The sequence below is a fragment of the Allobosea sp. RAF48 genome (genome assembly GCF_052114025.1).
Taxonomy (GTDB): domain Bacteria; phylum Pseudomonadota; class Alphaproteobacteria; order Rhizobiales; family Beijerinckiaceae; genus Allobosea.
In genome coordinates this window covers 56,856-100,170 of record NZ_JBFRDZ010000018.1, presented here as the reverse complement: position 1 = coordinate 100,170, position 43,315 = coordinate 56,856, and the positions used below count along the sequence as shown (strand labels likewise).

The following is a 43,315-nucleotide window of genomic DNA, read 5'->3' as shown; positions in this document are numbered from 1 at the left end:
TACGTCGCCTGGCTGATCCCGGCCCGCCGGCAGATCTCCGCCACCGGAATCCCGTCCGCGCCCTGCTTCAGGATGAACGCCTTCTGGGCGTCCGAGAACTTCGAATCCTTCATCGTCTTCCGCTCCTCCCAGCTCATGGGAAACGACGCGGAAAACTCTAGCTCAAAGCGATCCAGTTTTAAGGGCTCAGATCAGGCTGCGCGTCCAAACGCAATTACAGCTGCCCCGACCCAAAGCGTCTATTGGCCTTAGGGTCAGTATTCCGGAGCTCGCCCCTCGACGTTGGGATCAGGAAGTCCATGCATCGCGAATCGCAAAAACTCTGAATCCCGAATCTGTGCAAGCGCCGGAGTTTGGCCCGGGGCGCTCCGCCGTCAACAAACTGATTTAAAAGCGATTTTTCCGTTTTCAGAGGGGCGCGGCCGGCACCGATTTGAATGATCTATACGCTGCTGCCGTATAGTCATGCTTCGGTGCCGGAACACAGAGGTTGCCGCATTCACAAAGCTGGGGAGCGGTTCAAATTGCGCTGGCTCCGGATTGGTGATCGGATCACAATCCTCGTGAGTACGTGAAACCGCAATGACGCGCTGACAACTGATGCAAACGACTGCGTTGGAGGACGCATCCAGTGTGCCTGGCCTTTCCGACGGAACGGATATGAATTCTCAACCATCGCAAGATCGTGAGCTCGATCATGAACATATCTTTCGAAGAAGGACTGGCGGTTCTTGAGGCCCTCGCCAGAAGTAATTGCCCCAGTACGATTAGCCAGATAAGTCTGCAGACGCGTTTCGACGAAGACACGATTCAGAATACATTGAGAATCCTTGAGATGACGCGATACGTCTCCGTATCACGCCATTCTTCGCGGGTTGCTCTATCACCAAAACTCTGGAGCTTAGGTTTTTGCTTGAAAGACCCGACAGACCTCAAGCGTGTGGCAGAACGGCACCTTTCAAAGCTCGCGATGGAAACCCGTGAGTCAGCGTGCTTGGCTGTGATTGCAGATAAAGAAATTGTAATTGCCGCCGGTATCAATGCTCCTGAACCGACTGTGACTGAATTCGATGTCGGAACTAAAGTGCCAGCCCGGCATTGTGCAGCAGGAAAATCGATCCTCGCATTTCAATCGCTGCAGATAATGCGTGAATTTGAGACAAGTGTCTTTGAAGTCGCGAGAGAAAAATCTGACGTCGAGGCATTTCGACGCGAACTCGAGCTGATCCGAGCCCGAGGATATGCTATTGAATTCGGTGAAGCAGGTGGAATGAGGTGCGAGGTCGCGGCGCCCATTAGATGTGCCGATGGAGTGATCGAGGCAGCCGTCGGTATATCAGGACCATCAAACCGCTTAACCTCAGAAGTGATTCCAGTGATTGCAGAGAATATCTTGGAAGCGGCCGAAGAAATTTCGCGTGAGTTGAATTATTTGAGCGGCGGCACAGCGTTCAAATCTTGAAGTGCCGCGGCTTTTTGGAGAGCGACTTGAACCACGAATCGACCAACTCGCGCACCCGAACTATGGCAAGGAATGCTCTCTGTCGCGGCACATCCCGCGATCTCGACGCTGCGGTGCGATGACCCAGGCTCAACGGATTGGCTCCCTTTCTGATCGGACAAAGCGACAAGACTATGGGGCTGAGCGGTACGACGGCAATGACCGAAACTCGGGTCCTTAGGCGTCGAGTGTATCATATCGGCGGCTACGACCCGGCGCCGCCATCGGCGGTGTTCGAACGATTCGCCAAGGAGTTGCGACGTTTCGAGCGTGCTTGGGGCGCACACACGACAATCTCTCAACTTGTGGTCAGTGGGGATCTCGCCGCTTGGCAAGTGTCTGCGTCGGGCTCCAACTGGCGTACCGAAATTGAGATGCGACTCGTCCGATGGGATGATGTGATAACCAGCGCAGGCACGCGGCCAACATGGAGCCGCCTGGTGCCTGCGATAGTAGCTTTTTACGATTTCCTGATTGCGGGGGCTTTGGTAGCCTACCTGCGGTCGAGCTGGCGATATGCCATGTTCTTCATCTATCCGTTCCTGATTCTTGCGTTGATCGCGGCACTCTCCGTTGGAGCTGCAATATTCACTCAGAATCTTCTAGGGAATTATTTTGCATCAATATTGAGTTTTCTTATCAGCGCATATCTGTTGTTGCACGCAGCAGACCGCTGGTTATATCTCAGTCTATTACTCGAAGATTGGATTTTCTCTAGCCATTACGTCCGCAGGGGGGATAATAATTTAGGCGATCGCTTACAGCGCATCGCGGCTGATATCGCAGACAATACCCGAATGGAGGCGGTGGACGAGATTCTCATTGTCGGGCACAGTTTAGGCGCGGTGCTTGCCGTCGATCTCATCGATCGCGTGATGAAAATCGAATGCGATCGACCTGGAGCCAACCGGAAGCTGGCCTTTCTGTCCGTCGGAGCTTCCATTCTCAAGATTGGGCTCCATCGCGCCGCATCCGGATTTCGCGCCGCGATCGGACGAGTAAGCTCCAATCGCAACGTGTTTTGGGCAGATTACAGGGCTCGTTCCGATGTTATGAATTTTTTCGGGGCGGAGTTGCTGCTACACTTGAATCTCCCCCCTACCGACTCCCCCGTCGTCCGGAATGTGAGCATCCGACGGATGATCGCTCCGGAGCGTTATCCACGAATCCGAAAGAACTGGTACAAAATGCACTGTCAATTTGTGAGAGGTAACGACCGACGAGCAGCCTATGATTACTTTATGGCGACCTGCGGGCCAATTTCCGCGGAACGGATCGCGCGATCGGAGCGAGGCGCGACAGATTTGTTCGATGTAGACGGCAGATTGATCGAATCGGCCAACTTCGCAGACGATATCAAGACCGTGGGGACGGCAAGACCATGACCCTTTCTGTTGCGAAGGCGATCTACCTAATTCTCGCAGTTGGTTGGTACGTGATCCGCATTCCTCACGAGCGGCGTTCTCGTCGGACTCCTATTTCCCGTTCGGCGCGCGGGATCAAGGAACGAATATTGCTTTCTATTTCTTTTACTGGCTTAGGTATCTTGCCTTTTTCCTACATTGCCTTCGGCTTTCCACGTTTTGCAAAATACACATTCCAACCCTCTCTTGCTTGGGCAGGAGCAGTTACTTCTATGGCAGCGTTGCTGCTGTTTTATCTTACCCATCGCGCCCTGGGGCGGAACTGGTCCGTTTCTCTAGACCTTCGTGAGAGCCACAAATTAGTGACAGACGGAATTTATACGTATTTGCGTCACCCGATGTATTCAGCCTTCTGGCTATGGGCCATTGCGCAAGCGCTTCTTTTGCCCAACTGGATTGCGGGCCCGGCTGGCTTGGTGGGATTTGGTACGCTCTATTTTTTTCGGGTCGGCGAGGAAGAGAAACTCATGAGAGAGGCGTTCGGAAACGAGTACCGGGACTACATCAATCGAACCGGCCGTATCGTCCCACGCGTGAGCAGCGTTCACCCGCGCCGCTAACGAAAGGACAGGGACGCCAGTAAACTTGGTTCCGTTTTGCCGTGCGCATGTTGTTTGGCAACCATAACTCATCGTAGGCGCCTCCCCGGATATTTTGCCAGTTGAAATTTCTCATGGCATCTGAGACTGTTTGAGGGTGCCACACGACGATTTGAATACGAAATTGTTCGGCACCATGTTGCGCAATTACACTGGAATATAAATTGCGCTGAGCTGAGAATGGGCTTGTTAACTGAGGGCGAACCGATGAAAAAGATCGTAGTGTTGGCCGTATCTGTTGCACTCATTAGCGTTGGCGGGTGTGCTTCCATCGGTAAGGGGAAGGGCAAAGCTCCGCCTCCGGCTGCTGCGCCCATCGTAACCAAGGGCTAGCGTCGTCAGTCAAGAAAGCGGTCGAGTAATCGACCGCTTTCTCCTTGAGTATTGCAATACAGTATTCGGCGTGCGGAAATCCTGCATCCGTGCGCGTGCTTGATCGGGAGGCCTGCGATGCGGTTTGGGACAAACCCCTCAGTTCGCTCTTGGATCTTGGCTTGTGGCCTGGCGGGCGGGCTGCTGGTCTCTGGATACGATATAGCGGGCGCGCGCGATCGCAGCAGCTTCCAAGGTGGGGGGCACGTATCTCCCTCGACGAATGTGGTCTCCACATCCCGGCTGTCATACCCGTCACGCGAGAAGGCGCAGTATTTTGTCGAGTTCCGCTCCCGTTACGCCCTCAGCTATGGCCACACGTTCTTGGTTCACGGGCGCCTTAACGCGAGAGGTGAAATAGGCCCGGTAACGGCGGATCAGGTCGCGGGGCTTCACCCCGCTGGCGAGGGACCGCAGCTATGGTCGGTTGGCCACGTCGTTCCTGTTCCAGCAGAAACGGGCCCGAGCGATGGCGATTTGGAAGATCAGTACATCTCCAATCGCTTCCGCGTACTGCTGGACGAAGCTCAGTACCGCCGCGTTTTAGCCTATATCAAACGTAAGCAAAGAACTGCTACGATGTGGCATGCCGTTCTCTATAATTGCAATCGTTGGGTTGGCGAGGTAGCGCAATTCATGGGAATGGATGCTCCGGATAATACGTTATTGTACCCAGCGGACTACATATCCAGCCTTCGGAGTCTCAATAATCGTAAGATGCTAGAGCCGCAATTTTCGGCTCATCGGAGTCGGTAGATCCAGTCGGACGTCGCAGCATTCCGAATGCGATAGGGCGAAGCCAGCGCGAAATTCAAGTACTGCAATGTTTGCGTCGCTGCGGGCGGCCGCCCTCCTTTCGGCGGCATCAATCTGAATGCATCGTCCCGAGAATGATCCGGGGGGTGGTCAACAGCGAGCCTCGAGCGTCTTGATATTTGCTTCGATGACGCTCACCATGCCCACCTAGCGAAGTACGATGACCGGTGTCCCGATCGAAACTCGGCCGAACAGATCGATTATATCGTCGTTAAGCATGCGGAAGCACCCATAGGACGCAAACGTTCCGATAGAATCGGGCCTGTTTGTTCCGTGGATCGCGTATTGCCCTCCGCCAGAAAGCGTCAGAGCGCGGGCACCCATAGGATTTCGCGGCGACCCTCCCGAAATTACATCCGGAAGCCTTGGATTATCTCGCTTTATCTCAGCGGGCGGCGACCAGGCTGGATCAATATACTTTCCTTCGATTTTTACGGAGCCTACCCACTGCTTCGTTGATCTACCGACCGCCACTCGATATCGAATAGCCGTGCCGTCCTCCAAAATTAAATATAACTGTCTGTCTTTTGTCTTGATGACGATGGAGCCAGGTTCTTCCTTGCCGCCGTAGGAAACGGAATCTCGGGCGCTGACAGGGGAAACCAGCAGGAGTGCCGCCAAGATCGTCGGCAAGAGCGTCCGGCAATTCTGCATTCCACTCTCCTGTCCGGTCGGTTCGGCGCACGAATTGAGGCTGCCGACCCTGCTCCGGTCATCCTCAGCGTCACGTAACGTGCCCCAGCCAGAGGCATTCGACCGAAATCATATTCTTTTGTTCTTCCGGAATTCAAGTTCGTGATCTCATGCGAATTCTGCGGCGCCGATTGCCGAAGATAATGTCTGAAGCATGATCCGGTTCCGATTGATCAAATGCCCTCTCCTGCAGCCGATCCTCAAGTCTCTTCATGACTTGCTGTCGCGTCAGAGCGCTCGTCCGGCATTTTTTCTGGCGTGCGGCAGGTCATCGCCTTGGCATGGCACAAGAGGCCCTCCTCGATTGTCATATGGTGTTTCGATGCCGAAGCCTGAACATGCCTCCGCAGCCGATTAATCATTCCAATTCAATCGCTATGTGTACTTGCAGAGGAGCGCGCGATCGGAGCCGGTCGTGTCCATCTGAAGCGGTAGAATGACATTGCAATCAGTTGGTTGACGGCAGAGCGCACGGGTGGTCCTGAGCCCTGGAAACCGGACGGCTTTGGGTTAGGGTTACAACCATCACCGACGAGCCAATAGGCGCATTGCGGATGCCCGCAGATCCGGCCATCGGGCCGTCCATGCTGTGCCCGGCAAAAAGCGGGCAGATACCAGCCAAAAAACTGACCACCCTACTGAATTGTCAGCTCAATCGAGTGCCCAGATTTGGATTTCTCCAAAGTGACGAAAATATCACTTCAAGGCGGATTTCGGCGCGCGTCGTTTGCGAATGATCGTCATTCACTTCCCGCTAATGCTTTCGTGTGCAACCAATAGGGTCTCCACTGTGCATGGGAGGAGGATCACATGCGTCTACGCCTTGTATCCACTGCTTTAGCAACATGCCTTGCGACCTCGACCTTCGCCGCCGACCTTCCGAGCCGCGCGCCACCGGTCGCTCCCATCGTCTACGCACCGGTGTTCACATGGGCCGGACTTTATGTGGGCCTCAACGCCGGCGTGGGATGGGGCGACTCGGGCGGCGTCATCGTCACAGGGCCGACGGGTGCCTCTTCCGCTTCTCTGGGCGGCGGCAGCAGCGACGGCCGGTTCGTCGGTGGCGCCCAGATTGGTTATAATTGGCAATCCGGCGCCGTGGTTTACGGCCTTGAGACCGACATCCAGTATGTCGACACGGGCGGCGGCAACGTGGCCTGGGGACCCTACACCTGGTGGGCAGGCCGAGGCGGTGGCGATGGCGCCTATCTCGGCACCGTTCGCGCCCGCCTGGGCTACGCTTTCGACCGGACCTTGATCTACATCACGGGTGGCCTCGCCTATGGTGGCCTCAACACCAACCCGCTCACCGGCAACTCCACGAGCAACGCAGGCTGGACCGTCGGTGGTGGCGTCGAATATGCCTTCACCAACAACTGGATCTTCAGGGTCGAAGGTCTTTACGTCGATACCGGCGAAGGCAGAACGACGCGGGCCTTTTTCAACCCGGCAGGCGGCGCTCTTCCGGCTGGAACCTATACTGCGACAACCAGCGGCGGCGGCGGTGCCGGGCTGGTTCGAGTCGGCGTGAACTACAAGTTCTGAGACGAATACGTGGGACCTGGGAGCAGCTCGGCGCTTTGCGCCGGGCTGTTTAGCGAGGCTTGGATTGCAAATGCAGTTGCTCGGGCTGCGGCCGCAGGCCTCGCCAATACCCTTGCTACACATGCGCTGGTCATTGGCCGGCAGAGCGTGCCCGGCGCGCAATCTGATCAAATTCGCCCGGCGAGCGCGTCCGTTCCTCGCATATCCGGATCGGCTCAGGACAGCCGGGCCGGGAAGACCGCGTCCACAATTCGAACATCAGCTCGACGAAACCTGCATCGGCGAAGGGTGCGAGCATTGGCTCGCACAGCCATTGAAATTCTCAATGAATAGCCCCGACCGAAAGCATATTTCCCAAAAGGCGCTGCTTGGGAAGAGACTAGGCGCCCTTGCGCCGAGGACGACGACTTCCGCGACCGAATTACCGGCGCCAGAAATCGGACGATCCTGACGTCCGCTAACGGGATGGACCGGATGCTCCCGCCGCCGCGTGAGCTGCGGCGTCGGCTTCGACGCGAACGGCAAGATCGCCTTCCGACGCAAGATCCCGCGCTTGGCGCTGGAGGAGACCTTCAAGACCCTCCCGGGCTGTATCGTCGGGATGGAGGCGTGCCTGAGCGCTCATTTCGTCGCCCGCACGTTGCGCAGTCTCAGGCACGAGCCCCGCATCATTCAGGCGAAGTACGCCAAGCTTTCCGCGGCTAGGACGCTGATGTTGTCCGCCTGCCGCGCGCGGCCTGCTTTACCGGCACGGCAGCGGCCTTCCGGCCCAGCCCCATCGACTTCGCGAGGTTGGAGCGGGCTTCCGCATATGCCGGCGCGACCATCGGGTAGTCGGCCGGTAGGCCCCATTTTCCGCGGTACTGTTCCGGCGTCATACCGTACTTCGAATTCAGGTGACGCTTGAGCGATTTGAACTTCTTGCCGTCCTCCAAGCAGATGATCCAGTCCGGCGTGATGGATTTCTTGATCGGTACCGCCGGGGCAAGCGTTTCCACGGGTGCCGGGGGCGGTTCTTTGCCCAACCCGGCTAGAGCGCCATGCGTGCGCTCGATGAGGCCGACGAACTCGGCTTGAGGCACGCTGTTGTGCTGAACATATGCGGCGACAACCATCGCAGAGAGTTCAAGCACAGCCTTGTCGTCGCCAGCCATCATAAGCCTCCATCGTTATGAAGGGGGCTTAGCAGATCAGGCTGGCTGGGCAATCCTGATCTAAGTTCTTCGGTCATAGCATCCCGACTCGATTGCAAGGCCAAAGCTATCTTCTCCCCCGTCAGGATATTGTCCTCAGCGCAATGAAATTGCCCAGCGAGTTGGATCGCCGGGCATTTTTGACGACTGGGGAACGAGTTGCCCGCTCGTCCTACGAGGCTTTAGTATGGCCGATGCCGTCCACGAGCATGTTGCAGCCGCGCGAGGCGAGGCCCCACCGTCGGGTCACGACGCCTGCCGCCGTGGTCAGAACGCCGCCCGTGGTCAGGGCAATGCCCAGGATCTTCTCGCCGACGCCGGCGCCGTTAACGGTGTCCAGCTTGGCATCGGTCAGGGCGACGGAGACTTCGGAGCCGGTGTTTCGAGCGTCGGTCATGTCGATCTCTTCATGTGGGCCGGTAGTTTCTTCGTCCGGCCTGATGAGAGGCATTTGACCGTGGCGCGCTTAGACACGCCTTACAGCCAGTCCCGTTGAGAAGCCCTTTAACGGAAGTTGAGATGCCCGAGTTGGGTCGGGAGCCGACGTATTCAGGAGGTTACGGAGATGTTTGGCGGCCGGTCCCGCTTCGGCGGGCCGGGCTTTCTTCGATTCAAAGCAGGATGATCGCGCTCATCTGGAGGCCTCGCGTTGGGTTCGAACCGAGGATGTGAGGACTTGCGATCCCCCGCGTAGCCATTCCGCCACGAAGCCGTTTGAAGGGTTTACCGCTGCTGCGCTTGCTAGCCTGTTAATTTTGTGAGGAATTGCCTTTCACTGCTTCGGCTGGTGTTTCGCCTGCTCCAGGCTGGCGCGGGCTAGCATCGCTTCGAACTGGGCGAGCGCGGTCATGGGAAGGACGAGCAGCAGATCGGAGTCGCCCGCCGTCTCAAATTTCACTGCGGCATCGCCGCGCGCGTCGCTGCTCACCTGGATCATTGTCGGCTGAATGACCGGGATCTCAATGGTTGGCTTTTCGGACATCACTTGGCTCTCTCAGCGTATTGTCCAATCAGCCTCGATCCCGCTTCGGCGGGGCAAGGCCTTTCATTTTGGAACTAACCTCGCTGGTTCGCGTTTCCAAGCCGGATTTCAGAGTAGTGCTCGATCTCAGGTCGAGCAATGGGGCTGGAGGCCCACGTGAACCCCGCCACCCCATGGCGGGGTTTGCCGTTTCACAGCATCGCCCCTTAAGATCTGCGCACCTCAAAGGTCGTTGGGACAACGTTCATCTTTCGCCATCAATGTCTCAAAGCGCCTTCGATGCGGCGTGGCGCTGAGTTGCCGCGTCTCCCCCAAGCCGTGGGTGGCTCGGCGCCTTTTTCCCGCTATCCCGCGAGGGCGTCCCCGATGTCCCGCTCAAGCTCGATCACGATGCGCCGATAGTCTGCCGCGATAGCAACCGCCGCCGGCTCCGCTTTCTGAGACCACCGGATGTAAGCGAGTGATGCTAGTTCATAGCTTTCATAGAGGTCGAGAATCGAACCGTGGGCGGGTCGCTCAAGCTCGCCCCGCCGCTCGGGTCAGCGGAGCATCAGCCGAGCCAGCCCTGATTTCTGTTCTGGCGTCATTGCGACCGCTGCGATCAAAGGCGCAAGCCAATCCCTCTTTGGACCCGCAAATATTGCCCTTTGGGTCCAAGCTTTCGCGCCTGTCTGGATTGCGCCCCTTGAGGCGGACATGGTGACGGCCAGCAATTGACGGGGAAGCCGGGCTTTCGAAGGATGAAAGCCCATGGTTCGACATCGTTCCCACAGCATCGAGTTCAAGCGCCAGGTAGCCCAGGATTATCTGGCGGGGGAGACGCTCCATAGCCTCGCTCGAAGGCACGATCTGTCGCGCAACCTGATCCGCATTTGGATTCAGAAGTTCGAAGCCGGCGCCTTCGACGACGAGGCGGCCGCCGCCGTTACGATCGAAGCCTACGAGGCGCACACCCACTGCATAACGATCTCGCGTCGATCATGTTCGAAGTCGACATCGATATCGGGCGGCTCACGGCGCTCCTCCGAGACGAAGCGCTCGAACAGGAGATCGTTGACGCTGGGATCAATCGAGGTAATGCCGAGAACGAAGCAGACGGCCGAGTTCGCGGCCGAGCCCCTCCCCTGGCAAAGGATATCGCGCGAGCTGGCGAAGCGAACGATCGCGTTCACCGTCAGGAAGTACGGCGCGTACACGCGGGCGCACGGGGCTCGTCAGGTCACTTTAATCCAGGCCGAGCATCTCGGTACTATCGCCAGCCATCTCTCGGCCGCTCACAGGTTTTGCCGGGCGACCTGCGCCGTAACGTCGTTACTCAAGGCATCAATCTGCTCGCGCTGAAAGACAAGCGCTTCAGGATTGGCTCCGCAATCTTGCAAACCACCGGAGAATACCATCCGTGTTCGCGGATGGAGGAGATACTCGGCGTTGGCGGGTACAACGCCGTTCGCGGGCTCGGCGACATCACTGCCCGCATCATCGAGAGCGGTATGGTCAAGGCCGGGGACGGCATTGTCGTCGATTTCGGAGACCGACTTGCAGGCGGATCTGCCTAGGTCCACCGTCCAGAGACGTTGTTGGCCTCAAACCTGCTCTGTTCCTTGCGTCAGTCGCACGCACGCGACAATTTGCCGCGACGCCGCTTACCTCCCAGGCTTGGGGAAAGCGCGCCTCACGAACCGCGAACCCGCAAAGCCATATCGCCAGGGCTGCTCGGCGGCTTTCGAAATTCCAATGCGAGTGCTGCGAGAAATCTCCGGCGCATGTGATCGGTCGACAATCGAGAACGGGCGGCGTTCCAAACTCAGCCCATTATAGGCGCCCGTTATCCCAAGCGCCTGGGCCAACCGTCCCGGCCCATTGCATAGGGTTACCGTGCTGCGGCGACGCGCCCGCATTTCGGCCAGCCCATCTGTCGGCTCGATGGCCCTAAGCAAGACCGCGCCAGCGCCTTCAGCGACGATATTCAAACACCAGTGAAGCCCATAGGACCGATAAACGTAAGCGTGCCAGGAAGGCCCGAACATAGCCGCATTTCGCGGCGTCAGACCTCGGAAGCTGTGCGAAGCTGGATCGTCAGCGAGAGCCACCCTGTTTTCACCAACGAATGCTCAGCCCTCCGCGGCCGGTGATGCTGTGGCTGTCGGCGAAATGGGCCAGGCTGGTCTGGGCCTCGACCTCGCCATAGAGCGCATAACGGCCCCATTCGTATTTGGCGCCGAGGCCGAGCCCGCCCCAGAGCCGCTCCTGACAGCTGGTTAAGCGCGTGCCGGCGAGCGTTGCCGTCGTTCCGTCAAGGAATTCGTAATGCAGGTTGGCGATGCCGTAGAGCGAGGCATTGACCTGTCGTCCTGCGTTGTCGCGCCAGCTCTGCCGGTAGTCCGCGGAGATGCCGAGCCGCCCGCGCAGGCTGGCGCCATCGCCGAGCGCGACGCGGGCGCCGAACGGGTCGATGAAGCTGTCCGCATCGATATGTGAATAAGTCAGCTGCGCCTGTGGCGTCAGAGACCAGGCGCCTGATAGCGCGATGCGCTGTCCTAGTTCGAGCCCCAGCGCATAGCCGAAGCCGGCCTTGCCTTTGGCGAGCTGGCGCCCGGCCGTCGTGGACGACAGGTCGCTGTCGAACCAGCTGAGCTTGGTCTGCGCGTCGGCATAGAAGCCCGTCGCGCCATACCATGTCAGCGCCCCGCCAAAGCCGCGGCCCGAGGCTCTGATCTTGCCGCGCCCGAAGACCGAGGCGATGTCGGCCAGCGCTTCGCCATGATGCAGCGAGACGCCACCGACCAGCGTGCCGGCATCGCCTGCGAAAACCTGCCCGTCGGCGCCGGCCTGCAGGCGCCAGCTATCGATCATGTAGCTCGTGCCGGTCGTCGAGAAACCCGGCGTGATGCGACTGTGGGCTGCATCTATGCGGGCCCAGATCGCCCTGCCTGCCGCGTTCGCCGTGTCATCCGTCCGGCCGTCGAAGCGCTCGCCGACGCGCTGACGCAGCGTCTGGAGCTCGTTCAGGCTCTGCAGGACCTGGCCATAGGCTTCATAGATGGGCGCTCCCGGTTGGTAGATCGGACCGACGTCGGTCGGGCCGCTCGACGGTGAGGTGGAAGACGGCGGCGCCATATAGGCAGAGCGCAGATACCAGTCGCCGTCGTTCGGCGTGCTGATGCCGTTCTTCTGCAGGGTGTAGGCATAGGCGCCGGCGACGACGGCCTGCTGCCCCTTGAAGACATAGTTGCCCTGGAGCGTGAAGACGCCGTTCGAGGCCCCGCCGACATCGACGATCTTGATGCCCTCGATGGTCTGTGCGCCGGCGCCGCCCTGGTTCAACACCGTGACGAGGGTCGTTCCCGCGGTGCTGCCGGTGATGACGAGGCGGTCGGACGGCGAGGAATCGCCGCCGAGCACGGTTTCGATCTCGAGCCTGCCACCATTACCGAGATAATTGCCGTTGATCGTCAGCGTGCCGATCGAATTGCCCGGCGCGATCATGCCCCCCGGCTGATTGATCGTGGCGCCGACAGTACCGATGCCCTGGAGGCGGCCGCCGATGACCTCCATCGTCCCGCCAAGGATACCATTCACGGCGAGCGTGCCCGCCACCACGCTGCCGGCGCCGGTGAAGGTCGCGCCGCTGTCGCCGGTCAGCTCCAGCTTGCCCGCTCCGTCCTTGATCAACGCGCCTGCGCCGGTGAAGCTGGGAGACATGCCGATGTCATGGCCATCCGTGTCGATGACGACGCCATTCCCGGAGAGGTTGATGGTGCGGGTGTCGAAGCCTGCGAAGAAATTGGGATTGTCGTCTGTAGCACGCAGGAGGCCGCCATCGAAGGTGACGCTCACAGCGCCATTACCACCGAAGATCCGTCTGGTTTCCAGGACGCCTCGATTGTTCGTGGGGCCCTGCAGAAGCAGCGTCCCGCTGGCGACTGAGCTCTCACCGATCCGGACTCCGCCCTCTGCGCGAACCAACCCGCCATTCTCGACCGTCAGCGAACCGGTTCCGAGATTGCCGATGGTGAGGTTATAGGGCGACATCAACCACTTCGACCCCGCTCCCGTCACGGTGACGGTGCCGGTGTTGTTGGCGCCGATATAGCCCTGATTGCTGGTGACGGTTGCGCCCGCTTCGATGCGCAAGGTGCCCACGTCGAAGCTGCCAACGGTAAACTGTCCGGTACTGGTCCAGGTCGTGCCCGCGCCGGTCAGTACGACGTTGCCCTGACCGCTGCTGCCGACGAGACCCTCCGTGCTCGAAACCGTTGCGCCGCCCTCGACGCGCAAGGTTCCGGCGCCGGCCCCACCGACGGTCAGCCGGCCGCTGTTCTGCCAGGACGAGCCAAGTCCGCTGACCAACGCATTGCCCCCGCCGCCGATACCGCCGTCGGTATTCGACACCCGGCCGCCAGCCAGAATGTTCAGTACTCCGACGCCGCTATATCCGACATAGAGCTCACCGGCATTGGTCCATGTCGAGGCCATGCCGTTGCTTTTAACGCCCGAGACCGTGACCGTGCCCTGGCTGCCCAGATCGCCGGCGATATAGGCGCTCAGGCTGCTGACTTTGCCGCCATCGAGGATGGTCAGCGAGCCGGTGCCGGACTGCCCGACGACGAGGTCGCTGGTATTGGTCCATGTCGATGCATTGCCGCTGCCATCGATGCCTGAAACGGTGACCGTGCCATTCCCGGCCACATCATTGCCGATCGTGCCGAGATCGTTGGTGACGGTTCCACCGGCCGTGATGTTGAGCTGGCCAATACCGGTATCGCCAACCAGGAGATCGCTCCCAACGGACCAGTTCGGTGACTGGGCAGGGCCAGGGTTCAGATCGCCGCTGCCTGTAACCGATTGCGCGTAGGCTGGCCGCATCCCGGCGGCACAGAGCAGGGCGGCGATAGCCGTCGAGAGAAGCTGCGGCTGGCGGGAGAAGCCGGAGCCGACATGGCTCCTGATGGTCCGTCTCAGCACGTCTCAGCCCCCGGCGCGATGTCGCTTCGTGTTCGTTCCGTTCCCCGCATAGGCGCATATCCACGCGGAGAATCTTGCTGCAAGCGAATCGACGCTGCCGATTGCATAGGCTGACGTTCAATAGTTAATCGCAATGGCAAGGTGCGGCCTCTCCGGAACGACTTTCGGTTCCAGAGAGCAGCCGGACGATCTCACTTGGTGGTATAGCCACCGTTGACGAGAATGGTCTGTCCGGTCATCCACCAGCCATCCGAGACCAGAAAGCGGATGAAGGGCACGATGTCCTCGATGTCGGTCAGGCCCGTCTTTGTAAACTTAGACAAAGCTGCCGCATTCTTGTGATAAGCTTGAGCGTCGGCGTTTTCGGCAGGGTAGAAGAAGGATGTGTCCATCGGGCCCGGGCCGATCGCGGTCACCGAGATGCCCCGCTCGCCGAACTCTTTCGAAGCTGCGCGAGTGAAGTGCTCGACCGGCGCCTTCGTGCCGGCATAGGCGGCGTAGAAGGGTGTGTAGGCGCCAAGCAGCGAGGTCACGAGCGTGCAGATCTTACCGTTGTCATTGACGTGCTTTCCCGCCTCCTTGAGGAAAAAGAAGGCGGATTTCGAGTTTACCGCAGTCATTTCGTCGTACTCGGCCTCGTTGATCTCGACGAAGGGTTTCTTCAGAACCTTGCCGACCGTATTGATGGCGATGTCCGGTTTACCGATGGCGGCGACGGTGTCCGCGAAGAGCTTCTCGACCGCGCCGGCCGTGGTCAGGTCCGACTGAAGGGCGATGGCCTTTGCACCGGTGGCCTTGATGGCTGCGACCGTCTCATCCGCCGCGGGTTTGGTCGCGCTCGTGTTGTAGTGGATGGCCACGGCCTTCGCGCCGTGCTCGGCCAGATCACGGGCAAGCAGCCCGCCGAGGTTCTTCGCCCCGCCAGCAATGAGAACCGTCTTACCCTTGATGCCGTGATCGAACATGTTTCGCCTCCACTGGTCGCGGAAGCCAAAACGCGACCCTCGGCGAAACTGATAGCGTTTTGGACGCCTGACCAGAGCAGCGACAGTATGTGCTCCTGACTCCCCTTGACGAGGCGGGCATTTTGGAGTTTGGCGCCAGTTGCGGAAGATTCGTGGCTTTCCGGCTCTTTCAAGGATCGATGCGAGTATCGGTCACCGCGAACCCGGCCTTGTCCAGGCCCTCCACGATATGGGCGATGTAATCTTCCTGGAACTTGCGCCCGCGCCAATCGGCATAGAATTCAGCGGTGTAGTTAGGCCTTAAACGGCGCAGGATTTGCAGATGCATCTCTGCTTTGGCTGTGGCGCCGAGCTGCCCGCAGACGGCCGCCAGCATGACATGCATGAAATAATACTTCTCATCGATGCTCAGGTTCGAGGCCAGCTGCAAGGCGCCCTCGTAGTCGCGCTGGCGATATAGCTCCAGGATCGGGACACCGTATGACATCGCCGGATGGTAATGCTCGCGCGCGTTCGCACGCCGCACGAGTTCGACCCCTTCCTCATAGCGACCCATGACATAGAGCCGATTGCCCAGCGTCAATTGATGCTCGCCGGATCCCGGGTTCTGGGTTATGGCCCGCCGCCCGGCCCTTTCGAATTCCTCGAACTTCCCCATGGCGAACAGCACCGTCGAGCGCATGCTGTGAGCCAGAGCCGAGTGCGGCGCGACGCGAATGGCCTCGTCGGCCATGTCGAGAGCTTCCTGCAGGATCCTGCCACCCTCAGCCGGCCGGGCGTAGAGACCTCGAATCTCGTTCATTTGGATATAGGACAGCATGGCCCAAGCGTCCGAATAAAACGGCTCCTCTCTGACCGCGGCCTCAAGGCATTTCCGGATATCCTTCTGCTCTGTGTCGTCGAGGTTCGCCAGGTAAGTGACGGCGTGCACGACACAGCTATAGGCATCCTGGTGCTTGTCCGGGTGGAGTTTGCGCTCATTCACGTTGATGATGCCCCAGCGCTGCCCGATCTGCCTTGCGACGGTTTCGCCGATGGCCTTCTCCGCCGCCATCATCGAGGACGCTCCGGCTGACTCGATTTCCTCGCGCGAAGCCAGAATGAGCCCCGACCGGTGCTCGCTCAGCATCCATTGGCATCGCAGCGTTCGTTCCTCAACGTCGGCGGCGACGTCGAGGACATAGAGGCTGCCGGCCCCGCTGGGACGCAGCGACGCGACGAGCTCCTCAAATGATTTGTGAGGCTCGAGACCGGCGATGCGCAGGCCGTGATAGGCAACGAGAGCAGCGACAACTGAGCGGATCGTGCGAGACGATGCCTCGCTGGAGCCCCCGCCGGCCGCTGCCCTGACCACAATGATCGGGATCTTGTGCTCGGGCGCCCGCTGGCCTTCTTCCGGCGGCGCTTGCGCCGACATAGGCCGAAGCCCCGCCCGAACCAGTGTCTCGTTGCTGCCCGAAATCCCGGCCGCTTTCGCCTGACGATGCTCGAAGCGCGGGACGTATCCGCCGACGGGCAGATGAATCACCACGTTCTCCGCGGCGCCATCAACAGCGTAATAAAGGGCCAGTGCCGAACGCAGGCGGGTTGCCTCGTTGCGAACGACGGCATCCTTGGCGGGGTCGAAGTCGACGCCTTTGCCAAAGACGTCCACAGCGATCGTGTAGGCCTTCAGCTGGGCGCTTTTTCCCTCGATGGCCTTTTCGACGACATATCGGAGGAAGCGCGCGCCTCGTGCTGAAATCCGCGTGCTCGGCGCATTCAACAGGTTGTCGAGCGCCGATGCGATTTCCCTCTCTTCAACGCCACCGATAGGCATAACGCTGCTGGATCCACCCTGCCATGCATCCCACGTGCGGGGAGCCGATTGCCACGGGGCGCAGTAATCTTTGCCTGACTGCGCTTTGCTTCACTGCAGCATAGCGCTCCGCGTTCAACAATTGTCCGCCCCCAAAATTTCCGGATATTTTGCTCACGGTCCCGATGCGCTCCAAATGGCGCGAGACAATTTCCGCCTTAAGGCATCCAGCCAACGCCAGCTGACACCGGCTGAGTAGGCACCCAACGCCTGCTTCCGGGCAATGGCCCAATGTCCGCAACTGGCGCGCTACCGACGGAAAATCATATGAGTATCCAGCCTAAGCGTATTCGGGCCGGCGCGGCGTGAACACATCAAGATTGATCACCGGCTCATCGCCGACGACCTCGCCCCAATGCTCGACATTCGACGGGATCACGACTAGCCCCCCGGGACCGATCAGATGCTCCTCGCCGCCGATGAAGAAGCGGATGGTGCCGCTGACGATATACGCGATCTGCTCATGGGGATGGCTGTGCGGTTTGGGCTCGTGTCCAGGCATCAGCCGGTGCAGCGCCACCGTCGCTGCATTACCGGAGAAGGCCTTGCGGTCTACACCCGGGCGCACCGGTGTCCACGGAATCTGGCTCCAGTCGATCTTGTGAATGTCCATGGCAGCGGCTCCGATCGTCGCTCAGTCAGATAGTCACTTGGGTGGTCATTTGGCGGCGCCGAGGATCCCCGACGGGCGGATGAACAGGAACAGCAGCAACACCGACAGCGCTGCGACATTCTTCAATCCGGCGCCGAAGCCAACGATGGCGAGCGCCTGCAGCAGGCCGAGCAGCAAGCCGCCGAGAAAGGCGCCGAAAGGCCGCCCGAAGCCGCCGGCGATCGCGGCGATGAAACCGCTGATCGCGAAGGGCACGCCGACATTGAAGGCGGTGTATTGCGTCGGCGTGATCAGGATGCCGGCGATTGCGCCCAGCGCGGCGCTCAGCGCGAAGGCCAGCGCCAGCATGCGCGAGATCGGGATGCCCTGCAGCGCCGCGGCCTCGCGATTGATCGAGCAGGCGCGCATCGCCTTGCCGGTCCGGGTCAGCCCGAAGAATGCGGCGAGCGCTGCGACGATCGCGAGCGAGCCGCCGACGATCCAGATCAATTGGTAGCCGATCGCGACCGGGCCGATCATTAGCGGCGGCCGGTCGGTGAAGACGGGCAGCGTCTTGGGCTGGTCGCCGACCGCGATCAGGGTCAGCCGCTCGACCACGATCTGTGCGGCGAGCGTAGCAAGGATCATGACGAACATCGTCGCCTTGCGGTTCCAGAGCGGCCTGACGACGACGCGCTCGATCGCGACGCCGAGGATCGCCACCGCCGCGATCGCGATCAGCGCCGCCAGCGGCAGCGGCACGCCGTTCCGCGCGAACAGCACATGGGTGATCATGCCGCCCAGCATCACGAACGCCCCTTGGGCAAAGTTCACAATGCCGCTGGCGTTGTAGATCACGCAGAAGCCGATGCCGATCAACCCGTAGACGCAGCCGATGCCCAGCCCGCTGACCAGGACCTGGGGGATATAGGACCAGTCAGCCATGGGGCGTCTCCTGCATGGTCGGCTCGCCTGCGGACGATTTTCCGGTGCCCAGATAGGCCGCGATCACGGCCGGGTCGGCGCGGACTTCGGCCGGGGTGCCTTGCGCGATCTTGCGGCCGAAATCGACCACGATGACGCGATCGGCGGTGTTCATCACCAGCGTCATGTCGTGCTCGATCAGGAGCACGCTGGTGCCGTCCTCGGCGATGCGACGGATGATCCGCGACAGCGCCGCGGATTCCTCGGTGTTGAGGCCGGCGGCCGGCTCGTCGAGCAGGATGAGCCGCGGACCTGCGGCCAGGGCGCGTGCGAGCTCCAGCATGCGCTGGCGGCCATAGGGCAGCGCCGAGGCGGGCTCGTCGGCCATCGCCGCCAGCCCGGCGAAGGCCAGGAGTTCGCGCGCGCGCGCCTCGACCGCCGCTTCCTCGCGGCGCGCCGAATCCGGCCGCAGCAGTGCGGCGAACAGGCCGGCCTTGCCCTGCAGATGGCAGCCGACCTTGACGTTGTCGAGCACGCTGAGATCCTCGAACAGCTTGACGAGCTGGAAGGTCCGGACCAGTCCCGCCCTGGCGATGTCGGCCGGCGGGCGGGCGGTGATGTCGTTGCCTTCGAAGATGATGCGGCCGACGCTCGGCGGCAGGAAGCCGGAGATCAGGTTGAACAACGTGGTCTTGCCGGCGCCGTTGGGGCCGATCACCGCGGTGACGCCGTCGGCGGGCACCTCGAACGAGACGTCGTCGACCGCGACCAGCCCGCCGAAGCGCCGGGTCACGCCTTCCAGGCGGAGCCGGGTCATGACCGGCCTCGCGGCGCGAACAGGCTGGAAAGGCCGCGCGGCGCATAGATCAGCAGAAGGATCAGCGCCGCGCCATAGGCGAGGTCCTGATACTCCTTGAAGGCGCGGAAGGTCTCGGGCAGCAGGCTGACGATCAGTGCCCCGACAAGGGGGCCGGCGACCGTGCCGATGCCGCCGACATAGAGCATGGTGAAGGTGACGATGACCATGTGCAGGCCGAAGACCTCCGGGCTGACGAAGCCGACGACATGGACGAAGAGCGATCCGGCCAGTGCCGCGAAGCCGGCCGATAGCAGGAAGGCCGCGAGCTTGTAGCGGGAGACGTCGATGCCGAGCGCGGTCGCCGCCTCCTCGCTGCCGGCGACCGCCGAGAGCGCGCGGCCGAAACGGGAGCGGCGGATGCGCGCGGCGGCAAAGGCGCAGGCTGACACGACGAGCGAGAGCAGGATGAGCTGGCCCCTGTCGGAGGTGACCTCCCAGGGGCCGATGCCGAAAGGCGGGATGCCAGAAATGCCCATGTAGCCCTGCGTCACCGACTGCCATTCTACCGTGATCTCATAGGTGATCAGGCCGATCGCCAGCGTGCCCATGGCGAGGTAATGGCCCTTCAGCCTGAGCGTGGGATAGCCGATGATGGCGGCGGCGAGCACGGCCGCGACCATGCCGAGCACGGTGGCGGGCAAGGGCCCCCAGCCATGGCTCGTCGTCAGCACGGCGGAGAGATAGCCGCCGATCGCGGCGAAGGCGTTCTGGCCGAAGGAGACCTGCGCAGCGAAGCCCATGAACAGGTTCAGCCCGGTGACGAAGACCGCATAGATCAGGGCGAAGGAGACGACGGTTGCCGCGTAGCCGCCGACGACCATGGCATAACCGACCACCACCGCGGCGAAGAGCCAGGGCAGCAGGCCGACCAGCCTGATCGGGCGCCGTTCAGGCGAAGTAATGCTGTGCGAGATCGTCATGGGAGGTGATGTCACGCGGATCGAGTTCGGCGACGATGCGCCCGAGCGAAAGCAGGTAGACGCGGTTGGCGAGTTCGAGCGCCAGCGGCGCCTTCTGCTCGACCAGCACGATCGCCAGACCTTCGCGGTTCAGGAGGCCGAGCGTCTCCAGGATTTCTCCGGTGACGCGCGGCGCGAGGCCGAGCGAGGGCTCGTCCAGCAGCAAGAGCTTCGGCCCCGCCATTAGCGCCCGGCCGAGCGCGAGCATCTGCTGCTCGCCGCCCGACATCGAGCCCGCGGCCTGGCCGAGCCGTTCCTTCAGGCGCGGGAACAGGGCCAGCACGCGTTCGCGCCGGCGGTTGAACTCGGCCTTGTCGCGCAGGCGATAGGCGCCGAGTTCGAGATTATCGGAAACGCTCATGGGCGAAAACAGCCCGCGTCCTTCCGGAACCAGCACGATGCCGCGCGAAGCGACCGCGACCGCATCGTGCCGGGGTAGCGCCTCGCCCCGGAAGCGGACCTCGCCGCTATTGGCCGACAGTCCCATGATGGCGCGCAGCAGGGTCGACTTGCCGGCGCCATTCGGGCCGAGCACGGCGACGAGCTCGCCTTCGCCGATGCGCAGATCGACCCCGTGCAGCGCGTGGATATGGCCGTAGCGTGCGGCGAGGCCGGTCGCGGCCAGGATCGGCGGAGCCGAGTTCGGCAGAGCTGCGCTCCCCTGTGTGCCGGCCGCGACCGCCGGGATCATTGCACCACCTTGACCTTGCCGCCTTCGATGGTGGCGAGCACGAAGGGGTTCTCGGTGATGCCCTGGTGGAGGTCCGGCCGGAAATTGTAGATGCCGGTCGTACCCTGGAAGCCGGTCAGCTCCTCATAGGCAGCGCGGACCTTCTCGCCCTCGAAGGACTTCGCCTTCTCGATCGCGGCGATTGTCAGCATGACGCCGTCCCAGCCGCGCGAGGCCCAGTTCGGATCACGATCCCTGAACTTCTCGCGCCAGGGATCGAGGAAGGCCTTGATCCCGGTCTTGAGCGGGCCTTCGGGCAGCGCTTCATAGACCTGCGAGGGCGAGGCGACGAAGAGGAACTTGTCCCCGAGCACCTCGGCAACGGGGCCGAACACGGCGAGATCCTCGAGGCTCGTCAGCAGCAGCATGTCGGCGCCGAGCTGCTTGATGTTCTTGGCGGCGGTGAGCGTCGTGCCGCCGAGCCCGATCTTCAGGATCGCGCCCGCGCCGGCCGCGCGGGCCTTGCTGATCTGCACGCTAAGATCGGCATCGTCCTGCTTGTACTGATCGACCGAGACGACCTCGAGGCCATATTTCGCGGCGTTGCGCTCGGCCACGCTCTTCTGGAGATTGGCGTAAGGAGTCGGGTCGTGCAGCACCGCGATCTTGCGGATCTGCGTTTTCTCCTTGAGGTATTCCAGGCGCTTGTCGACCTCGAAGCCAGCGGGCGGCAAGGTGGTGAAGGCCCAGGGCAGATGCTCGGCCTGCGTCGGCAGGATCGAGCACAGCATCATCGGAATCTTGGCGCGCAGCAGCAGGCCAGCGGCCGCGAAATTGCCGGCCGAGACGCAGCCGCTGACGAAGACGTCGACCTTGTCCGAGCTCAGCATCTTCCGGTAGACGGTCACCGCCTCCTGAGGCTCGGAGCGGTTGTCCTCGACGACGACCTGGATCTTGCGGCCCATCACGCCGCCCTTGGCGTTGACCGCGGCGGCCGCGAGTTCGACACCGTCGCGCCAGGCGCGGTCGACAGTCGCGGCATAGCCGGTCAAACCGGCTGAAACGCCGATCTTGTAGGGTTCCTGCGCATAGGCCGGCATCGCGCCGGCCAGCGCGAGGCTTGCGGCAAGGCAGGCCGCCAAAAGGGTCTGCTTCATCATTTCTCCTCCCGTTTTCCCTCGGTTCGGGCTGGTGGCCCCGTTCCGAGGCCCCGCCTTTTTCTTGGCTTTTCAGGCTGGTGGTGGTTGCCGTCAGGTTGTCGGCTTGCCGTAGCCGCCGCCGCCGGGCGTCTCCAGCAACACGACGTCGCCGGCTTGCATGGTCAGCTTCTTGGCTTCGCTGACGGATTTGCCGTTGACGAGGAAGCGGCCAGGCGCACCGGACAGGCCTCCATCGATGCCGTCGGGACCGCGTTCGAGCCGGCTCGGCACGGCATTCAGCAACCAGGGGTGGTCGGTGCGCATATGAAACTGGATGATCTGGCCGTCGCCCCCCTGCATCCGGCCCCTGCCGCCGGAGCCCGGCCGCAATTCCTTGCGATCGAAGACAATCGGCATCGCCGCTTCGAGGATCTCGATCGGCACCGCCGCGACGCCGGTCGGGTAGCAGGTCGCGCTCGGTCCGGGCTTGCCGGCGCGGGCGCCCATGCCGCCGGAATAGTTGAACATCGACGAGGTGAAGGCCTCGCCGCTGGGCTTGCGGCCCTGGATCTGGATCGTCCAGACCGCGCCCGAGCCTTCCGCCAGCACGCGCTCCGGCATGACCTGATGCAGTGCTTTCAGGATCGGCATCGGCACATACATGCCGACGACATGGCGCGCATTCACCGGTGCCGGATAGGCGCAGTTGACGATCGAGCCAACCGGCGCACGCACCTCGATCGGCGCCAGCGAACCCGTGTTGTTCGGCAGGTCCGGATTGAGGCAGGAGCGGATCGCGAAGGTCGAATAGGCGTGGGTGTAGTTCAGGACGACGTTGATGCCGGTCGTCGTCTGCGGCGAGGACCCCTCGAAATCGACGATGATCGAGCCGCTCTCGGCATCGACCGTGACGGCCGTCCTGAGCGTGATGATCTCGCCGCCGGGAACGTCGAAGATCGCCTCGCCGTGATAGGTGCCGGCCTTCAGCTTGCGGATGGCGTTGCGCGTCGCCTCCTCGGAGCGGTCGATGATCTCGTCGGACAGCGCCTCGATGTCCTCGATCCCGTAGCGCTCGCACAAAGTGATCAGGTGGTCGGCCGCCGCCTCGCCGGACGAAACCTGCGCCGAGAGATCGCCGAAGACGGCATCGGGCGTGCGGACATTGCGGCGGATAATATCGTGCAGCATTTCGCTGGGCTTGCCGCGCTCATAGAGCTTGAGCGGCGGGATCCAGAGGCCTTCCTCATGCACGTCGCGGGCGCCGGCACCGATGCCGTAGCCGCCGATATCGGTGTGGTGGATGGTCGAGCCGATATAGGCGAGCAGCTTCTCCCCGTCGAAGATCGGCGTCAAAATGGTGATGTCGAAGAAATGCCCGGCCGAGAGCCAGGGATCATTGGTGATCAGCACGTCGCCGGGCTCGCAGCGGCCCTTGAACAGGCGCACCAGATGCGCCCCCGCGAAGGCGAGCGAGTTGATATGGCCGGGTGTGCCGGTATTGGCCTGCGCCACCATGCGGCCGCGCTGATCGAACAGCGCGCAGGCGAGGTCGCCGGCCTCGCGCACGATCGGGCTGAAGGCGATGCGCTGCAGCGCCTTGGCCCGCTCGGTGACGATGCCGATCAGGTTCGACCAGAGGATTTCGAGCTCGACTCCGTCCATTGGATGTGACCTTGCCATCGGACTTACCCTTTCGTGGCGACGATGCAGCCGAGCGCGTCGATCGTCGCGCTCCAGCCGGGCGGCAGCGCGGTCGTGGTCTCGCGCTCCTCGATGATGGCGGGGCCGGCGACGGTCTGGCCGATGGCGAGCGCCGAGCGCTCGTAGACGGGGACGGACTGGCCGTCCTCCCAGGCATGAACCGGCCTGTGGCGCTTAGGCGCCCCGGCGGCGATCTGCGACCGGGCCTGGCCGTCGAAATGCGGCAGGGGCCCACGCGCGACGACACGCCAGGTCACGAGTTCGATCGGGACATGCGAGGGGTTGACGCCGTAGAGCGTGCGATAGGCCGCCTCGAATTGCGCGGTGAGCGCCTTGCTGTCGCGGCTCTGGCGCGGATCGGCCTCGAAGATGATCGTGACCTCGTGCTGCTGGCCGACATAGCGCATATCGGCGCCGACCAGGATCGTGACATCGGCGGCTGCGCAGCCGGATTCACCCAGCGCCGTCAGCCCTTCCTTCTCGAGGTCGCCGATGACGCGATCGACGCGCTCCCAGTCGAGATGGTCGATCCGCGTCAGGTCGCTGCGCACGAGATCGAGCCGGACGGGAGTGACGAGCGTGCCGAAGGCCGAGAGCACGCTCGACTGCGGCGGTACGATCACGCTGGTGCTCTGCAGCAACTCGGCGACGCCGCAGGCATGCAAGGGGCCGGCGCCGCCGAAGGCGAAGAGCGGTAGGCCGCGATAATCGACGCCGCGATCTGTCGCATGGGTTCGCGCCGCCGAGGCCATGGCTTCCGTAACGATGCGGTAGATGCCACGCGCCGCCTGCGCGGCATTGAGGCCGAGCGCCTCGCCGAGCCGCGCCATGGCCGCGTCGCAAGCGGCCTTGTCGAGCGACATGTCGCCGCCGAGGAAGTTCTCGGCATCGATCAGGCCGAGCACGAGGTCGGCATCGGTCACGGTCGCGTTCTTGCCGCCGCGGCCATAGCAGGCCGGTCCCGGATTGGAGCCGGCGCTTTCCGGCCCGACTTTGAGCAGGCCGAGATCGTCGACATGGGCGATGCTGCCGCCGCCGGCGCCGATCTCGATCAGGTCGATCGAGGGCACGGTGACCGGCAGGCCGCTGCCCTCGCGGAAGCGGTAGCGCCGGTCAACCTCGAACAGCCCGGTGATCAGCGGCGTGCGGTTTTCGATGAGGCAGGCCTTGGCGGTGGTGCCACCCATGTCGAAGGACATCAGCCGGTCGATGTCGAGCAATTCGGCATAATGGCAGGCCGCGAGCGCGCCGGCAGCCGGGCCGCTCTCGATCATCCGCACGGGGTTGCGGCCCGCGGTCTCGGCCCCGACGACTCCGCCGGAGGACAGCATGATCAGCGGGGTGTTGGCGAAGCCCTCGACGCGCAGCCGGTCGCTCAGCCGCTTGAGATAGGGCTGCGAGATCGGCATCGCATAGGCATTCACCGTCGCCGTCGAGGCTCGCTGGTATTCGCGGATCTGTGGCGCGACCTCCGACGAGGTGCAGATGAAGACGTCGTTGAGTTCGCGCGACAGGGCGACTGCGACCAGCGCCTCGTTGTCCGGGTTGGCGAAGCTATTGAGGAAGCAGATCGCAACAGCACGCGCGCCGCTGGCCCGGATATCGGCCGCGAGCTCTGCGATATCCTGCGGACTCGGTGCGAGCGCCACCGTGCCATCAGCCAGGACGCGCTCCTTCAGGCCGAAGGTCAGCTCGCGCGAGACCAGCGGCTCGGGGAACTCGATCTGCGGATCGTACATGTCGTAGCGATGCTCATTGCGGATCGAGAGCACGTCGCTGAAGCCGTCGGTGACGACGAGCGCCGTCGGCAGACCCTTGCGCTCGATCAGCGCGTTGGTCACGACGGTCGTGGCATGGACCACAACGCCGTCGACCGCGCCGGCGGCGATGCCGGCCTTGCCGAGCACGGAGTCGACGCCCCGGAAGAAGCCTTCCAGCAGATCGTGATGCGTGGTCAGCGTCTTGTCGACGCTAAGCCCGCCCTGCGGGTCGCGCAGGACTATATCGGTGAAGGTGCCACCGATATCGACGGCCAGCGAGTAGGTCATGCTCTCAGTCTTTCCAGGTCAAGCCACGCGAGATGCGTGCGGCGCTGCCGACGACCTCACGGATCTGTTCGGGATCGGGAACGGGCGGAATGAACTGCGTCGCGCCGACGATGGCGATCGAGCCGACGAGAACCTTGCGGTGGTCGAAGACGGGGGCGGCCACCGTGTTGACGCCGGTGATCACCTCGTCGGGTGCGGTGGCCCAGCCGCGTTCGCGAACGGCGTCGACCTCGGCAAGCAGCGCTTGCGTTGAAATGATGGTCGCTGGCGTCCAGGCTTCGAGCGGGCCGTTGGCGATCGCGGCCGTACGCTCCTGCGAGCCGAAAGCGAGCCAGATCTTGCCGTGGGCGCTGGCATGGAAGGCGAGCCGCGTGCCGGGCCGAGTGGAGAATTCGATGAGCGTCCGGCCCTGGATCAGTTCGAGGACGATCAGCTCGTCGTCGATCGCGGCGCAGACGGTGACCGCCTGGCCGGTGTGGTCGCGCAGGGTCATCAGTTCCTCGCGCGCGGCGCTGACGATGTCGAAGCGTTGCCGCAGCGCCTCGCCCAGCACCATCAGCTTGATCCCAGCCTCGTAGCGGCCGGTCTCGACCTCCTGCCGGACGAAGCCGTGGCGCTGCAGCGTTACCAGGTGCCGATAGATCGTCGCCTTCGACGCGGAGAGCGCCTCGGCGATCTGGGCCAGCGAAGCCGGGCGGCTCTGCTGCACCAGATACTCGACCGCGTGAAGTGCGAGATCGAGCGTGCTGGTGCCGGCAGGCGCAGGCTTCCCCGCAGCTTTTGGCAAATCCGTCGACAAGAGCGTTCCTCGTGTTTCATTTCATATAATGAAACGTCATTTTATTATTTGATACGCTATGGGTTAACTGAGGCGCCTGTCAAGTGTCGGCCGAGGCTGCGATGTCCGGAGCGGCGAAACATTTGGGTTAGCGCATCGATCGGTCGGCGATGCTGATGAAGCGCGCAGCCTCCGCGAATATCAGCAGCCAAACGAAGCAGCGCTTCCGGCCCGCCGCTCGAACTATGACGCCAGGCTCAAACGAAGTGGCCCAACCATCGCTTAGGTCCGCAAAGGATCGCCAACGGACCGCGCTAATGGACAGGCCCCCGAATGGCCGCTGCCGGGCACCCAACCGATGTCCGCAATTGGCGCGTTGCGTCAGGATTTGTCGCCGCATGCGGAATGAAGGGTGCCCAGAGAGCCGAATGACGTCTTGGCTCGAAAGGAGCCATATCTCATTGCGCGCTGTGCGGAGTCGTCGGGAGATGCCTGACGGAGGTTCGCGGCGAAACCTTCGCCGCCCTCAGGGCGACCGAATAAAAAACCTTGGCCTATTGGACATCCCATGCCAGCCAATAGCGCTCGCTGGGCCTCCGTCTCCACCCCCTCCGCAACGACGGTGAGTCCAAGGGCGCGCCCAAGGTCGATGATGGCGCGGACGATGACGGTCTTCGAAGGACTGGCAGTCAATCCCCCGACGAAGCTCCGGTCGATCTTGATTTCCGTAACGGGAAACGCCTCAAGCGAACGGAGGTTTGAATAGCCAGTTCCGAAATCATCTACGGAGAGGCCGACACCGAGATTCCGCAGCCGGCGGAACGCCTCCAGCACGCCGGGCGTGTCATTGAGAAACATGCCTTCTGTGATTTCGAGTGTCAGCAAGGCTGGTCGAAGACCGGACTGTCGTAAGATGCGGTCCACGATCTCCGCCATGTCCCTGTGCAAAAACTCGGTGGCGGAAACGTTCACGGAAAAGCGCAGCGGTTGTTCCCGGTGTTCGTTGATCGTGCGTGCAAAGGCGGCGACGGCGGCTAGACCGCGCTCGCCGAGGTCGAGCAGCACGCCGCTCCGCTCTGCCGCTTCGATGAATCGGCCCGGGGGTACGATACCAAACAGGGGATGATTCCACCGTATCAGTGCTTCCGCACCCACGCACTGGCCTGTCGCAAGGTCGATCTGGGGTTGGAAGTGATGGATGAACTCATCGTTGGCGAGAGAGGCCCTCAACTCGCGGGTCATTTGGACCCGATTGCGCGCCTCCTCTTCATCTGCACGCTGAAACCGGCGAGGCCCACTCAGCGGAGCTGCCTTCGCCGCGTGCAGTGCCGCGCCAGCATTGCGGATCAAGGAGATCAGGTTGCCGTCAGGGGGGCCGAGCGCATAGCCGAAGGCGAAACGCAGGGAAACATTCGCCCCCGGGACTACGAAGTCTGGGGCGAGAGCGGCACAAACCTCGGCCACGATCGGTGGCCCGCTTGCCTCATCGGTCAGTTCGAAGGCCAGGGCGAATTCGTTGGCTCCAATCCGGGCGACCAGAGCGGCCCCGGTCCCGCGCAGCCGGCGGCCGATTTCCATGAGCAGCGCGTCCCCTACATCAAAGCCGTACCCTGCGTTGATGTCGTGGAAGCCGATCGCGTCGAGCTTCACGAACATCACCGGGCCGGCAGTTGTCGCGAAGTGCCGTTCTGCGCCGACGATGAACGATTGACGGTTGAGGCAGCCGGTTGGAACGTCGAGGTTCGCGGCGCGATCGAGTGCAATCTCTGTCTGGCGCGTCGCCGAAACGTCACGAAGAATACCAAGGTACAGCAGTTCGCCACCGACCGTGAAAGGTCTAAGGCTGAGGTTGTTCCAGAAGACTGACCCGTCTTTACGATGATTGCGAAGCGTGACGTCCACCGGTTCGGCGGCCCCGATGGCGTCTCCGATGCGGCCGATTTCCGGTTGCTGGCGTTCATTGCCCTGGAGGTAACGGCAGTCCTTCCCGAGCACCTCGCGCCGCGTATATCCGGTCAAACGCTCGAAGGCCCTGTTCACGTAGAGAAGTGGCCCATCCCCCCCGGAAATCCGGGCGATCGCCACACCGTCGGAGAATTCCTCGACGAGCGGCGGCAGAACCGAGCGGAGCAATGCGTCCGAGCTGAGGTCACCGTTGCCAGCGCAGAGCGCCGGTGCGAACCTCATGAACTCCAACGGCTTCAGTCCCTTGAAATCCTTCATACCCAAGCAATGGCGCTGTTGCCGGTTGCTGGGCAATCGGCGGGTACGGCCGTTTCGAGACAACCGTCAGCCGATTTCGGACATAGTGGGTCTCGACCCGTCTCCAGATGTCCGGAATCGATCGCGGTAGTCCGAGGGCGTCGCTCCGAGATGCTCAAGAAAGGCGCGACGCATCGCCCGGGCAGAACCGAAGCCGCATTTCGCGGCGATCGAATCCATCGATAGCCGGCTGCCTTCGAGCAGAAAGCGCGCGACATCAATCCGCGTGAGATCGACATATTCGGCCGGCGAGATTCCCACCTCCTGCGTGAAGACCCGCGTGAAGTTGCGCGGGCTCATCGCCGCGATGTTCGCCAAGGTGTTGACGGACAGATCAGCATCCGGGTGGCTCAGGATGTACTGCTGGACCTTGTAGAGGCGGCTGTGGTCGACGCCTTGCGCTGCCAGATGCATGCTGTATTGAGACTGGTCCCCCGGCCTTTTCAGAAACACGACCAGACGGCGGGCGACATAAAGCGCCACGTCTCGGCCGAGATCCTCTTCGACCAGCGAAAGGCCGAGATCGATCGCCGCGCTCGATCCGGCAGACGTGACCATGGGGCCATCCCGCACGAAGACCCGGTCGCCGTCCACCTTAGCTTCTGGGAAGCGTTGGGCGAGGAGAGCCGCATACTGCCAGTGCGTCGCCACGTGGCGGCCGCCCAGAAGTCCGGCGTCACCGAGCAGGAAAGCCCCAGTGCAGACCGAGCCGTAACGCCGCGTCTGAGGGGCCGTCCGGGCGAGCCAGTCGATCAAGCCTCGACCCGGTGCATTGGGTATGCCGACGCTACCGGCCACAAGAAGCGTGTCGAGACCCTTCGGACTCAAGAGGTAATCTGAGTCCGGCAAAACTCTCAATCCCGACCCACAGCGGATCGGTCGGTCCTCCTCCGCGACGATGCCGACCTCGTAGAAGGCTTCGGCAACACGCGCGTTCGCTTCGGCAAACACGTCCATCAGGCCGGCGAGTTCCAGCGAGTGAACGTCGGAAGGCGCGAAGATGATGACCCGCACTGGACGGTCCTCGAGAAGCGCTGAGCCGAATATGCCGGTAGGCCAGCCCGCAGCAGTCACTCGGTCTACGTGGTGGCTTCCGGCGCATGCTATGATGGCGCCGGCCATTTCCGGCTAAGCGCGGCTGCTCAAGAAAATCAGAGGGACTCCCCGCGATTGCCCCTCGCGTGCGAAGTTGATCCTCCTCTTGCCGTCATGCTGCCATCCTCTCAGGAATTGGCGCTTTCGGCAAACTTGGAGTGGTTCAAGCCGAACATCCAATGTTCGGTTGTAGGCGCAGTCTCAAGGTCAGTAGTTGGAGCGCAGCCGCAGGGCGTTCTGTCGGATATTTGCGAACCACTTCTGTGCGTTCTACCGAACGCCCTTCGTCGCCAGGCGCGGCCAGTTTCCGTCGGCGCGGGCGATGTAGATCCTCGCCCGCCCGAGCCAAGTCTTCCGCACGTCGAGATCGTAGTTGAGATAGAGACGGCCGTCGACGATCGACCAGGCTTCCGGCTCGATCTTGACGAGATAGCCGCGCGAGGTGCCGTAGGCGCAGAAGCCGCCATAGGCCGGCAGGTAGCGCTCCGGATCGGCCTCGAACAGCGCCTTGTGCTCGGCGCTGGCGAAATGCCAGGTCGCGCCGCCGTGCCGGACCGAGAATTCCGGCTGGCCGAGCCGCGGACCTCCGTCGCGAAAATAGGCGACGGGATCGTAACCGCGGATCGCGAGGCCATCGGCCGAGCCCAGCGTGTTGACCGGGTGCAGCGTCTCCGCTTTGGCCCCGCCCCCCGCCAGCGCTGCGGCGGCAAGGCCGATGAAGACGCGTCGATCGAGCATGCGCCTTACCTCCCGCGCGCTTCGAGCGCCTCGAAGACATAGGCCGCGAGATAGCCGTAGATCGCGTGGCCAATGAGGCTCATGAAGGAGAGGCGCGGCACGTCGTTTAGCAGGAAATGTTGCCCGGCCAGCGGCGCGAAGAAGGCGAGCGCGATGAAATAGGTGATCACGCCCCAGATCCAGCCATCGGCCGGCATGCCGAAGCTCTTCACCCAGCGCGTCAGCCCCCAGTAGCCGAGCGGGTAGAACAAGAAGCCGGTGGTGAAGTGCAGGAGCTTGGCGGTCGGCGTCGAGATCGTCAGGCCGAGCTGATGGTAGAAGAGCGATTTCACCAGCTCCGGCGGTTCCAGCGGATATTCGGCGAACCAGGCGGTCGGCACGGCCGAGAACAATTCCCAGAAGCCGAGGCCGGCAAAGCCGCCGAGCGCAAGGTTGATCACGGTGCGGGTCGAGGGCAGCGCGAAGCTGCGGGTCATGGTCGCGGTAGTCATGGCAGCGGTCCTTTCCGGATGTCAGTGGGCGATGGCGAGCGGGGTGGAAGCGATGGCGAGCGCGGCAAGCCGTCCGGCGCCGCGACCGCGCAATTGCGCCAGCCGGCGGGCGGCGAAGAGATTGGAGCCGCAGCGCCGCCGCAGCCGTTCGCCGAGGATCTCGGCGGCGCGTTCATGCTCGCCGGCCCGGATCAGGCTCTCGGCATAGGCCTGCTCGAGCAGGTCGCGCTGGGCATGGCTGCCGCCGATCGCGATCAAGCCGTTGCGGGCCGAGCCGAGCAGGCGGGCGGCCTCGTCATAGTCGCCCTCGTGGAAGGCGATCAGCCCGAAAGCGGCGAAAGCGCCGTTGCGGGCGGCGGCGCGCCGCTCGATGCTGGGATGAGCCTTGGCATCCTCGATCAGGCCGCGGGCGATGGCTTCGGCCCCCTTGGCATGGCCGGCGCCGAGCAGGGACAGGGCATAGTGCAGATCGGCGAAGACGAGACGGCCGTCATGGACGCGCCCCTCGGCCCTGGCGGCGAGCTCTTCCCAGCGATCGCCGACATCGACGCCGGCATAGTCGAGCCGCGCCAGCAGCGAGGCGCCGTTGGCGATGTCGCGGTAATCGTCGGTCGGTTCGGCCCGGATTTCCTCATCATAGAGCCGCAGCGCCTCGCCGGTCTCGCCGCGCTCCAGCCGGAACAGCGCGAGGTGCCAGAAGATGTGGAAGCGCAGGTTGTTGGCATGGGCGATGTCGCGCCCGTCGCCCAGCCAGGCGATGCCTTCCTCAGTGCGGCCGGTCATCTCCAGCACATGGGCGACGGCATGGCGGCCCCAGGCGTCGCGCGGGCTCAGGGCCACGGCCCGGCGGCCGACACGCTCGGCCTGCGCATAGAAACCGCGCTCCTCCAGCGCGAATGCATGGCAGCCATGGACGAAGCCGGCGAGCGGATGGCTCTCGCCGAAACCCGGCGCGAAGCGATTGAGCGTCGCGAGCATCTCCGGCTGATCGCCGAGCATGAAGCGCAGGCCATGCGAGAGCTTGAGCGCCAGAACGTCGAAGGGATGGGCGAGCAGGATCGCCTCCAATCGCTCGGCGGCCCGGCGCGGCTGATCGTCGAGCCAAAGCGCCAGGGCTTCGACGACCATCGTTTCGCGCCGCGTCACCGGCCGCAGCAGCGCGGCCGTGCGCGCTTTGTCGAGGCAATCGCGAGCCGGCGCGACGAGCTCGGCGCGGGCCAGCGAGAGCAGCATCAGGCCCTTGGCGGCATGCGCCAGCGCGAAGTCGGGATCGGCGCCGAGCGCCCGGGCGAGATGCTCGGGCGTCGCGGCGGCATGGGCCAGCAGCGCCTCGAGCATGTCGTTCCAGGCGAGGCGCGCGGCATCGCTGGAGACGGTGATCGGATCGCCGGAGAGATCGTGATGAACGGCGTAAGACATGGGCTGCTCCATTGCCGCGCCGTGAAGGGCGCTTGTCAGGGAGTTCGCAACGGCTCGATCAAGCGGCGTTCAACTCGCTTCACGGACCCGTGTTGTCAGCGGAGCGCTCGCGGGCGGCGCGCTCTGCGCCGCGATCGCGGGCGTGCGCCCCGCGCCGGCCCAGGGCGCGCTCTTGAACCAGCCGACCACGCATGCGGTGGCGAGGATCAGCGCGAAGCCCGTGAGATTGAGCAGAACCACCACAAGTTCGCCCCGCCCGGCCATGTCGGCGATCGTGCCCAGCAGCCGCGCCAACACGACGCTTGCCAGGAAACAGGCGAGCGACTGCCGCCCGATCAGGATGAGCAGATGGCCTGCGCCGCGATCGAGCCGGTCCCGCCAGGGCTCGATCAGGCTCAGCGCGAGATAGGCGAGCGCCAGGAAGTGCAGCACGCGCAGGATATGCAGATCGGTCTTCTCGCTGGCGGGGATGACGAGATCACGGGCCGCCTGCGCCGGAGGCCAGTGCTCCAGGATGCCCCAGAAGGACAGCGGCACCGAGAGCAGGAGGAAGAGCGCGGCCCCGATCATCAATCGCCGGTCACCAAGCGCGGGTACCGGCAGCCATTTCATGGCGATGAAGAAGCCGATGAAGAAGATGAACTGCCAGGCGAAGGGATTGAGGAACCAGCCGGCGCCGGTCCAGGGATTGCCCGACAGGTTGAGGCCGCTCGCCCAGACCGCCGCATAGAGCGTTGCGGCGATCAGGAAGGGCAAGACGGCATGGAGCCGGCGCGCCAGCATCATCACCGGCACGAGCGCGAGGATGACGAGATACATCGGCAGGATGTCGAGATAGTCGGGCTGCCAGCTCAGCGTGGCCAGGCCGAGCAGGGCATTCTCGGGATCGGCCAGCAGCGGCTGGAACTGCTGCGCCAGCACGGCGAGGCCGAAGACCCGGTCGAGCGCGGCGGCGAGCGCGATCAGCGCCAGGACGAGGCCGATCTGCGCCCAATAGACCTGCCAGATCCGGTAGGCGATGCGCGCGGTCCCGAGCCACAGCCCGCGACGCGTGAAGACGCTGCCGAAGGCGAGCGCGCTGGCGATGCCGGAGCAGAAGACGAAAAGCTCGGCGCCGGATGAAAAACCGAAGCGTGCGGGAATCCAGGCGTTCCAGCTATTCTCCGGCAGATGCGCCACGAAGATGATCAGCATCGTCAGGCCGCGAAAAAGGTCGAGCCGTTCGTCGCGGGGGCGCTTCGCAGGGGTGGTGGACGCAGCGTCCATCAGAACGCTCCCTCGTAGCTGGAAGCATCGATGCGGCAGGCGAGCACAGTGAAACCAGTCCGCCGGAAAGCCGCTTCCGCCTCACGCGCTAGCGTTTCGCGGTCGTCGATCGTGGCGCCATGCCCGCCCATCGCGCGGGCGACGGCCGCAAAATCGGTCTCGCCGATATCGACGCCGGCGCGGGCCAGGCCGAGCTGGCGCTGCTTCAGCGCGATCAGCCCGAGCGCGTGATCCACGAGGACCACGACGATCACCGGCAGGCCGAGATCGCGCAGCGTTGCCAGCTCCCCCAGCACCATTTCGAGGCCGGCATCGCCGACGAAACACAAGGTCGGCCGGCCGGAGCCGAGCGCCGCCCCCGTTGCCAGCGGCAGGGCGCAGCCCATGGTGCAGAGCCCGCTCGACTGCAGCAGGCGGCGCGGCCCGTCGCAATTCCACATCTGGCTGAGCAGGATGCGATGCGCGCCGGAATCGGCGGTCGCGACCGTTCCGGCCGGCGCGACATGGCGCAGGGTCTCGAAGACGGTGTGCGGCCCCCATGCGCCGGGAGCGGCAAAGGCGGCGCGGAGCGCTTCGCGGACCACCGCAGGCTCGCCGCCCGGCCAGCCTATCTTCGTCGCCTGCCCTTCCGAGAGCTTCGTCAGCGTCATGGCGACATCGCCTTCCAGCACCAGGCTGGAAGAGTGCATGCCGTGCTGGACCGGCTCCGCGACGATGTCGATGACGGGCTTGCCGGCGGGCCAGGGGTTCCGCCAACCCTGGCGCATCTCGATCGGGTCGTAGCCGGTGAGTACGATCAGATCGGCCGCCTCGATCAGCGGGCGGAAGAGCGCGTCGGCCTTGGGCGAGAGGCCGACGGCCCCGATCACGCGCGGATCGCCCTCCGGCACCAACCCCTTGGCCTTGTAGGTGGTGAGCAGCGGCGCGCTTGTGCGAGTCAGGAAGCGGTCGAGCGCTGCTGCTCCGTCCTGAACAAGGTCGAGCCCGGCGATGACCAGCGGCCTCTGCGCGGCGGCGATGAGCGCTTGCGCGGGCTGGAGATCCGCCGGGATGGAAGGAGTTGCTGGTGGAATGGCGGGCGCAGTACGACGGCCAATGCGGGCTTCGGCGACCGAAATCGGCAGGTCGATATGGACCGGGCCGGGGCGCCCTCGCTGGGCGAGCGCGACGGCCTTGGCGACCACGAGATCCTCGGTGCCAACAGCGGCGCGGAAGCTCGCCTTGACCAGTGGCCGCAGCACCGCCTGGTGGTCGAAGACCTGATGCGTATAGCTCTCGGCCAGGGCCTGATCGACGCAGCCGGTCACGAAGATCAGCGGGACCCGGTCCTGCTGCGCATTGGCGACGACATTGACCGCATTGGCAACGCCGGGGCCGAGCGTCGCGACCAGCACGGGCAGCGCGCCGGTCGCGTGCCACAGGCCTTCCGCCATGAAGCCGGCGGCGTTCTCGTGCCGCGCGAGGTGGAAGCGGATGCCGGCGCGCTCCAGCGCATCGACCAGCGCCAGCACCTCGCCACCGGGGATGCCAAAGGCATGCGTCGCGCCGGCCTCCGCCAACCCAAGCGCCAGGAGATCGGCACCAGTCACGAATCCGGCCGGGCCGGCTTCAGCCGGCTCTGCGTCCGCTATCCGTTCGTTACGCATCGTCTCTCTCCGCTTCGCCGCTGCAGCGGCCTTGCCGGAGAGATCGCGCGGCACCCTGGTTTGGTTACACGATCACGGAGACGTGAGGCCGCCTTGCCCGGCCGCGACGGGTGAACCTACCGGCATGGTCAACCGCCAGGCTCGTTCGACCCAGGCCGGATCGGCCTCGTGACCGCCGGCATGCAGGCAGAGCTCCAGCCTGGCAGAACCGTCGCAGCCGGCCGCCATGCGGCAGATCAGTCCGTCCGCGATCGTTTCGGTGCGGGCTGCTCCGGCCCAGCCGGCAGTGCAGCCGCCCGGCGCGAAGATCGCGAGGCTCTTGAAGACATCGCCCTGTCTGGAACCTTGTCGCAGCGTGCGGCCGGCGAGCGGCACCGTCGTATCGCTCGTGCCATGGACATGGATCAAGGGTGGGCGCGGGCCTTCGCAGCTTTCGGGCAGCGGCTCCCAGAAGGCGCCGGCGATCGGGGCGAAGGCGGCAAAACGCTGTGGCATCCGGCAGGCGAGATACCAGACCATCGAGCCGCCCTGCGAGAAGCCGCTCGCTAGGAGGCGGCGGGGATCGATAGGAAAGCGCGCGACGACGTCGTCCAGAACCTGACCGATGAAGGCGAATTCGTCGCGTTGCTTTGCCGGAGAACCGGGAAAGGACCATGAGCGTCCGGCGCCATCAGGTGCGATCAGCGCGACGCCGAGGCGACGCGCGACGGCGGCGAGGCCCGGATCGGCGATCACGTCCTCGGCCGAACCTTGATAGCCATGGAAATACACGATCGCGCCGACCGGCCGCCCTGCTCCGGCCTCCGGCGGTAGCACGATGCGATAGTTGCCGCTCGCCACGCTGCAGCCCGCGGCCTCGGCACAGGCGTCGCCGGGCTTGGAAGGACCGTGAGGCTCCCGAGCAACCGCCGAGCCGGCAACCAGGATGCCGACGAACGCAGCTACGAGCGGCAGCCCTGTCGCCATTTGCTATCTCTCCGCTGTGCCGGTTAAGCCTTGCGCTCCGGCGCGAGCGTAACCGGGCGGCGCACGCGCTTCACCTCGGCATCGCGGGCTTGTGAGCGGGCGTCCGCCATGCAACGGACTGGGTGCAAATCCGCCTTCCGAAAAGCGCAATACGTGTCGCTACAAGAGCTCGAAAACCAGCTCCGACCGGTCTTCCTCGCCGCCCTCGCCGGCGATGCCGCGGCCTATCGCCTGTTCCTCGATACGATCAGCATGCGGCTGCGCGGCTATCTCAGCCAGATGCTGGCGCGTGCGGGCCGGACCGAGGCGAGCGAGGCGGAGGACGTGCTGCAGGAAACCTTGCTGGCGCTGCATCTCTCGCGCCATACCTACGATGCCGCGAGCCCGGTGACGGCCTGGGCGCATGCGATCGCCCGCTACAAGCTGGTCGACCATCTGCGCCGCTCCGGCCGCCATGCCGGCGCCCTGCCGCTCGAAGACGAGGCGGACGGGCTCGCCGGCCCGCCGGAGGGCGTCGCGGCCGAGGCGAGGCTCGACCTGGCCCGCGCCATGGCCGCGCTGCCCGAGCGCACGCGCCGTTTGATCGAGCAGGTCAAGCTACAGGGTGCCAGCGTCGTCGAAGCGGCCAATGCCGCCGGAATGACGGAGACGGCGGCGAAGGTCGCGATCCATCGCGGCCTGCAAGCCATGGCGAAATTCCTCACGAAACGCGGGGCGAAACCCTGATGAAGCCCATGGTCATCGACGCCTCGTAACCTTTCGCCAGCTTCTCGCGAACTCCAATAGACCGCAGAACCACGAAGATCGGACATRCAGACCAACGATTTGATCTCCCTGATGAGTGCGAGCGCCCGGCCGGTCGATACCGGCTGGCTGCGCCGCGCGACGTGGCTCTGTGCCCTCGCTGCACTCTCGATCACGGTTGGGCTGGTGCTGCTCACGCTCGGCACCAGGCCAGATTTCACCAGCGCCTGGACGACACTGCCGGTCATCGCCAAGGCCGCGTTCGGCGCGAGCGTTGCGGCCATCGCGCTCGTGCTGTTCCAGAACAGCCTGCGGCCGGGCCTGAAGCCGTCGCGGCGCCTGCCACTCATCGCGGCCCCGCTCCTTGTGGCGGCTAGCTGGGCGCTGCTCACGCTGATACAGGCGCCGGCCGAGCAATGGAGTGCCTTGATCTTCGGCCGCTACTGGCGAGCCTGCCTGATCGCGGTGCCGCTTTACGCGCTGCTTCCGCTCATCCTGCTGCTGCTGCTGGCGCGCCGCGGCGCACCTGTAGATCGAGTCCTGACAGGGGCCTTTGCCGGCCTCGCCTCGGCTGGCCTTGCTACTGTCGCCTACAGCCTGCATTGCCCGGATGATACGGCGGCCTTTCTAGCAACCTGGTACACTATAGCGACCGTGATCGTTGCAGCGCTCGGCGCGCTTATCTTTCCACGCCTTCTGCACTGGTGAGATGACGCCGGCGGCCTGGCTTTAAGTAGCGCCGGACTCTGCTGGCCGATCTGAGAAATCAGCCGCCAACCGATGCGCCGCTCGCAGCGCCTCTATCTTCACGGATCGATCAATCCGCTCCTCTCGCCGGTCCGAGACGATCAGGAGGCGCATGCGCAAGCTTTCTCCGGGGTGCTCAGCACTTGCTTAGACCGCTATATTTTTGAGAACGCAGCCAATCGAGCGCTGTGAATTGGCCGATTGGGCGAGACCACTCTTCTGCGTGCCGACGGCTGAGCCGCATGCATCCTTAGGAGGGCGGCAAGTTTGGACGCGCGATCACTAACGGCCCTTAGCTCGGCGTTATGCTCTCCGCCCGAGATCGGATCCTCCTGTGCGTGCCTGTGCCATTCCCTCCCAATCCATTGGAAAATGAATTGGTCCAGCGATGTCGGCCCAGACACGACAGTCCTCGTGGCTGTCCAATTTGTCCGCGCATTTCCGCAGATTATCTCAACGCTCTGACCGTGAAGATTGCACCATCTTTGAAAGGCACGCTGCCAGCGATCTCGATCCGCTTGAGGTCCTCTGGCACTCACCATGAGCTCAAAATTTGATCCGATCGGGTCTTGCCATTCGAAGGCGACATCGAACGTGAGAGGCGCGAAATTCTTCAGAACGCATCTTTTACTGTGCACGGCGGCCGTAGTCGTAAGCAGTCCTCGAATCGATTTAGACACTATAATGCCTGGCCGAAATGAACACTCCGCTACGTTCGGCGGCTCCTTGCGAAAAATCTGCGAGAATTGCGCGCTGCTGCCGGACTTTCGCAGGAAGAAGTCGCTGTTCGCATGGGAGCCGAGCAGACCTATGTCAGCGGCCTAGAGCGCGGCGTGCGCAACCCAATGCTGACCACCCTTGATCGCACCGCCCGTGCGTTGAACGTCAAAATCGGCGAGTTACTCAGGGAAAGGTCGGACTAAAGGAGGCTAATTCGCGGTGCACGAACCTGAGCGGCTGTTCCCCTAGCCAAGCGACCGCTCCAGACATTGGTGTCAGGCTTTTGCCGCCCCTCGCCCGCAGCGGGGGCAAGCCGCCAATCGACCGGTCATTGGGCCGCCATTATCAGCTTTTGCATTCACGGCTCGGTCAGCCGCCGCCATGCCGCCTCACCTGTCCCACTGAACCAAACTGCTAGGCCGGAACATCTCGGCATACGTGGCACCCATATGCCGACACGCATCGCTCTGATAAATATGGAGAATTATAGAAAGCCATTATTATTGCTGGGTTCTACAACCGGGTGCAGTTGATTATTCCGACTGCGTGGGCCGTTTTGAAACTCGGGCGACCGATGCTTATAACAACGACCACGGATAGGTGAGCGCAATGGCTACTATCGGGCCGCCTGATAGAGCTCCGCAGCGAGCTCCCTCAAAGCCCGGCGGCCATCCGGCCTCAGATACATCATGTGGCCGCCGTCGAGCACGGCGGACCGAACGGGCCTCGCACCGGCGATCGCGCTCATCTGGCTCAATAGGTAGCGGGAGATCATGTAGGGCGTCACGAGATCGGTGTAGCCGTTGACGATCAGGACGCCCATCGCCGGATTCAAGCTTCGCGCTCGCTGGAGATCGCCCATCACCCCGGCGTAGCCCTGACGAGAGGAACTGGTTCCGTAGTCCCAGTTGCGGCCGACCTCCCCGTTCAACAGGCGGTAGGACATGTCCGTCCGAAAGCCCAGTTCGTCGCGGACATAGGCCGTGAAGGCAGAGGTCAGGGCGGAGACGCTGCGATCGAGGATCGGATCCGGGCCTCGATCTCTCGGACTTTGCGGCGCGATGTCCCCGGTCTCGATCAGACCGTCATACGGGCTCAGGACGTTCCCTCGCGCCCGGGCGAACTCCTTGGTGAAGAGACTGGTAGAAATGCGCGCGAAGCTGCGCTGCACCAACTCTAGCGGCAGGCCGGTGATCTCGGCGACGCGCTGGCTGGCAGCGCGCCCACCCGAGTCCAGCCCGCTTGCAAGCCCGACGAGATATTCGCCGAGCGCGAAACGTTCGATCTCGGCGAGTTTATCCCGGAAGGCCTGCCCGACGAGGCCGTCACGCTGGAGGCGAACGGCTGCAAGCGAGGGAAGCTCCAGCGCAAAATGAAGGATGTCGAAGTCATCGGGCCGCAAGAGGGCGAATTCCAGGGCGGGAGAGACGAGGACGATGCCGCTCGGGCTGATGCCGATATCCTGCTGAAGCGTTCGGGAGAGCAGCGCAGCCCGGAACCCACCGTAACTCTCGCCCGCCAGAAAAACCGGTGAGCGGGTCCTGCCCGCTTGCGCCAGATACAGACGGACGAACGCTCCCATCGAGGCAGCATCCTGGTTCACGCCCCAGAAGTTCCGCGTCTGCTGGCCGGAGGCCTCACGACTGTAGCCCGTCCCGACCGGATCGACGAACACGAGATCGGTCATGTCGAGCCAGGTGTCCGGGTTGTCGATGAGCTTCTGAGGCGACGGAAGCAGGCTTCCGTCGGTTCCGGTCATCAGTACCCGCGGCCCCATGGCACCGAGATGGAGATAGGCCGCGGCGGCCCCCGGGCCACCGTTGAAGACGAACGTCACCGGCCTTTGCGAACTCTCGTCCTGGCCCTGCTCAGGCTGAACTGTATAGGCGACGTAAAAGACCTCGGCCGTCGCTTCGGCGTTGCCTCCGAGCAGCGATAGCGTGCCTGCCCGAGCCCGATATCGCAGCGTGCGGCCGCGCACGTCAATCGCATGTTCCGTCGTCTGAGGCTCAGGCAGGAGCGATAAGATCCCCGTCCTAGTCGTGCTGCGCTCCGGGCTTTGCCCGCGGCTGGAATCAGGCGCGGATAGGAACAGCGCCAGAGCGATTGCAACGGCCAGAGGCAGCCTGGGCATCATTCGGACTCCTGATTCTGCGGCTCTTCCCAGGACAACGGAGCGACGGTCCGGATATGTCCTCAGATCGTCTCCCGCATCGAACCATGGTCACTCAAAGATAGAACAACGGAAGCAAATTATCCTGAGTTCCCGAGCGGCGTAGCGGTCCGGCCGCGGTTCCATGCTGGCCTTGTCAGAATCCGTGCGCAGTCAGGCATGGCCTGAACACTCTCCATTTCATACTGTGCGGTCAGTGGTCTTTGCTACCCGCGCTTGGCGCGATCGGTGGGGAAGTTGTCAAACGCGAACGGCTGAGCGGTCCTCATGGACAGAGGAACTTCGGACCGAGTCTCCCGGTTGTTGTGAAAACCGGAGGACTTTGCCGTGGCAAAACAACCAGAATCTCTCGCCACATTCGCTGCGACCGCGAGAAACGCCGGACAGAAACCCAAGAACATTGGATTGACGGCTACGCCCGAAACAAAACCGATTCCGACCGATCCAAAGAAAAAGGCCGATGCGGCCACCAAAGTGCTGCGTGAGGGCGTACTTCACAAGGATCAGGGCGCGGAAAAAGCTGTCGATTCACTGCCAGATCGAACGCGAGACACTCGCAAGTCGTGAGGTTGGTCGGACACATCAGGCCGTGAACCCATAAACCGAATGCGGCCGAGATGGACGGCCTCCAGACGTTCGGCCTGGCGACGTGGCTGGGTCGGTTCACCCCGATCGGCAACATCGGTCGTTTCTCCATCAGCGGAGATTGCCGTCAGGCGCGAACCGGTACCGACCTAGTCTGAGACAGACCTGCTGATCTTGATGCCCAGGAGGCGTTCCACCGAGCTGAGAGCGATGTCGATCTGAAGAGACTCGTCGATTTCTTCGGCGCTCAAGCACCCTTCCAGCCAAAGCCCATCGATGATCGCGTTCAGCGCGATACTCAGATGGTGCAGCTTTTCTGCGGAAGCGCGGACATCGTCCGCCTCGAGCACGCCTTGTATGAGGCTCCGACATGCTGCGCGATAGGCGACATACCGCGTCCGATGAATCTCCCTGAAGCGCTCGTTGATGTGCACCTGGCTGATGAACGTCGCCCATAGCGAGAGAATGCGGGGCTCTGCGACGGGACCGCTGATGCTGGCGATAAGGAAGCGCCGCAGCTTGTCGATGGGAGACCCCTCCTCCGCCGCAACCGCCAGCGGTGGCCCGGTGATGATCGCGATGGTCCTGCCATAGGCTTCCGCAATCAGGTTCTCTTTCGACGCGAAGTGATGCCGGATGAGGCCGTTACTGACCCCGGCCTTTGCGGCGACCGCGCGCACGCTCGTGCCCTGGATGCCCAGCTCAACAATGCAATCCATCGTGGCTTCGATCAGGTCCGTGCGCCTGTCGAAGTCGGGGGTTCGCCTGAAGGAAGTCGTCACATTGCCTCGTCCGAATTGCAGCAAAGCCAAACTATGCACTTGCATAGTCGCTATACGATCGCATAGTGACCGACCAACGGCCAGCCCGCTATCGCCTCCGACATTCCCATCACATCAGCGAAACTGCATGCGCGACCCCCGCTACGATATCCTCTTCGAACCGGTCACGATCGGCCCCGTCACCACACGCAATCGCTTCTATCAGGTCCCGCACTGCTCCGGCATGGGGCATCGTTACGCCCGCTCGGATGCTCATATGAGAGCCATGAAGGCCGAAGGCGGCTGGGGAGTGGTTTCGACGCAGGAAACCGAGATCCATCCATCCTCCGACCTCACGCCCTCCAACCAGGGCCGGATCTGGGACAGCGCCGACGTGCGTGTCTTCAGGGAGACGACGGACCTCATCCACGAGCGCGGCAGCCTGGCGGCGGTCCAGCTCGTTCACAATGGCCTGCACACCGCCAATCGGCTCTCGCGCATCGCCCCCTACGCCCCGTCCGATGCCGTCGTCGACACCGACGATCCGGTCCAGGCTCGCGGCATGGATAAGGCGGATATCCGCGAGTTCAGGCGCTGGCACCGCGATGCAGCAATTCGGGCACGCGAGGCGGGTTTCGACATTGTCTACGTCTATGCCGGCCACGACATGACGCTGCTGATGCACTTCCTCCTCGCGCGTCACAACCATCGAACCGATGAGTACGGCGGATCGCTGGAGAATCGTCTGCGGCTCTTTCGCGAAGTGTTGGCCGATACCCGCGATGCCATCGGCGATCGGTGCGCCCTGGCGGTCCGCTTTGCCGTGGATGAGCTGATGGGCCCGGCAGGCATCGAGCGCGACGGCGAAGGGCGCGACATCGTGGCGGCGCTCGCCGAGGAACCGGACCTGTGGGATGTGAACCTGTCCGATTGGTCCAATGACAGCCAGTCCGCCCGATTTTCGCAGGAAGGCTATCAGGAGGAATATACGCGCTTCGTGAAACAGGTCACGACCAAGCCGGTCGTCGGCGTGGGCCGGTACACTTCGCCCGATACGATGGCCCGTGTTGTTCGACAGGGCCATCTCGACCTGATCGGCGCCGCCAGGCCGTCCATTGC

The 43,315-nt window shown here is 63.2% G+C and carries 39 protein-coding genes, 1 tRNA gene and 3 pseudogenes (1 of these 43 running past the window's edge); 13 read left to right on the top strand and 30 right to left on the bottom strand.

The features are described from left to right. Positions 1–113 (bottom strand): transposase (locus AB4Z10_RS26060; RefSeq protein WP_441473310.1); only part of this gene is annotated, 113 nt, incomplete at its 3' end. A gap of 584 nt (positions 114–697) precedes the next feature. Between AB4Z10_RS26060 and AB4Z10_RS26055 the strand changes: the two genes are divergently transcribed. The 4 genes from AB4Z10_RS26055 to AB4Z10_RS26040 all read left to right on the top strand — a co-directional run bounded on the left by AB4Z10_RS26055 (position 698) and on the right by AB4Z10_RS26040 (position 3,857). Beyond that, on the top strand, positions 698–1,462 hold the full coding sequence (locus AB4Z10_RS26055) for an IclR family transcriptional regulator (protein WP_441473306.1): 765 nt from the start codon (positions 698–700) through the stop codon (positions 1,460–1,462). A gap of 137 nt (positions 1,463–1,599) precedes the next feature. After that, on the top strand, positions 1,600–2,886 hold the full coding sequence (locus AB4Z10_RS26050; RefSeq protein WP_441473305.1) for a hypothetical protein: 1,287 nt from the start codon (positions 1,600–1,602) through the stop codon (positions 2,884–2,886). Next, a complete protein-coding gene (locus AB4Z10_RS26045; RefSeq protein ID WP_441473304.1) occupies positions 2,883–3,485 on the top strand; it encodes a protein-S-isoprenylcysteine O-methyltransferase in 603 nt (200 codons plus the stop codon). Before AB4Z10_RS26050 ends, AB4Z10_RS26045 begins: the two co-directional genes overlap by 4 nt. 246 nt (positions 3,486–3,731) lie before the next feature. Continuing rightward, entirely contained in the window at positions 3,732–3,857 is a 126-nt protein-coding gene (locus tag AB4Z10_RS26040) for an ABC transporter (RefSeq protein ID WP_441473303.1), read from the top strand. Between the two features lie 1,002 nt (positions 3,858–4,859). Here AB4Z10_RS26040 and AB4Z10_RS26035 read toward each other — a convergent pair. After that, the gene (locus AB4Z10_RS26035) at positions 4,860–5,366 is read right to left on the bottom strand and encodes a L,D-transpeptidase (RefSeq protein ID WP_441473302.1); all 507 of its coding nucleotides are present in this window, start codon (positions 5,364–5,366) and stop codon (positions 4,860–4,862) included. Between the two features lie 849 nt (positions 5,367–6,215). Between AB4Z10_RS26035 and AB4Z10_RS26030 the strand changes: the two genes are divergently transcribed. Both AB4Z10_RS26030 and AB4Z10_RS26025 read left to right on the top strand, forming a co-directional pair. Further along, on the top strand, positions 6,216–6,950 hold the full coding sequence (locus AB4Z10_RS26030; RefSeq protein WP_441473301.1) for an outer membrane protein: 735 nt from the start codon (positions 6,216–6,218) through the stop codon (positions 6,948–6,950). A gap of 502 nt (positions 6,951–7,452) precedes the next feature. Further along, positions 7,453–7,641: pseudogene (locus tag AB4Z10_RS26025) on the top strand (IS110 family transposase); the annotation flags it as partial. A 10-nt stretch (positions 7,642–7,651) separates the two neighbouring features. Here the strand turns inward: AB4Z10_RS26025 and AB4Z10_RS26020 are convergent. The 4 genes from AB4Z10_RS26020 to AB4Z10_RS26005 form a co-directional block, all read right to left on the bottom strand. Beyond that, entirely contained in the window at positions 7,652–8,104 is a 453-nt protein-coding gene (locus AB4Z10_RS26020; protein ID WP_441473300.1) for a Ros/MucR family transcriptional regulator, read from the bottom strand. Between the two features lie 211 nt (positions 8,105–8,315). Then, the gene (locus AB4Z10_RS26015) at positions 8,316–8,540 is read right to left on the bottom strand and encodes a hypothetical protein (protein WP_441473299.1); all 225 of its coding nucleotides are present in this window, start codon (positions 8,538–8,540) and stop codon (positions 8,316–8,318) included. Between the two features lie 239 nt (positions 8,541–8,779). Then, positions 8,780–8,855 (bottom strand) — tRNA-Cys (locus tag AB4Z10_RS26010). A gap of 60 nt (positions 8,856–8,915) precedes the next feature. Next, positions 8,916–9,125 carry a hypothetical protein gene (locus tag AB4Z10_RS26005; protein ID WP_441473298.1) on the bottom strand — a complete coding sequence of 70 codons (210 nt, stop codon included), beginning with the start codon at positions 9,123–9,125 and terminating at the stop codon, positions 8,916–8,918. Between the two features lie 750 nt (positions 9,126–9,875). Here AB4Z10_RS26005 and AB4Z10_RS26000 point away from each other — a divergent pair. Beyond that, positions 9,876–9,983, top strand: a pseudogene (locus tag AB4Z10_RS26000) (transposase); the annotation flags it as partial. 92 nt (positions 9,984–10,075) lie between these two features. Here the strand turns inward: AB4Z10_RS26000 and AB4Z10_RS25995 are convergent. Further along, a pseudogene (locus AB4Z10_RS25995) lies at positions 10,076–10,318 on the bottom strand (PHP domain-containing protein); the annotation flags it as partial. A gap of 90 nt (positions 10,319–10,408) precedes the next feature. Here AB4Z10_RS25995 and AB4Z10_RS25990 point away from each other — a divergent pair. Then, on the top strand, positions 10,409–10,681 hold the full coding sequence (locus AB4Z10_RS25990) for an MOSC domain-containing protein (protein WP_441473297.1): 273 nt from the start codon (positions 10,409–10,411) through the stop codon (positions 10,679–10,681). An 87-nt stretch (positions 10,682–10,768) separates the two neighbouring features. Here the strand turns inward: AB4Z10_RS25990 and AB4Z10_RS25985 are convergent, their stop codons facing one another. The 21 genes from AB4Z10_RS25985 to AB4Z10_RS25885 form a co-directional block, all read right to left on the bottom strand. Next, positions 10,769–11,215 (bottom strand): DNA-3-methyladenine glycosylase, encoded by a 447-nt coding sequence (locus AB4Z10_RS25985; protein WP_441473296.1) that lies wholly within the window; start codon positions 11,213–11,215, stop codon positions 10,769–10,771. A 7-nt stretch (positions 11,216–11,222) separates the two neighbouring features. After that, complete coding sequence (locus AB4Z10_RS25980; RefSeq protein WP_441473295.1) at positions 11,223–14,090, bottom strand: autotransporter family protein; 2,868 nt, start codon at positions 14,088–14,090, stop codon at positions 11,223–11,225. Positions 14,091–14,281: 191 nt separating this feature from the next. Beyond that, on the bottom strand, positions 14,282–15,055 hold the full coding sequence (locus AB4Z10_RS25975; protein ID WP_441473294.1) for an SDR family oxidoreductase: 774 nt from the start codon (positions 15,053–15,055) through the stop codon (positions 14,282–14,284). Between the two features lie 169 nt (positions 15,056–15,224). After that, positions 15,225–16,874, bottom strand: a complete 1,650-nt coding sequence (locus AB4Z10_RS25970; RefSeq protein WP_441473293.1) for a tetratricopeptide repeat protein — start codon at positions 16,872–16,874, stop codon at positions 15,225–15,227. 319 nt (positions 16,875–17,193) lie between these two features. After that, positions 17,194–17,526, bottom strand: a complete 333-nt coding sequence (locus AB4Z10_RS25965) for a cupin domain-containing protein (protein ID WP_265055132.1) — start codon at positions 17,524–17,526, stop codon at positions 17,194–17,196. 45 nt (positions 17,527–17,571) lie between these two features. Beyond that, a complete protein-coding gene (locus tag AB4Z10_RS25960; protein ID WP_441473292.1) occupies positions 17,572–18,450 on the bottom strand; it encodes a branched-chain amino acid ABC transporter permease in 879 nt (292 codons plus the stop codon). Then, positions 18,443–19,246: an ABC transporter ATP-binding protein gene (locus AB4Z10_RS25955; protein WP_441473291.1), complete on the bottom strand. Its 804-nt coding sequence runs from the start codon at positions 19,244–19,246 to the stop codon at positions 18,443–18,445. Before AB4Z10_RS25955 ends, AB4Z10_RS25960 begins: the two co-directional genes overlap by 8 nt. Beyond that, the gene (locus tag AB4Z10_RS25950) at positions 19,243–20,208 is read right to left on the bottom strand and encodes a branched-chain amino acid ABC transporter permease (RefSeq protein ID WP_441473290.1); all 966 of its coding nucleotides are present in this window, start codon (positions 20,206–20,208) and stop codon (positions 19,243–19,245) included. Before AB4Z10_RS25950 ends, AB4Z10_RS25955 begins: the two co-directional genes overlap by 4 nt. Then, positions 20,177–20,938 (bottom strand): ABC transporter ATP-binding protein, encoded by a 762-nt coding sequence (locus AB4Z10_RS25945; protein WP_441473289.1) that lies wholly within the window; start codon positions 20,936–20,938, stop codon positions 20,177–20,179. Before AB4Z10_RS25945 ends, AB4Z10_RS25950 begins: the two co-directional genes overlap by 32 nt. Continuing rightward, on the bottom strand, positions 20,935–22,074 hold the full coding sequence (locus AB4Z10_RS25940) for an ABC transporter substrate-binding protein (RefSeq protein WP_441473288.1): 1,140 nt from the start codon (positions 22,072–22,074) through the stop codon (positions 20,935–20,937). The genes AB4Z10_RS25945 and AB4Z10_RS25940 overlap by 4 nt, the downstream gene beginning before the upstream one ends. Before the next feature lie 93 nt (positions 22,075–22,167). Further along, positions 22,168–23,718 carry a hydantoinase B/oxoprolinase family protein gene (locus AB4Z10_RS25935; RefSeq protein WP_441473287.1) on the bottom strand — a complete coding sequence of 517 codons (1,551 nt, stop codon included), beginning with the start codon at positions 23,716–23,718 and terminating at the stop codon, positions 22,168–22,170. 23 nt (positions 23,719–23,741) lie between these two features. Then, positions 23,742–25,805 carry a hydantoinase/oxoprolinase family protein gene (locus AB4Z10_RS25930; RefSeq protein WP_441473286.1) on the bottom strand — a complete coding sequence of 688 codons (2,064 nt, stop codon included), beginning with the start codon at positions 25,803–25,805 and terminating at the stop codon, positions 23,742–23,744. A gap of 4 nt (positions 25,806–25,809) precedes the next feature. Next, positions 25,810–26,604 carry an IclR family transcriptional regulator gene (locus AB4Z10_RS25925; protein ID WP_441473285.1) on the bottom strand — a complete coding sequence of 265 codons (795 nt, stop codon included), beginning with the start codon at positions 26,602–26,604 and terminating at the stop codon, positions 25,810–25,812. A 360-nt stretch (positions 26,605–26,964) separates the two neighbouring features. Further along, complete coding sequence (locus AB4Z10_RS25920) at positions 26,965–28,806, bottom strand: putative bifunctional diguanylate cyclase/phosphodiesterase (RefSeq protein ID WP_441473284.1); 1,842 nt, start codon at positions 28,804–28,806, stop codon at positions 26,965–26,967. Positions 28,807–28,872: 66 nt separating this feature from the next. Continuing rightward, positions 28,873–29,859: a GlxA family transcriptional regulator gene (locus tag AB4Z10_RS25915; protein ID WP_441473283.1), complete on the bottom strand. Its 987-nt coding sequence runs from the start codon at positions 29,857–29,859 to the stop codon at positions 28,873–28,875. Positions 29,860–30,210: 351 nt separating this feature from the next. Next, positions 30,211–30,678: a YHS domain-containing (seleno)protein gene (locus AB4Z10_RS25910; protein ID WP_441473282.1), complete on the bottom strand. Its 468-nt coding sequence runs from the start codon at positions 30,676–30,678 to the stop codon at positions 30,211–30,213. A 5-nt stretch (positions 30,679–30,683) separates the two neighbouring features. Further along, complete coding sequence (locus AB4Z10_RS25905) at positions 30,684–31,169, bottom strand: hypothetical protein (protein ID WP_441473281.1); 486 nt, start codon at positions 31,167–31,169, stop codon at positions 30,684–30,686. A gap of 21 nt (positions 31,170–31,190) precedes the next feature. Next, positions 31,191–32,588, bottom strand: a complete 1,398-nt coding sequence (locus AB4Z10_RS25900; protein ID WP_441473280.1) for a tetratricopeptide repeat protein — start codon at positions 32,586–32,588, stop codon at positions 31,191–31,193. Between the two features lie 69 nt (positions 32,589–32,657). Then, positions 32,658–33,854 (bottom strand): OpgC family protein, encoded by a 1,197-nt coding sequence (locus AB4Z10_RS25895; protein ID WP_441473279.1) that lies wholly within the window; start codon positions 33,852–33,854, stop codon positions 32,658–32,660. Further along, complete coding sequence (locus AB4Z10_RS25890; RefSeq protein WP_441473278.1) at positions 33,854–35,500, bottom strand: thiamine pyrophosphate-binding protein; 1,647 nt, start codon at positions 35,498–35,500, stop codon at positions 33,854–33,856. The genes AB4Z10_RS25895 and AB4Z10_RS25890 overlap by 1 nt, the downstream gene beginning before the upstream one ends. Before the next feature lie 72 nt (positions 35,501–35,572). After that, entirely contained in the window at positions 35,573–36,466 is an 894-nt protein-coding gene (locus AB4Z10_RS25885) for a CE1 family esterase (RefSeq protein ID WP_441473277.1), read from the bottom strand. 153 nt (positions 36,467–36,619) lie between these two features. Between AB4Z10_RS25885 and AB4Z10_RS25880 the strand changes: the two genes are divergently transcribed. The 3 genes from AB4Z10_RS25880 to AB4Z10_RS25870 all read left to right on the top strand — a co-directional run bounded on the left by AB4Z10_RS25880 (position 36,620) and on the right by AB4Z10_RS25870 (position 38,880). Further along, a complete protein-coding gene (locus AB4Z10_RS25880; protein ID WP_441473276.1) occupies positions 36,620–37,192 on the top strand; it encodes a sigma-70 family RNA polymerase sigma factor in 573 nt (190 codons plus the stop codon). A gap of 111 nt (positions 37,193–37,303) precedes the next feature. Next, positions 37,304–37,918 carry an NrsF family protein gene (locus AB4Z10_RS25875; protein ID WP_441473275.1) on the top strand — a complete coding sequence of 205 codons (615 nt, stop codon included), beginning with the start codon at positions 37,304–37,306 and terminating at the stop codon, positions 37,916–37,918. Positions 37,919–38,694: 776 nt separating this feature from the next. Then, positions 38,695–38,880, top strand: a complete 186-nt coding sequence (locus tag AB4Z10_RS25870) for a helix-turn-helix domain-containing protein (protein WP_441473309.1) — start codon at positions 38,695–38,697, stop codon at positions 38,878–38,880. A 413-nt stretch (positions 38,881–39,293) separates the two neighbouring features. Here the strand turns inward: AB4Z10_RS25870 and AB4Z10_RS25865 are convergent, their stop codons facing one another. Further along, positions 39,294–40,658, bottom strand: a complete 1,365-nt coding sequence (locus AB4Z10_RS25865) for a S10 family peptidase (RefSeq protein WP_441473274.1) — start codon at positions 40,656–40,658, stop codon at positions 39,294–39,296. A 519-nt stretch (positions 40,659–41,177) separates the two neighbouring features. Between AB4Z10_RS25865 and AB4Z10_RS25860 the strand changes: the two genes are divergently transcribed. Next, a complete protein-coding gene (locus AB4Z10_RS25860) occupies positions 41,178–41,417 on the top strand; it encodes a hypothetical protein (protein ID WP_441473273.1) in 240 nt (79 codons plus the stop codon). A gap of 167 nt (positions 41,418–41,584) precedes the next feature. Here AB4Z10_RS25860 and AB4Z10_RS25855 read toward each other — a convergent pair whose 3' ends face one another. After that, the gene (locus AB4Z10_RS25855; protein WP_441473272.1) at positions 41,585–42,217 is read right to left on the bottom strand and encodes a TetR/AcrR family transcriptional regulator; all 633 of its coding nucleotides are present in this window, start codon (positions 42,215–42,217) and stop codon (positions 41,585–41,587) included. Positions 42,218–42,344: 127 nt separating this feature from the next. On the opposite strand from AB4Z10_RS25855, the gene AB4Z10_RS25850 reads away from it, so the two are divergent. Next, on the top strand, positions 42,345–43,315 hold the 5' portion of the coding sequence (locus tag AB4Z10_RS25850) for an oxidoreductase (RefSeq protein WP_441473271.1). 1,081 nt of this gene lie beyond the right edge of the window; only the first 971 of its 2,052 coding nucleotides appear in the window; the start codon lies at positions 42,345–42,347; the stop codon falls past the right edge of the window.

Excerpts from the sequence above, each read along its gene's own strand:
- AB4Z10_RS26055 (WP_441473306.1), top strand. The coding sequence starts at position 698 with ATGAACATATCTTTCGAAGAAGGACTGGCGGTTCTTGAGGCCCTCGCC.
- AB4Z10_RS26045 (WP_441473304.1), top strand. The coding sequence starts at position 2,883 with ATGACCCTTTCTGTTGCGAAGGCGATCTACCTAATTCTCGCAGTTGGT.
- AB4Z10_RS26040 (WP_441473303.1), top strand. The coding sequence starts at position 3,732 with ATGAAAAAGATCGTAGTGTTGGCCGTATCTGTTGCACTCATTAGCGTT.
- AB4Z10_RS26035 (WP_441473302.1), bottom strand. The coding sequence starts at position 5,366 with ATGCAGAATTGCCGGACGCTCTTGCCGACGATCTTGGCGGCACTCCTG.
- AB4Z10_RS26030 (WP_441473301.1), top strand. The coding sequence starts at position 6,216 with ATGCGTCTACGCCTTGTATCCACTGCTTTAGCAACATGCCTTGCGACC.
- AB4Z10_RS26020 (WP_441473300.1), bottom strand. The coding sequence starts at position 8,104 with ATGGCTGGCGACGACAAGGCTGTGCTTGAACTCTCTGCGATGGTTGTC.
- AB4Z10_RS26015 (WP_441473299.1), bottom strand. The coding sequence starts at position 8,540 with ATGACCGACGCTCGAAACACCGGCTCCGAAGTCTCCGTCGCCCTGACC.
- AB4Z10_RS26005 (WP_441473298.1), bottom strand. The coding sequence starts at position 9,125 with ATGTCCGAAAAGCCAACCATTGAGATCCCGGTCATTCAGCCGACAATG.
- AB4Z10_RS25975 (WP_441473294.1), bottom strand. The coding sequence starts at position 15,055 with ATGTTCGATCACGGCATCAAGGGTAAGACGGTTCTCATTGCTGGCGGG.
- AB4Z10_RS25970 (WP_441473293.1), bottom strand. The coding sequence starts at position 16,874 with ATGCCTATCGGTGGCGTTGAAGAGAGGGAAATCGCATCGGCGCTCGAC.
- AB4Z10_RS25965 (WP_265055132.1), bottom strand. The coding sequence starts at position 17,526 with ATGGACATTCACAAGATCGACTGGAGCCAGATTCCGTGGACACCGGTG.
- AB4Z10_RS25960 (WP_441473292.1), bottom strand. The coding sequence starts at position 18,450 with ATGGCTGACTGGTCCTATATCCCCCAGGTCCTGGTCAGCGGGCTGGGC.
- AB4Z10_RS25955 (WP_441473291.1), bottom strand. The coding sequence starts at position 19,246 with ATGACCCGGCTCCGCCTGGAAGGCGTGACCCGGCGCTTCGGCGGGCTG.
- AB4Z10_RS25950 (WP_441473290.1), bottom strand. The coding sequence starts at position 20,208 with ATGACGATCTCGCACAGCATTACTTCGCCTGAACGGCGCCCGATCAGG.
- AB4Z10_RS25945 (WP_441473289.1), bottom strand. The coding sequence starts at position 20,938 with ATGATCCCGGCGGTCGCGGCCGGCACACAGGGGAGCGCAGCTCTGCCG.
- AB4Z10_RS25940 (WP_441473288.1), bottom strand. The coding sequence starts at position 22,074 with ATGAAGCAGACCCTTTTGGCGGCCTGCCTTGCCGCAAGCCTCGCGCTG.
- AB4Z10_RS25935 (WP_441473287.1), bottom strand. The coding sequence starts at position 23,718 with ATGGACGGAGTCGAGCTCGAAATCCTCTGGTCGAACCTGATCGGCATC.
- AB4Z10_RS25930 (WP_441473286.1), bottom strand. The coding sequence starts at position 25,805 with ATGACCTACTCGCTGGCCGTCGATATCGGTGGCACCTTCACCGATATA.
- AB4Z10_RS25920 (WP_441473284.1), bottom strand. The coding sequence starts at position 28,806 with ATGAAGGATTTCAAGGGACTGAAGCCGTTGGAGTTCATGAGGTTCGCA.
- AB4Z10_RS25910 (WP_441473282.1), bottom strand. The coding sequence starts at position 30,678 with ATGCTCGATCGACGCGTCTTCATCGGCCTTGCCGCCGCAGCGCTGGCG.
- AB4Z10_RS25905 (WP_441473281.1), bottom strand. The coding sequence starts at position 31,169 with ATGACTACCGCGACCATGACCCGCAGCTTCGCGCTGCCCTCGACCCGC.
- AB4Z10_RS25900 (WP_441473280.1), bottom strand. The coding sequence starts at position 32,588 with ATGTCTTACGCCGTTCATCACGATCTCTCCGGCGATCCGATCACCGTC.
- AB4Z10_RS25895 (WP_441473279.1), bottom strand. The coding sequence starts at position 33,854 with ATGGACGCTGCGTCCACCACCCCTGCGAAGCGCCCCCGCGACGAACGG.
- AB4Z10_RS25890 (WP_441473278.1), bottom strand. The coding sequence starts at position 35,500 with ATGCGTAACGAACGGATAGCGGACGCAGAGCCGGCTGAAGCCGGCCCG.
- AB4Z10_RS25885 (WP_441473277.1), bottom strand. The coding sequence starts at position 36,466 with ATGGCGACAGGGCTGCCGCTCGTAGCTGCGTTCGTCGGCATCCTGGTT.
- AB4Z10_RS25875 (WP_441473275.1), top strand. The coding sequence starts at position 37,304 with ATGAGTGCGAGCGCCCGGCCGGTCGATACCGGCTGGCTGCGCCGCGCG.